Origin of the sequence: Allosediminivita pacifica (assembly GCF_003054175.1) — a bacterium.
Lineage (GTDB): Bacteria > Pseudomonadota > Alphaproteobacteria > Rhodobacterales > Rhodobacteraceae > Allosediminivita > Allosediminivita pacifica.
This window is the reverse complement of record NZ_QBKN01000027.1, coordinates 1-57,671: the sequence shown is the minus strand read 5'-3', so window position 1 is coordinate 57,671 and position 57,671 is coordinate 1. Positions and strand designations below refer to the sequence as shown.

49 protein-coding genes and 1 riboswitch (1 of these 50 running past the window's edge) are annotated in these 57,671 nt (G+C 65.2%); of the genes, 23 read left to right on the top strand and 26 right to left on the bottom strand.

What is annotated here, in order from left to right; genetic code table 11:
• The 4 genes in view from C8N44_RS18230 to bglB are tightly spaced (at most 26 nt apart) and all read right to left on the bottom strand, a layout consistent with a single transcriptional unit that may run on beyond the window.
• Positions 1-34, bottom strand: partial view of a TRAP transporter large permease gene (locus C8N44_RS18230; protein ID WP_107978215.1) — the 5' portion only. The gene continues 1,265 nt to the left of window position 1, outside the view; the window shows 34 of its 1,299 coding nt (coding positions 1-34); its start codon is at positions 32-34; its stop codon lies beyond the left edge, outside the window.
• A gap of 3 nt (positions 35-37) precedes the next feature.
• Positions 38-541: a TRAP transporter small permease gene (locus C8N44_RS18225; protein ID WP_146178870.1), complete on the bottom strand. Its 504-nt coding sequence runs from the start codon at positions 539-541 to the stop codon at positions 38-40.
• A gap of 12 nt (positions 542-553) precedes the next feature.
• A complete protein-coding gene (locus C8N44_RS18220) occupies positions 554-1,531 on the bottom strand; it encodes a TRAP transporter substrate-binding protein (protein ID WP_107978213.1) in 978 nt (325 codons plus the stop codon).
• Positions 1,532-1,557: 26 nt separating this feature from the next.
• Positions 1,558-2,676 carry a beta-galactosidase BglB gene (bglB, locus tag C8N44_RS18215; RefSeq protein ID WP_107978212.1) on the bottom strand — a complete coding sequence of 373 codons (1,119 nt, stop codon included), beginning with the start codon at positions 2,674-2,676 and terminating at the stop codon, positions 1,558-1,560.
• A 209-nt stretch (positions 2,677-2,885) separates the two neighbouring features.
• Here bglB and C8N44_RS18210 point away from each other — a divergent pair, with 209 nt between their 5' ends.
• Entirely contained in the window at positions 2,886-3,683 is a 798-nt protein-coding gene (locus C8N44_RS18210) for an IclR family transcriptional regulator domain-containing protein (RefSeq protein ID WP_107978211.1), read from the top strand.
• An 82-nt stretch (positions 3,684-3,765) separates the two neighbouring features.
• Here the strand turns inward: C8N44_RS18210 and C8N44_RS18205 are convergent, their stop codons facing one another.
• The 4 genes from C8N44_RS18205 to C8N44_RS18190 form a co-directional block, all read right to left on the bottom strand.
• Complete coding sequence (locus C8N44_RS18205; RefSeq protein ID WP_107978210.1) at positions 3,766-4,338, bottom strand: hypothetical protein; 573 nt, start codon at positions 4,336-4,338, stop codon at positions 3,766-3,768.
• A gap of 284 nt (positions 4,339-4,622) precedes the next feature.
• Entirely contained in the window at positions 4,623-5,351 is a 729-nt protein-coding gene (locus C8N44_RS18200; protein ID WP_107978209.1) for an SDR family oxidoreductase, read from the bottom strand.
• A gap of 30 nt (positions 5,352-5,381) precedes the next feature.
• Positions 5,382-6,113 (bottom strand): SDR family oxidoreductase, encoded by a 732-nt coding sequence (locus C8N44_RS18195; RefSeq protein ID WP_107978208.1) that lies wholly within the window; start codon positions 6,111-6,113, stop codon positions 5,382-5,384.
• A complete protein-coding gene (locus tag C8N44_RS18190; protein ID WP_107978207.1) occupies positions 6,110-7,078 on the bottom strand; it encodes a sugar-binding transcriptional regulator in 969 nt (322 codons plus the stop codon). The genes C8N44_RS18195 and C8N44_RS18190 overlap by 4 nt, the downstream gene beginning before the upstream one ends.
• 201 nt (positions 7,079-7,279) lie before the next feature.
• On the opposite strand from C8N44_RS18190, the gene C8N44_RS18185 reads away from it, so the two are divergent.
• The 8 genes from C8N44_RS18185 (at position 7,280) to C8N44_RS18145 (ending at position 14,809) form a co-directional block, all read left to right on the top strand.
• A complete protein-coding gene (locus C8N44_RS18185) occupies positions 7,280-8,731 on the top strand; it encodes an extracellular solute-binding protein (protein WP_107978206.1) in 1,452 nt (483 codons plus the stop codon).
• 105 nt (positions 8,732-8,836) lie between these two features.
• Positions 8,837-9,709 (top strand): carbohydrate ABC transporter permease, encoded by an 873-nt coding sequence (locus C8N44_RS18180; RefSeq protein WP_107978205.1) that lies wholly within the window; start codon positions 8,837-8,839, stop codon positions 9,707-9,709.
• Positions 9,710-9,719: 10 nt separating this feature from the next.
• Positions 9,720-10,556 carry a carbohydrate ABC transporter permease gene (locus tag C8N44_RS18175; protein ID WP_107978204.1) on the top strand — a complete coding sequence of 279 codons (837 nt, stop codon included), beginning with the start codon at positions 9,720-9,722 and terminating at the stop codon, positions 10,554-10,556.
• A 4-nt stretch (positions 10,557-10,560) separates the two neighbouring features.
• Entirely contained in the window at positions 10,561-10,803 is a 243-nt protein-coding gene (locus C8N44_RS18170; protein WP_107978203.1) for a DUF2160 family membrane protein, read from the top strand.
• A 4-nt stretch (positions 10,804-10,807) separates the two neighbouring features.
• On the top strand, positions 10,808-11,860 hold the full coding sequence (locus C8N44_RS18165) for an NAD(P)-dependent alcohol dehydrogenase (protein ID WP_107978202.1): 1,053 nt from the start codon (positions 10,808-10,810) through the stop codon (positions 11,858-11,860).
• Positions 11,861-11,876: 16 nt separating this feature from the next.
• Positions 11,877-12,938, top strand: a complete 1,062-nt coding sequence (locus tag C8N44_RS18160) for an ABC transporter ATP-binding protein (RefSeq protein WP_107978201.1) — start codon at positions 11,877-11,879, stop codon at positions 12,936-12,938.
• The gene (locus C8N44_RS18155) at positions 12,935-13,630 is read left to right on the top strand and encodes an HAD family hydrolase (protein WP_170121104.1); all 696 of its coding nucleotides are present in this window, start codon (positions 12,935-12,937) and stop codon (positions 13,628-13,630) included. The genes C8N44_RS18160 and C8N44_RS18155 overlap by 4 nt, the downstream gene beginning before the upstream one ends.
• Before the next feature lie 594 nt (positions 13,631-14,224).
• Positions 14,225-14,809, top strand: a complete 585-nt coding sequence (locus tag C8N44_RS18145; RefSeq protein ID WP_107978199.1) for a GNAT family N-acetyltransferase — start codon at positions 14,225-14,227, stop codon at positions 14,807-14,809.
• Positions 14,810-14,817: 8 nt separating this feature from the next.
• Here the strand turns inward: C8N44_RS18145 and C8N44_RS18140 are convergent, their stop codons facing one another.
• The 6 genes from C8N44_RS18140 to C8N44_RS18120 all read right to left on the bottom strand — a co-directional run bounded on the left by C8N44_RS18140 (position 14,818) and on the right by C8N44_RS18120 (position 23,436).
• Positions 14,818-18,495, bottom strand: coding sequence for an ATP-binding protein (locus C8N44_RS18140; protein WP_158274090.1), 3,678 nt, complete (start codon positions 18,493-18,495; stop codon positions 14,818-14,820).
• 93 nt (positions 18,496-18,588) lie between these two features.
• Positions 18,589-19,212, bottom strand: a complete 624-nt coding sequence (locus C8N44_RS18135) for a GNAT family N-acetyltransferase (RefSeq protein ID WP_107978197.1) — start codon at positions 19,210-19,212, stop codon at positions 18,589-18,591.
• A gap of 102 nt (positions 19,213-19,314) precedes the next feature.
• Positions 19,315-21,015, bottom strand: a complete 1,701-nt coding sequence (locus C8N44_RS18130) for a tetratricopeptide repeat protein (protein ID WP_107978196.1) — start codon at positions 21,013-21,015, stop codon at positions 19,315-19,317.
• A 74-nt stretch (positions 21,016-21,089) separates the two neighbouring features.
• A complete protein-coding gene (locus tag C8N44_RS18125; protein ID WP_107978195.1) occupies positions 21,090-22,040 on the bottom strand; it encodes a homocysteine S-methyltransferase family protein in 951 nt (316 codons plus the stop codon).
• Positions 22,040-22,207, bottom strand: coding sequence for a hypothetical protein (locus C8N44_RS23455; protein WP_158274089.1), 168 nt, complete (start codon positions 22,205-22,207; stop codon positions 22,040-22,042). The genes C8N44_RS18125 and C8N44_RS23455 overlap by 1 nt, the downstream gene beginning before the upstream one ends.
• Before the next feature lie 224 nt (positions 22,208-22,431).
• Positions 22,432-23,436 carry a 1-aminocyclopropane-1-carboxylate deaminase/D-cysteine desulfhydrase gene (locus C8N44_RS18120; RefSeq protein ID WP_107978194.1) on the bottom strand — a complete coding sequence of 335 codons (1,005 nt, stop codon included), beginning with the start codon at positions 23,434-23,436 and terminating at the stop codon, positions 22,432-22,434.
• A gap of 184 nt (positions 23,437-23,620) precedes the next feature.
• Here C8N44_RS18120 and C8N44_RS18115 point away from each other — a divergent pair, with 184 nt between their 5' ends.
• A complete protein-coding gene (locus C8N44_RS18115; protein ID WP_107978193.1) occupies positions 23,621-25,480 on the top strand; it encodes an ABC transporter ATP-binding protein in 1,860 nt (619 codons plus the stop codon).
• Positions 25,477-26,169 carry an SDR family NAD(P)-dependent oxidoreductase gene (locus C8N44_RS18110; protein WP_210204186.1) on the top strand — a complete coding sequence of 231 codons (693 nt, stop codon included), beginning with the start codon at positions 25,477-25,479 and terminating at the stop codon, positions 26,167-26,169. Before C8N44_RS18115 ends, C8N44_RS18110 begins: the two co-directional genes overlap by 4 nt.
• A 352-nt stretch (positions 26,170-26,521) precedes the next feature.
• Here the strand turns inward: C8N44_RS18110 and C8N44_RS18105 are convergent, their stop codons facing one another.
• From C8N44_RS18105 to C8N44_RS18080, 6 genes are read right to left on the bottom strand one after another with little or no spacing between them, the layout of a single operon-like run.
• A complete protein-coding gene (locus C8N44_RS18105) occupies positions 26,522-27,343 on the bottom strand; it encodes a sulfurtransferase (RefSeq protein WP_107978192.1) in 822 nt (273 codons plus the stop codon).
• Positions 27,344-27,360: 17 nt separating this feature from the next.
• The gene (locus C8N44_RS18100) at positions 27,361-28,323 is read right to left on the bottom strand and encodes an ornithine cyclodeaminase (protein WP_107978191.1); all 963 of its coding nucleotides are present in this window, start codon (positions 28,321-28,323) and stop codon (positions 27,361-27,363) included.
• Positions 28,320-29,660 carry a M20 family metallopeptidase gene (locus C8N44_RS18095; RefSeq protein ID WP_107978190.1) on the bottom strand — a complete coding sequence of 447 codons (1,341 nt, stop codon included), beginning with the start codon at positions 29,658-29,660 and terminating at the stop codon, positions 28,320-28,322. Before C8N44_RS18095 ends, C8N44_RS18100 begins: the two co-directional genes overlap by 4 nt.
• Entirely contained in the window at positions 29,657-30,577 is a 921-nt protein-coding gene (locus C8N44_RS18090; protein ID WP_107978189.1) for an ABC transporter permease, read from the bottom strand. Before C8N44_RS18090 ends, C8N44_RS18095 begins: the two co-directional genes overlap by 4 nt.
• Entirely contained in the window at positions 30,577-31,416 is an 840-nt protein-coding gene (locus tag C8N44_RS18085) for an ABC transporter permease (RefSeq protein ID WP_210204185.1), read from the bottom strand. Before C8N44_RS18085 ends, C8N44_RS18090 begins: the two co-directional genes overlap by 1 nt.
• 4 nt (positions 31,417-31,420) lie before the next feature.
• The gene (locus C8N44_RS18080; RefSeq protein ID WP_107978188.1) at positions 31,421-32,908 is read right to left on the bottom strand and encodes an ABC transporter substrate-binding protein; all 1,488 of its coding nucleotides are present in this window, start codon (positions 32,906-32,908) and stop codon (positions 31,421-31,423) included.
• Positions 32,909-33,066: 158 nt separating this feature from the next.
• Between C8N44_RS18080 and C8N44_RS18075 the strand changes: the two genes are divergently transcribed.
• Complete coding sequence (locus C8N44_RS18075) at positions 33,067-33,750, top strand: FCD domain-containing protein (protein WP_146178869.1); 684 nt, start codon at positions 33,067-33,069, stop codon at positions 33,748-33,750.
• 604 nt (positions 33,751-34,354) lie between these two features.
• Here C8N44_RS18075 and C8N44_RS18070 read toward each other — a convergent pair.
• The 6 genes from C8N44_RS18070 to thiM form a co-directional block, all read right to left on the bottom strand.
• Complete coding sequence (locus C8N44_RS18070; RefSeq protein WP_107978186.1) at positions 34,355-34,489, bottom strand: hydantoinase/oxoprolinase N-terminal domain-containing protein; 135 nt, start codon at positions 34,487-34,489, stop codon at positions 34,355-34,357.
• A 220-nt stretch (positions 34,490-34,709) separates the two neighbouring features.
• Entirely contained in the window at positions 34,710-36,758 is a 2,049-nt protein-coding gene (locus tag C8N44_RS18065) for an ATP-dependent helicase (protein ID WP_107978185.1), read from the bottom strand.
• A 297-nt stretch (positions 36,759-37,055) separates the two neighbouring features.
• Positions 37,056-37,817 (bottom strand): 3-oxoacyl-ACP reductase, encoded by a 762-nt coding sequence (locus C8N44_RS18060; protein ID WP_107978184.1) that lies wholly within the window; start codon positions 37,815-37,817, stop codon positions 37,056-37,058.
• Entirely contained in the window at positions 37,810-38,622 is an 813-nt protein-coding gene (gene thiD, locus C8N44_RS18055) for a bifunctional hydroxymethylpyrimidine kinase/phosphomethylpyrimidine kinase (RefSeq protein WP_146178868.1), read from the bottom strand. Before thiD ends, C8N44_RS18060 begins: the two co-directional genes overlap by 8 nt.
• A complete protein-coding gene (gene thiE / locus C8N44_RS18050; protein WP_107978182.1) occupies positions 38,619-39,227 on the bottom strand; it encodes a thiamine phosphate synthase in 609 nt (202 codons plus the stop codon). The genes thiD and thiE overlap by 4 nt, the downstream gene beginning before the upstream one ends.
• Entirely contained in the window at positions 39,224-40,015 is a 792-nt protein-coding gene (gene thiM / locus C8N44_RS18045; protein ID WP_107978181.1) for a hydroxyethylthiazole kinase, read from the bottom strand. The genes thiE and thiM overlap by 4 nt, the downstream gene beginning before the upstream one ends.
• A gap of 48 nt (positions 40,016-40,063) precedes the next feature.
• Positions 40,064-40,159, bottom strand: a riboswitch (TPP riboswitch).
• A gap of 175 nt (positions 40,160-40,334) precedes the next feature.
• Between thiM and C8N44_RS18040 the strand changes: the two genes are divergently transcribed.
• The 11 genes from C8N44_RS18040 to C8N44_RS17990 form a co-directional block, all read left to right on the top strand.
• Positions 40,335-40,832 carry a putative pterin-binding protein gene (locus tag C8N44_RS18040; RefSeq protein ID WP_158274087.1) on the top strand — a complete coding sequence of 166 codons (498 nt, stop codon included), beginning with the start codon at positions 40,335-40,337 and terminating at the stop codon, positions 40,830-40,832.
• 9 nt (positions 40,833-40,841) lie between these two features.
• Positions 40,842-42,611, top strand: a complete 1,770-nt coding sequence (locus C8N44_RS18035) for an ATP-binding protein (RefSeq protein ID WP_107978179.1) — start codon at positions 40,842-40,844, stop codon at positions 42,609-42,611.
• A gap of 278 nt (positions 42,612-42,889) precedes the next feature.
• Positions 42,890-43,408, top strand: a complete 519-nt coding sequence (gene rplJ / locus C8N44_RS18030; protein WP_107978178.1) for a 50S ribosomal protein L10 — start codon at positions 42,890-42,892, stop codon at positions 43,406-43,408.
• 72 nt (positions 43,409-43,480) lie between these two features.
• Positions 43,481-43,864 carry a 50S ribosomal protein L7/L12 gene (gene rplL, locus C8N44_RS18025; protein WP_107978177.1) on the top strand — a complete coding sequence of 128 codons (384 nt, stop codon included), beginning with the start codon at positions 43,481-43,483 and terminating at the stop codon, positions 43,862-43,864.
• Between the two features lie 611 nt (positions 43,865-44,475).
• Positions 44,476-48,615: a DNA-directed RNA polymerase subunit beta gene (gene rpoB, locus C8N44_RS18020; protein ID WP_107978176.1), complete on the top strand. Its 4,140-nt coding sequence runs from the start codon at positions 44,476-44,478 to the stop codon at positions 48,613-48,615.
• A gap of 98 nt (positions 48,616-48,713) precedes the next feature.
• Positions 48,714-52,970 (top strand): DNA-directed RNA polymerase subunit beta', encoded by a 4,257-nt coding sequence (rpoC, locus tag C8N44_RS18015; protein WP_107978175.1) that lies wholly within the window; start codon positions 48,714-48,716, stop codon positions 52,968-52,970.
• A 172-nt stretch (positions 52,971-53,142) separates the two neighbouring features.
• On the top strand, positions 53,143-54,075 hold the full coding sequence (locus tag C8N44_RS18010) for a DMT family transporter (RefSeq protein WP_107978174.1): 933 nt from the start codon (positions 53,143-53,145) through the stop codon (positions 54,073-54,075).
• A 395-nt stretch (positions 54,076-54,470) separates the two neighbouring features.
• The gene (gene rpsL, locus C8N44_RS18005) at positions 54,471-54,842 is read left to right on the top strand and encodes a 30S ribosomal protein S12 (protein ID WP_107978173.1); all 372 of its coding nucleotides are present in this window, start codon (positions 54,471-54,473) and stop codon (positions 54,840-54,842) included.
• 12 nt (positions 54,843-54,854) lie between these two features.
• Positions 54,855-55,325 (top strand): 30S ribosomal protein S7, encoded by a 471-nt coding sequence (rpsG, locus tag C8N44_RS18000; protein ID WP_107978172.1) that lies wholly within the window; start codon positions 54,855-54,857, stop codon positions 55,323-55,325.
• A gap of 20 nt (positions 55,326-55,345) precedes the next feature.
• Complete coding sequence (fusA, locus tag C8N44_RS17995; protein WP_107978171.1) at positions 55,346-57,487, top strand: elongation factor G; 2,142 nt, start codon at positions 55,346-55,348, stop codon at positions 57,485-57,487.
• A gap of 91 nt (positions 57,488-57,578) precedes the next feature.
• On the top strand, positions 57,579-57,671 hold a 93-nt coding region (locus C8N44_RS17990), incomplete at its 3' end, for a GTP-binding protein (protein WP_227446961.1).

The following is a 57,671-nucleotide window of genomic DNA, read 5'->3' as shown; positions in this document are numbered from 1 at the left end:
CTGAAATGAGTATGAGGCTTGCTGGTCCGGCCATGGGTCAGTCTCCGGCCGCGATGAGCTTGTCGGCCTCGTCGGGTTGATCTCGCCGGTGTCGGACGAGATCGACCAGGTTGAGAAGGGAATAGGCCACGAACAGCGTGCCCGAGACCGGAAGCGATGCGTAGATCCAGGGCATCGGCAGGCGCAGGACGGCCGTTGTCTGGCCGTTGGCGATCTCCATCGCGCGCAGCCCGCCGGGGATCATCACTCCTCCCGCGAAAACGATGAAGGACACCGGCACGAGCATGGTCAGCGCCCGCCGCGCGGGACCGGGGACGAGATCGTGCAGCAGTTCGATCGACATGTGGGTGCCCTTGCCGCAGGAATAGGCCGCCCCCAGCAGGGACAGCCAGACCACCGACATACGGAGGATCTCCTCGGACGAGACCGAGGGCGAGTTGAGAGCGTAGCGGCTGAAGACCTGCCAGGCGAGCACGGCAACCATGCCGCCCAACAGGAGACTCATGACCGCACCGAGCGCCACGTCCAGTATGCGTCGCACGGTTTTCAAGGATCAGGACCCCGAGCCATCAGCCTTGGCGCGGATCTGGTCCACCAGCGCTGACATCTCGTCCGAGACCTCTTCGAAGATGGGCTGGACCGCGTCCTGGAAGGGCGCCTTGTCGACCTCGTGATACTCGATGTCGAAGTTTTCCTGTGCCGTCGCGCGCTCGGCTTCGACGGCCTCGGCCCAGAGTTCTTTGTGGTAGGCGGTCGATTCCGCGGCGGCCTCGCGCACGGCCTGCTGATGCTCTTCGCTCAGCCGGTTGAGCGTCGAGGTGGAGATGAGCACAACGTCCGGGATGCGGGTGTGCTCGTCGAAGCTCATGTGATCGACGACCTCGCCGTGGCGGGCGACGGTGACGGCAAAGATGTTGTTCTCGGCGCCGTCGAGGATGCCCTGCTGGATCGCGGTGTAGACCTCGTCCTGGCCCATGGCGATGGGCGAGCCGCCCAGCAGCTCGACCATGCGGATCGAGGTCGGGCTTTGCATGACACGGATCTTCTTGCCCTCAAGATCCTCGACGCCGAGAACCGGGTCGCCCTTCACGTAGAAGCTGCGCGCACCGCTGTCGTAGTAGGTGAGACCGACCATGCCCTGGCCCTCGGTCGAGGTGTAGACCGGGTCCATGATCTCGGCGTCGTCCAGGACGCTGTAGTAGTGATCGGTGTCGTCGAAGAGATAGGGCAGCGAGAATGTGCCGTAGATCGGCGAGAAGCTCTCCATGAGGCCGCTCGAGACCTTGGTCATATCCAGCAGGCCTGCCTGCACCTGTTCGACGAGCTCGCGCTCGCCGCCAAGCTGGCTGTCGGGGAAATACTGGACCGTCAGCTCGCCGTCGGTCTTTTCCTCCAGCAACTCGCCGAAGCGGGCCATGGCTTCCTTCGTCGGCGTCGCGTTCTGCGCATAGGCGAACCGCAGCGTGTCTGCCTGGGCAAGCGCGGTGCTGGCCAGAAGCCCGGCGAGGGCAAAAGTCGTGATCCGTGTCATAAGGTTCTCCTCCCTTGGATACGTCGTCAGATGTAGGTTCTCAGGTGTTCCGCGAGGCAGAACATCGCCATCGCCTGCCCGTAGGGCATGGAGGTCAGCTTGATCTGCCGGTAGAAATCGAGGTCATCGCCCATCGCGGTGCCGAACGAGACATTCAGCAGCTCGCCCTCTGGGCTGATGTTGTCGACCACGCCCTTGACGGCGCGCTCGGCGGTTTCGCGGTATTCCTCCCCGATGTAACGCTTGCGCACGGCTTTCGTGAGCCCGTAGCCGAAGCCCGCGGTGGCCGAGGCCTCGAGATAGCTGCCGGGATCGTCGAGCAGCGTGTGCCAGAGGCCGCTGTCGTGCTGGCTGTCCTTCAGCGCCGCGGCCTGGCGTTCCAGCAGGGCGATCAGGTGACGGCGCACCGGGTCGCCAGCTGGCAGGTCGAGCATGTCGATGAACTCGGGGATGACGATGGTCACCCAGGAGTTGCCCCGCGCCCAGAGCGCGCGGGCGAAGTTGTGGTTGCCGTCGAAGGTCCAGCCGTGGAACCAGAGCCCGCTGTGCGTGTCCATGAGGTACTGCGCATGGGTCAGGAACTGGAACTTGGCCTCGTCCACGAAGTCGGGACGGTCGAGCAGGAGCCCGATCTTGGCCAGGGGCATCACGCTCATCATCAGCGTGTCGTCCCACATCTGCTGGTCGTTGACGCTGTTGTAGACGATGTGCTGAAGGCCGCCGTCGCGGACGCGGGGCATCTCGTGCATGACCCATTCGGCCCAGCGTTCGAGATAGGGCCGCCAGGTCGGGCGCGGATCGCGTTCGTAGAGATGCGCCAGCGTCAGGAAGGGAGCAACGGTGTTGATGTTCTTTGTCGGCGTGCCCTCGGCCAGGCGTGCATCGAACCACTCGTGGATGATCTCCATCGCGCGGGCATTGCCGGTCAGCTCCCAGTACTTGAAAAGCCCGTAGAGCCCGATGCCGTGCGTCCATTCCCAGCCGGCCCAGCCCTTGGTGTCGATGACGCGGCCGTCTTCGAGCCGCAGGAGAAACTCGCCGGTGGTGTCCTCGATGGCGACGAGATTCTCGGCCAGTCGGTCGATGAGCTCGCAGGTCTCGCTGCGCGAGATGAAATGGTCCGGTTGCCGCAGAAGCGGATGCATGTGGTCTCCTCCCTCGCACCGATATTTTCGGAACGCCGTTTCGAAAATAAGGAAGCACACCCTGTCGCCGGGATCAAGCGGTCTCTCGGTTTCGGCTGAAATACTCCGAAGCCACTGCATCAGAAAGAGTTTTGCCTTCCGTGGCTGTCTTGTTGACTTCATCGTGACGAAAAAACAGAATGGTGTTCTGAAAAAATCGGGAAGCAGTGATGGCGACCACCACCGGCAAATCAGACAACGTCGCATCCGTGATGAAGGTCATTTCGGTGCTCGAGACGCTCTCGGACGAGCGCGAGGCGGCGCTTGCCACGATCGCGCAGCGGGCGATGACCTCCAAGAGCACGACGCACCGACTCTTGCAGACGATGGTAGATCTTGGCTACGTCGAACAGGACCCGCAGTCTGAGCGATACAGCCTGACGCTCAAGCTTTTCAGTGTCGCCGTCCATGCGCTCAACACCGAAACCGACCTGCTACGGGTGGCCGACCGCGGAATGGGGCGGCTGTCGCGGGCGACCGGCGAATCGATCAACTTGGGTGTTCTGGACGAACACGACAACCGTGTCGTCTACGTGCATGCCCGTCCTTCCGCCTACAATCTCTCGATGAAAAGCACCATCGGCCAGCGCAATCCGCTTTTCAGTACGTCGCTCGGCAAGGCACTACTCGCCTTTCGCAGCCCGGAGGAGGTCGACGAGCGGATCGCCGCAATGACCTTCAAGCAGTTCGCGCCGAACACCATTACTGATGCTGACGCACTGCGTGAGCAGCTTGCCGTAACGCGAGAACGCGGATTCGCCGAGGAAATCGAAGAGAGCGAAGCCGGCGTGCGCTGCATGGCGGTGCCGATCCTCGATCACCTCGGCAAGTCGATGGCGGCAATCTCGATGTCGTTTCCCCTGTTTCGCTTCGAGGAAAGCCGGCGTAGCGAATACGCGGGACTTCTTCTGGACGTGGGGCGGGAGATTTCGGAGCAGATGGGCTACTCCGGCCAGAAAATCGCCTGACGCCATGGTTGCGCGGCTGCGGCAATGAAAAGGGCGGCCCGCGTGGCCGCCCTTAATGCAACCAGGAATATCTTTGGCCGATTCAGGCCCGGCGACGGCGCCGCAAGGCTGCGAGGCTGCCGAGGCCGAAGATCCCAAGGAGGCCGGCGGCGGGAAGCGGCACGGCGGAAATCTCGCCGAAGCCATCGGCGCCGCTCAAGCCCGAGGCCTTGCCTGGGTCATTCCAGCTGAAGACGTTGTTCGCGGTATTGTTCTTGATCAGGACGTAGCGCGGATCCTTGCCACCCCAGGCGAGGTAGTATTCCGACGAGCCGGACCAGCCACCGTCCTCGTCCTTGAAGTTGGCAAGTTTGGGGGCGCTGAAATCGGTGTCCGAAGATTCGGACTGTCCGGCATAGGTCGTGCCGAGGATGTTGTTCACGAAACTCAGGCGATTGGCGTTGCTGTTGCTGTTGCCGATCTTGCCATAGGAGGCGCTCACCCAGTTACCGCCCTCAGCGTTGAAGTCGTCGATCGACAGATCCCAGAATTCGCAGGAGCCTGTGCAGGTGATATCGACAGACTTGGTGCCGGTGCTGACGATGGCGGCGGAAGCGCCGGAGACTAGGGAAGCGGTCGTGACCGCAGCAATCGCGAGCGTTTTCAGGCTGGACATCGGGAAATCCTCGATACGTGGCTAAACTGGGGCGATGACACTTTGTCGCCAATTTTCACCCATGGATGAATATTATCTTAACGTCAATGAATTGTGGCGAGAATGGCCCGATTTGCATCCATGGGTTGTGTCTCGCCTGATGGAATTGGATTTTCAGCATCCGATGCGTGTATCAGGCGAACAAAGGCGCCCGGTCTGCGCCGTTGGAGGCGCGATCCGGGCGCTGTGTCCTGTTTGTGTCTCTGGCGTGTCGGCCAGAGGGCGTCATGATTCGAGGCCGGGGCCTAGATGTCGAAGGTGGACGGCAGCACGACCATGTCGCGTATCGTGACATTGCGCGGCCGGGATAGCGCAAAAATGGCGGCGTCGGCCACTTCGCTTGGATCGAGCAGGGCGCCGGCCTCCTTGGCCTTGCGCAGGTTCTCCTCGGGCCAGTCGGCCAGGAGGGCGGAGGCGACGGGCCCGGGAGAAACCTGCCCAACGCGAACACCGTGAGGCAGCATCTGGCGGCGCATGATCTGCACGAAGCTGGTCATCGCCCACTTCGAGGCCGAGTAGACCGGCTCCCACGGGATGGCCGAGTGCCCCGCGACCGAGCAGGTCACGAGGATGTCGCCGCTGCCGCGTTCGGTCATGTGCGGGATCACCGCATGCACGTTCTTCATCACCGCGTTGACGTTGAGGTTCAGCATGCGGTCTATGGTGGCGGGATTGGTCTCGCTCAGGTCGCCGCCAATGTAGCTGCCTGCGTTGCAATGGAGGATGTCGATGCGGCCGGTGCGTTCCAGGATCTCTGGCACCATGGCGTCGCAGCTTTCTGCGTCGAGCAGATCGGTGACCTGGGCAAGGCAGTTTTTGCCGAGTTCCGCAGTCAGCCGGTCGAGCGCGGCCTTGTCGCGGTCGACGAGGACGACTGTGGCGCCCCCTTCGAGCAGGGCCCGGCCTGTGGCCAGCCCGATGCCCGATGCGCCGCCGGTGATCGCGGCGACCTTTCCTTCGAATGCGAGTGCCATGGGGTCCTCCTCCCTTGTGGCTCGTGAGTGTCAGACGGCGAGAAAGCCGCCGTCGACGGGCAGTACGGCACCGCTGACCATGGCGCTGTCCTCCGAAAGCAGCGCGGCGATGGCTGTGGCGACGTGATCGACCTCGGCAAATCGGCCCGAGGGATGGCGGACCATCATCGGTTCGGACTTGGCGGGGTCGCTCCATGCGGCGGCGGCCAGTTCGGTCATGGTGATGGTGGGGGCCACGCAGTTGACCCGGATGCCGTGCGGACCGAGCTCGCGTGCCATGACGCGGCTTGCCCCCTCGAGGCCGGCCTTGGACGCCGCGTAGCAGAGGTGTTCCGGAAAGCCGCGGTGCCCGGCGATGGAGGTCACGTTGACTATGGCGCCACCGCCGCCAGCGGCGATGCGGGCTCGTGCGAAGGCCTGCGCGCAGATCAGCGCGGCGCGCAGATTGATGCCCATGACCGCCTCGTAGCCCTCCTCGGTCATGTCGAGCACCGATTCCAGCACGTTGATCCCGGCACAGTTGACGAGAAACTCGGCCGGGCCCGCCTGCTCCATGGCGGCGCGGGCGGTAGCACTATCGGCAAGGTCGACAGCGATGACGCGCGCGCCTGTCTCGGCGGCGAGGCTGTCGAGGTCGGCGCGGGTGCGAGCAATCGCCACCACCCGCGCGCCGCGTTTGGCCAGCAGCGTCGCCGTGGCGCGGCCGATGCCCTTGCCGGCGCCGGTGACGATGGCGGTGCGGCCTTCGAAGTCGCTTGTCATGGGTCTCCTCCCTGGTCGGCAAGCAGCAGTTCGGCGGTGACGTCGTCGGTCACCAACGTATCGATGAGGCCGGCGCGTGCGGCGGCCCGGATGATCGGGGCCTTGTGCTGGCCGGCGGCGGCCATGATTTTGAGCGGCACGCGCGCGACGACATCGGTCGAGACGCCGATGGCGCGCCCGTCGATGGGGTGATCGATGGGCTGCCCTTCGGCATCGAGAAAACGGCCCAGCACGTCGCCGATGGCGCCGGCAGCGATCAGCTCCTCCGAGCTGACCTCGCCCGGCAGGCCGTTGGCCACGAGGAAGGATTTCTCGGAGACATCGCTTGCCGTGAGGATTGCAGCGTCGAGGTCCTCGAACTTGTCGAAATGGGCGCGGAAAAGGTCCTGCCCGAGGAAGGCCTCGCGGTCGACGCCTTCGGACAGGTAGACCGGCGCGGTCAGCAGCGAATACTGCGCGCCGAGCTTGCCGGCGAGGCCGGACGCGATGGAAAAGGCGTTGAAGGACGCGCCGCGCGAGGTGCCGCCGAGCATGGAGACCACCTCGAGATCCGGGTGGTCCAAGTTCGGCAGGCGGCGCATGGCGCTTTCGAGTGTGAGGCCCCAGGACACGCCGAGCCGCTTCCAGCCGCCGTCGCGCAGCGCCTCGACCAGGTAGCTTGCCAACGCGGCGCCCACGGGGGTGTGGTAGTCGTAACTGTCTCGGCTGGCGGGTGCCACGAGAACCTTCGCGACGCCGAGGTGGCTGCGCAGCCGGTCCTGAAGTTCCACGCGGGGCAGGAAGGGCGAGTCGAGTTCGATCCGAACCATGCCGCGGGCGCGGGCCTTCTGGATCGCCTGGTTCACGCGCAGGCGCGTCACTCCCATCATCCGCGCGACCTCGGCCTGCGTCATTTCGTTGATGAAGTAGTGCCAGCAGACCTCGCAGATGAAGGCGTCGCTGTCGTCCTGTTGCTCGCGCGGCATGTGTCTCTGGGCCCTCCGTGCGGCGCGTTGGGGCGCCTCCTTCAAGGGATGTGCCATCATATACAGATGTCACGCAATACGAACATGTGAAAATATTCAGTTGATCAGATTCAGATACATATGTAATTTCATGCCACGGGGATGTGCGCGGCCGGAGGACCTGGTGCCGGCGCATCGCTGCCAACTCTGTGGGAGGAGCTCATGAAGATCGCATTCCGGGCGGGCGCTTCGGCGCTTGCGCTGTCCATGGCCGCCGGACTGGCAACGGCGCAGGACATCACTATCGAGGACGCCGACTGGTGGTCCGAGGCGGGTACCAAGTTCGACGGCGTGACGCTGCGTGGCGTGACCGAGTCGACGCCGCCGTCCAATTTCGTCAGCGACGTTCTGGCCCCGAAGTTCGAGGAGCTGACCGGCATCCGTGTCGATGTCGAGACGACCTCGTGGGACCAGATGTACGACAAGGCCATCAAGGACATGGAGGCCGGCACCGGTATCTACGACATGGTCTATATCGAGCAGGATATCGTCTATGCCTACCTGGCGCGCGACTTCCTGGTGAACATCACCGAGGCGCTGGAAGAGCATCCCGAGCTGAAGGCGCCCAACTACGAGGAGGCGAATTTCACCAGCTTCGCCGACAACTTCCGCGGGGCCGAGGACGGTGATCTTTACGGCCTGCCGATGGAAGCCTTCATCAAGATCTATCTCTACCGGAAGGATCTTTTCGAAGATCCCGAGATCCAGGCCGCCTTCAAGGAAGAAACCGGCCACGACCTCAAACCCGCGACGACGCACGAGGAATACTCCGAGATCGCCCGGTTCTTCACGGCCTATGGCGAAGAAAACGACATGGATCTCTGGGGGACCACGGCGCAGGCCCATACCGGGCACCCCGCCTCGTGGTACGAGTATTTCGAGTCTGTGGCGCCCACCTACGGCGTCTACGACTGGGGCATCAATCCCGACGAGAACTATGCCGCGAGCGTCGAGAACGGCGGCGAGATGAACTCGGACGCCGCGAAAGAGGCGCTGACCTGGTGGCTGTCGATGCGGGATCTCGCGCCGCCTGAATCGGTGCAGTCGACCTGGACCGAGGTCGCCACGACCTTTGCCGCGGGCCGCGTCGCGCAGGGACTGGTCTACGGCGAGAACGCCGCCTGGATTGCCGCCGATGATACCAAGTCGCGTGTGGTGGGCAACGTGGGCGTCGCCCTGCCGCCGCTGGAAGACGGCGTGATGGAAGCTGCCGAGAGTGGCGAGGGCTACATCGGCTACTACGACGGCGGCGCCTTCGGCCTGCCGACAACCTCCAAGAATCAGGATGCCGCGCTGCTGTTCCTTCAGTTCATGGCCCTGCCCGAGGTGCAGGAGGAATGGGCGATGGCTTCGCGGATCACGCTGACCTCGACCTATGACGCGCCGAAGGTGAAGGAGCTCGACGAGGAACTGGGCGGTTACTACTCGATGCTTCGCGACCAGGGCTACCTGTTCAAGGGTGCACCGGAATACCCGTTCCACCGGCAGGTGCTCGAGGCGACGGCGCCGACCTTCTACTCGATCCTCACCGGGGACACCGGCGTCGACGAGGGGCTCGACGAGATGGCCCGCATCGCCGAGGAGGAACTGACCACCCTCGGCTACCGCCAATAGGCCAGGCAGTCAGGGCGCGCCGTCCCCTCCCGTTCGGCACGCCAGTCGCCCCGGCGCAATCGCGCCAAGGTCGCGCCGGGGCACCTTTCAAGAAAGGTCGCGACAATGCACTCCAACAGGCTGGGGTGGTGGCTTCTTGCGCCAACGCTCCTGGTTCTCTTTCTCTTCGGCGCGGTGCCGTTCTTCTACGTGGTGTGGCTGTCGTTCCACCAGTGGAACCCCTTCGCGGTGAACCCCGAGATCATCTACACCGGCGCCGACAACTTTCGCCGGCTGGTCTTCGACAGCGGCTTCCTGGCCTCGCTCGGGGTGACGGTCGCCTTCGTGGTCTTCGCGGTGCTGACCGAACTGATCGTGGGCTACTTGCTGGCCACGGCCTTCATGAAGGACTTCCCCGGCAAGGCGATCTTCCGCACGATCCACACCCTGCCGCTGATCATGGCGCCGATCATCGTCGGTTCGATCTGGAAGCTGATGACGACGCCCTCGATCGGGATCATTCCGCATCTGCTGGACGAATGGATCGGGTACGACCTGAACATCGGACAATCTGCGCTGGCGGCCTTTACGGTGACGGTGATCATGGACGTCTGGCACTGGACTCCGCTGGTCACGCTGACGCTGATCGCGGCGCTGGTGTCGCTGCCCGCCGATCCCTTCGAGCAGGCGCAGATCGACGGCGCCGGCAAGCGGCAGATCTTCTGGCACATCACGCTGCCGATGATTGCGCCAGCAGTGGTGGCCACGGTCTTTATCCGGCTGATGGACGCGCTGCGCACCGTGGACGAGGTGCTGATGCTGACCGGTGGCGGGCCGGGATCGGCGACGCGATATCTGGGCGTGCACATCTTCAAGGAGGTCTTCCCGAAGACGAACTACGGCTACGGATCGGCCATCTCCGTGATCGTCCTCTACCTGACCATTGTCGTTTGCTGGTTGCTCTATGTCGGCATGCTGGCACCCCGGACCAAGAAGTGAGGGCACGGACATGAAAAAGGGCAATCCCTGGCTTCGGACACTGTTCTGGATCTTCATCAGCTTCCTGACGCTGTTCCCGATCTACTGGCTTTTCGTGATCTCGGTGAAACCGGCGGTGGACCTCTTCTCGACCCCCGACATCATCCTGAAGAGCGCCTATTGGCAGAACTACGTGGATGTCTGGACCGACCGGACGCTGCGCGGCTACATGCTGAACTCGCTCATCATCTCGTCGGGCAACGCGCTGCTCTGCACGGGGCTTGGCTTCTTCGCCTGCTACGCGCTGACGCGCTTCGATCTGGGCGGGAAGGAGTCGATCTTCTTCTGGACCATCACCAACCGGATGGCGCCGCCGGCCGTGTTCCTGCTGCCGCTCTTCCTGCTGATGACCCAGGTCTACCGGGTGGGGGATTTCACGCTGCTCGACACGCGGATCGGGATGATCCTGGTCTATTGCACCTTCAACCTGCCCTTCGCGATCTGGACCCTGCGGCCGACGCTCGACGGCATCCCGCGCGAGCTGGACGAGGCGGCCTATGTGGATGGCGCGTCGAGCTGGAAGGTGATCTCGGAAGTGGTCTTCCCGCTGTGCCGCCCGGGCCTCGCGGTGACGCTGATCCTGACCTGGGTCTTTGCCTGGAACGAATACCTGCTGGCCGCGACGCTCACCAATTTCAACGCCCGAACGCTGACCACCGGCCTGTCGGAATACGTGACCACCACCGGGACGGAGTGGGGGATCATGGCGGCGATCTCGGTCTTTACCCTGATCCCGGCGCTGATCGTCTTCACCATGGTGCAGCGTCACATCGTGACGGGGCTCACCTTCGGCGCCGTGAAAGGCTGATGCGATGACACAGACTGACGACGAGCCCATCGACATCCTCGAGGACGACGCTCCGCCACCGCCGGCCCCGGCCCACGGGTTCCTGCCGATCGAGACGAACTGGTTCGACCGGCTGTTCATCTCGCTCGTGATCTGGGTCGCGATCTGCCTTGTCTGGCTGCGTTTCATCGAACCGCTGGGCGCGGATCTCTACATCGCGCACGGCGTCTCGGTCGCGCTGGGCCTCTACATAATCTGGAAGGGATAAACGGATGAAGTCGCTCGTCCTTGAGCAAAAACACGAACTGTCGCTGCGCGACTTTCCCCAGATCGACCGCGAGGAGGAAGTTCTGGGCCCGCGCGAGGTTCGGATCAAACTGCACACGGTCGGGATCTGCGGGTCGGACGTGCATTACTACACTCACGGTCGCATCGGTCCCTTTGTCGTCACCGAACCCATGATCCTCGGGCACGAGGCATCGGGGACCGTGATCGAGATTGGCGACGAGGTCACGACGCTTGCGGTGGGCGACCGGGTCTGCGCCGAGCCGGGCATTCCCGATCCCAATTCGCGCGCGACGCGGCTGGGCATCTACAACGTGGACCCGGCCGTGCGCTTCTGGGCCACGCCGCCGGTCCACGGCATCCTGCGGCCCACCTGCGTGCACCCCGAGGCCTTCACCTTCAAGCTGCCCGACGCGGTGAGCTTTGCGGAGGCGGCCATGGTGGAGCCGCTGGCGGTGGGCGTGCACGCGGCCACCAAGGCGCGGGTCAAGCCAGGCGACATCGGCGTGGTGATGGGGGCGGGGCCCATTGGGCTTGTCACGGCGCTTTCTGCCCTCGCGGCTGGCTGCGCGCGGGTCTACGTGACCGACCTGGCAGAAAAGAAGCTCGAGATCGCAGCCTCGCTGAGCCCGGCCATCGTGCCGGTCAACGTGGGGCGCGAGACCCTTGCCGAACGGGTGCTGGCCGAAACCGACGGCTGGGGCGCGGACGTGGTCTGGGAGGCGACGGGATCGCCCAAGGCCGCTGCGGGGGTGTTCGAGCCACTGGCGCCGGGCGGCTGCGTGACGCTGATCGGCGGACAGCCCGATCCGATCAGCTACGACGCGGGCGCGGCCATGGTGCGCGAAGCTCGGGTCGAGAACATCTTTCGCTATGCCCATGTCTTCCCGCGTTGCCTGGCCATGCTGGCCTCGGGCGCGATCGACGTGAAGCCGCTCATCACCCGCACCTTTGCCTTCGACGACAGCGTGGCGGCCTTCGAGCGGGCCGCCGAGGCGCCGCCGGAGGATGTGAAGATGCAGATCGAACTGCCACAGTAGACGAGGAATACCTTCCATGGCCGACGTGAAGATCGACAATGTCATCAAGCGCTACGGTGCCGTGCAGGTCATGCACGGCGTCTCGGTGGATATCGAGGACGGCGAGTTCGTGGTGCTGGTGGGCCCCTCGGGCTGCGGCAAGTCCACGCTGCTGAGGATGCTGGCCGGGCTCGAGGAGATTTCGGACGGGACGGTGTCCATCGGCGGGCGCGTGGTCAACGACGTGCTTCCCAAGGAGCGCGACATCGCCATGGTTTTTCAGAGCTACGCGCTCTACCCGCACAAGACGGTCTTCGACAATATCGGCTTTCCGCTGAAGATGGCGCAGCGGTCCAAGGACGAGATCCGCGAGAAGGTCGAGCACGCAGCGGGCATCCTCGACCTGACCAAGTATCTCAAGCGCTTTCCGAAGGAGCTTTCGGGCGGTCAGCGGCAGCGGGTGGCCATGGGGCGCGCCATCGTGCGCGATCCGCAGGTGTTCCTGTTCGACGAGCCGCTGTCAAACCTCGATGCCAAGCTGCGCGTGACCATGCGCGTCGAGATCAAGGAGTTGCACCAGCGGCTCGGGACCACCATCGTCTATGTCACACACGACCAGATCGAGGCCATGACCATGGCCGACAAGATCGTCGTGATGCGCGATGGCCGGGTGGAGCAGATCGGATCGCCGCTGGATCTCTACGACCATCCCGCCAATGTCTTCGTCGCAGGCTTCATCGGCTCCCCCTCGATGAATTTCCTGCACGGGCGCATCGCCTCGGAAGGCGAGGCGCAGCGCTTTGTTTCGGACAGCGGGCTGACCCTTCCGGTGCCGGCGGGGCGCGCGGCGGACGGGCAGGCCGTGACCTACGGCATCCGGCCCGAGGACATCGCCATCGGCGAGGGCGGCGTGCCGGTGCAGGTGGTCGTGGTGGAGCCCACGGGATCCGAGACACAGGTCTTTGCCCGGTCCGGAAAGGACCTGATCGATGCCATCGTGAAGGAGCGGCTTTCGGCCCGGCCCGGGCAGGAGATCGGGTTCGTCATCGACCCGGCGAAGGTGCATCTCTTCGACCGGGACAGCGAACAGCACCTGTGACCGGCACCGGACGGATCGAGGCGGTCATCTTCGACCTCGACGGCTGCCTCGTGGACAGCGAACCGCATGCACTCGAGGCGATTGCCGCCGAGATGCGTGCGGAGGGGATCGTGGATGCGCGAGCCGAGGAGATCGGACGCGACTACCTCGGGGTCTCCATGACCGATCTCTGCCGCGACATCGCGCGGCGTCTGGGGCGGGAGGTGCCCGGCGATTTCGTCGAACGTGTGGAGAGGCGGTTGTTCGAGGTCTACGAGCGGCGGTTGCGACGGATCGATGGGGCGCTGGGCCTATTAGACCGTTTGGAGGCCGCGGGCGTGGCAATAGCCATTGCCACCGGCGGCTCGATCCGGCGCATGACCGAGACGCTGCGCATCGGCGGTCTCTCCGAGCGTTTCGAGGGCCGCGCCTTTTCGGCCGAACTTGTGCCGCGCGGCAAGCCCGCGCCCGACGTCTTCCTGCTTGCGGCAGAAGGTCTGGGCGTCTCGCCGGGCCGGTGTGCCGTGCTAGAGGATTCGCCGCATGGTATTGCCGGGGCGTTTGCAGGGGGGATGAGACCGGTGGGCTTTGTCGGCGGCAGCCATCTCGACCCGATCCGAGACGTGCACAGATCAAGGTTGATCGATGCTGGTGCCGTCGAAGTGGTGGAGACCTTGGGCGCGGCCGATGCCGCGCTGACCGTGGGCCGGTAGGAGAGAAAAGCGCCGGCCCGTCCGGGCCGACGCTTCATGGCAGTGGCATGGTCCTTGAGAGATATGCTCAGGCGGCGCGGCCCGTGACACGTGTCTGGCGGCGCACTTGCGAGGAACCTGTCTCGACCGGCGCGATACCTTGGAGGAGGGGCGCAGCGGGACGCCGTTCCGCGCGCACGGCGCTGCCGATAGCCTTGCGCTCGTGGATCGAAGGTTGCGACTGAGAGGGTAATATCCGTGTCCGGGCGAGACTGCCTTCGGTTGTAACGCTTCCGGACGCGGCGAGGCTCGAGGCTACGGCTGCGATGAGGACGACGACGGCGGCGTGGCGGAGGCGGTATGAGGGGCCACGGAGCGGTTGGTAAACGGAAATCATGGTCATGGGAGGAATCCCTTTCTGGAAATGTGGAGTTTGAAGATCCGGACCTGACGGAGCCGGGCACCGAGGGGTGCCGGTCCGGACCGGCCATGGCAGCCGTATGGGGGAGGGCCGTGGCCGGTAGCGTTCGGCGGGCGTTATTTCCGCGTTAAATGCGCTGCTGCCGTGCCCGAACACGTTTACAAGCATCGCGGCGTTCCGAATGATCGGAGGCGATGGTCGCCGCGATCCCCCGGCGCCGCGATGTGCCAGGAAGGATGCGTTCCATGACCTCAGACCCGCTCCAGTCCGAGCCGCTGGAAATCCGCATCCGTCATGTGCGCGCGGTGGACGCGCCGAGTATCGCCGAGATCATGAACGCGCGACACGTCAATCTCGGCACGCAGCGGTTTCCGTATCATCCAGATACAAGCATCGCGTCGCGGATTGCCGACGATCCGGCCAAGTTCAAGCTGGTGGCCGAGATGGGTGGCCGCATAGCGGGCTACGGGGAACTGGAGACCTGGCCGGATCGGCCGCGCTTGCGGCACGGGGCCGAAATCGACATGGTGGCGACGCATCCCGATTTCAGAGGGTTCGGCATCGGTGCGGCGCTGCTGGGGGAAATGATCGACCTCGCGGACCGTTGGCTGCAGGTGAGCCGACTGCAGCTTTTTGTCTGGGACGGTAACGCACGTGCCATCGCGCTTTATGAACGGTTCGGCTTCGTCACCGAGGGGCGTCTGCGCAAGTTCGTCTTCGTCGATGGGCAATATCGCGATGCCTTCATCATGGCGCGGCTTCTGCAGGACGCTCGCTGACCCGGCGCCTAGACCGTACCCGACAGCCTTGCGAGCATACGGTCCGGCGTCGCGCCCGGCGGCAGGCTGCCGGTGCGGAGGCCTTCGGACCGGGTGATCCGGTCAGCGCGGGAAAGTAGTTGTGCAGCCTTGTCCGGATCCTTGTCTTGCAGCAGCCGGGACATGGTTCGGAGGATTTTCTCAATCACCATGGGCATTCCGATGGCCTCGGCCTCCTCCAGCACACAGGCGAGTTCGGGCAGTGCGTCCTCCGCGCAGGCCAGCGCGGCACGCGCCTTGATCCGGGCTATCCTGAGCAGCCCGTCGCCCGGGGCCTCGAGCAGGCGACGCAAGGCAGCAGCGCCCCGCGCATGGTCATCCGAGCCGAGTTGCAGTTCCCCGATCTCGGCCTCGGCCCAGGCGATATACGCGGGCAGTTCCGCTTGATCTGCGATCCCGGCTGCGGTTTCGAAGGCACGTATTGCCGCCTCCTTGGCCCCCAGTTGGGCGCAGGTCTCGCTCAAGGCGCGGCTTGCGATGTAGCGATCGACCGGGCGCGACGTCTCGCAAGCCGTTTCGGCGGCAGCGATGGCGCTGTCCCACGCCGCATTGCCCGAGCCAAGCGCCGCGTTGGCGCGGGCCAAATGGTAGTGCAGCATCACGTGGCGCGTCACGAGAAGCCCGTTTCGGGCGTCGCGCCGGTCGTCCCAGGCGGAGCGATGCGGGTGGATGGCGTCAAGCGCGGCGCGCATCCGGCCCCGCAGTGACTGCGTCTGGCAACGCGCGAGGGAGATTTCGGCGACGAGGTCGTCCTCACCGGCGCGCCGGGCAGCGGCTTCGCCTCGGTCGCAGTATTCGAGCCCGAGATCTGCCTTGCCGTCATCCGCATGAATGTAGGCACGCTGGATGCAGATCTCGGCGAGGCGCCTGTCATCCTCGAGTTCACGCGCGATTTCTTCGGCGCGCTCCAGCCCCTCGACCATGCGGGCCCTTTCCCGGAGCGGCCAGAGCAGGGGGCGGCGCCACGCAAGAATATCCGCCTCGCGCCGACGGTTGTCCACGCCCGGCGGCGCGGCCTTGATGGCACGCAGCGCAAGTTCGGTCATGCGGAATGCTGCGGCGTAGGCGGACCTGCGGGCGGCATCCTGCGCGGCCTCCGAGGCAAGGTCGATCGCACGGTCGAAGAGCCCGCCCTCGAAGGCGTGCAGGGCAAGTTCGGCCGCCAGGTCACCGCCGGTCGCTGGGGCTTCTCGGTCGTGCAGGGCCATAACGCCCGCGTGGAGTTCAGCCCGCCGACGCTGGGGGATGCCGTGATAGGCCGCGTCCTGCACAAGTGCATGGCGGAAGGCGAAGACCCGCTGCGGATAGCTGCGGATCCTGTAGAGCAGATCGGCGTTGGCGAGTTCCGAGAGGGCCGCCTCGAAGGCGTCGCGACGTAGCTCTGAAAGGTCTTGCAGCGCGGTTTCGGAAGGTGTGGCGCCCAGAACAGCAGCGGCGTCGAGAACGCGGCGCGCGGCGGTGTCGAGCGTGTCCATCCGGTGCGAGAGAAGACCGCGCAGGGCCATGGGGACGGGGTCGTGGGCCCCCGGAATCTGAGCGGATTCCAGGCTTGTCTCGGTTTCGCCGGCATTGATGGCCCGGGACAGTTCCTCGAGGAAGAGCGGGATGCCGCCCCCCCGCGACAGGACCGACCTGCGGGTCGTCTCGGGGATCGACGAGGCGCCGAGGATCACGGCCGCGCACCGGTCGTCCAGCGGACGCAGGTCGATCTGCCGAACGTGCGGCTGGTCGCTCCATGTCTCGACCACGCTGGGTCGCTGGGTAATCAGGATCATGGGCCCCGCCGCGCCTTGTTTGCGAACCATCAGGTCGAGCAACATGCGTCCGTCTTCGTCGGCCCAATGGGCATCTTCAACCAGCAGCATGCCGTTGCGACCGCAGGTTGCCTCTGCCAGCACGATGATGGCCTCGGCCAGGTCCTGAAAGCGGCGGCCGCGGGGGAGGGCGAGCCAAGCGTTGCCGCTCTCTTCTGGCGCGAGGATGGCACGGAGCGGGGCCTCCAGATCGGCGGGGAGGGAGAGCCCAGCGAGTGTCGTCGGCAGGTGAGCCGCTGCGTCGGAAACCTCTCCGCTGCCCAGAAGGGCTTTCAGGGCCTGCCGAAACCGCGTGAGGCCGCCGCCGGTCTCGCCGCGTGCGAACTGGACACGGATCATTCCGTCGGGCTTGGCGAGCCTGTGAAATTCGTAGGCAAGGCGGGATTTGCCGATGCCGGGTTCGCCAGTGATGAGCGCGATGCGCCGCCCATCCTGCTGCAGCACCTCGACCAGAGCGGCACATTCCGCATCCCTCCCGCAGAAGGGACTGAGCCCCCGGGCGACACGAATGTCAAAACCGCTGCGCGAGGTCGTTTCGCCGGCAAGTCTCCAGATGGGCATCTGTTCAGCCGACCGATCCAGCGGCAGCGGCTCGGCCCGCACGATGTCGAAGGCGCCGCGACAGGCGGCTTCGACCGGCTGGGTGATCCGGACGGTGCCGATTGGCGTACTGCCTGCGAGGGATTGTGCGACAAGCGCGAGCGGGTAGGTCTCGATTCCGGGGCCGACCAGCCCGCTGCCGCTGTGCAGGGCGACGGCACAGTCGAGGCCGGCTATCTCGTAGGCGGCAAATGCCGCCGAGAGGGCCGGGCTTTCGTCGGGGCGGTCGACCCCGAAGACGTAGGACAGGTGAGGCCCGGCGCTGCCGAGAATGCGGCCGCCTTCACGTGTGACGATAGCGGCGATGGCATCGCGGGCGCCACGGGCGCGCGACTCGGCCTCCTCCGGGTCAGCTACCTGCAGCGCCGATAGCAGCCGTTCCGAGAGGATGTGCATCGCCGCGACGTGGCGCAGGTGCGGGACGGCCTCGGGTGAATCGGCTTCATCGGCGGTCCTGCCCGGGGGGACTGCTGTGGCGCCCTCGGGCTTGGGGTCAGGCTCAGGCGAAACGGGCGCTGGGGCTTCCGTCACATCCCGCGCGGACCGTATCTCGCGGTAGAGGGTTTGTGTCTCGTCCTCGACCGAAACCGAGAGCTCTGTGCGGATCCGGTGGCTCGTGTCCTGGAACGCCTGGAGCGCGAGGTTGCGCCGGCCCTGTCGCCAAAGCGCCGTCATGAGCGCGCGCAGCGCCGTCTCGTCGTAGGGTTCGAGCGAGAGACCCTGCCGCGCAAGACGTTCGAGTTCGTTGTAGTCCCGGCGGGCTTCGGCAGCGCGCGCAGCGCGGGCCAGCCACGCCACCGTCTGGTGCCTTAGATCAGCCCGAGCCGCCTGCAGGAGATCGTCGATTTCCTGGTCGAAACCGGTCAGCCCGTCGAGCGGCAGCCCGGTTGGCGGTGTCCCGGTGAGGTCATTCCGGTCGAAGAAGTCGGTGTCGAGTTGCACCGCCTCGCGCCGGAGCTTGATCCATCCGGAGGTCGCTTCCAGCACGTTGGCATGGCGTGCGCCAAGGCTCGTGCGGAGCCGGAAGAGCCCCTGTCGGAGCGAGGCCCGGGCCTGATCATCGGGCTGGCCTGGCCAGATCAGCGCCGCGAGGTAGGAACGGCTGAAGGCTTTCCCCGGCTCGAGCGCGAGGATCGCGAGAAGTGCCTCGACCCGGCGCGTCGGCAGCCTGACGGGCACGCCGTCGGCGCGCGCCTCGAAGAGGCCAAATAGGTTGATCGAGAGCTTTTCCATTGCGTGTTGTCGGTATGGCCGCGGCATTTCGGTACGACGGGGCGGCTGCCCGGACCATTTTTCGTATTCCGGTTGCCCTGTAAATCTTGGATATCACGCCAAGTGAGAAAACGGGGCGGTCTTCGACGGGCGCGCCGGCGGACGCACCATCGGAAAGATCGGCGGGCAAGTTCCGACCCTGATCTCGGCCACTGTTTCGAAGCCCAGACGGGCGTAGAGCGCGCGGCTGGCGGGGGTCGATGCCTCCAGGTAGGCACTGGTGCCAGTCGTGTCACAGGTCCCGAGTATCGGGAGCATGAGCGCGGTGCCGAGCCCCTCTCCCTGCCGCTCCGGAAGAACGCCGATAAAGGGCAAATACCAGTGCGGTGCGCCTGGCGCGTGCCGTCCCATCTGCTCGAAGACGGCAAAGACCTCGGCGTGGCGCGCCTCCGGGACCGCCTGCCGGACAAGTTCCTCCAGCGCTGCGTCGTTGGTTTCTGCACCGGGACGGCTCCAAAGCGCGACGCCGCCCGGGGTGCGGGTCAGCGTGTCGTCGCGAAGGGCGGTCCCTCCGAGGGCCTGAACGAGTTCGGGAAACCAAATCCGGTAGCTTTCGTCATCCGGAAGAAGCCAGCGTATCGGCGGATCGTTCTCGAAGGCACGAGGCAGGATGCGGAACGCGGGGTCTGCGCTGGTGGATGCCCCGGGATTGTCGGAGGCCAGGATTGAAATCGACAAGTTGAATTCCTTTCATGGAAAAATGTGGGGTGGCGTCCGCCGGTTGGGCCGGGGCGCCGCGAAAATGGGGGCGGGAACCGGCTCTGGCCGGTTCCCGCGGGGTCAGAGGCGGTCGATGGACGGCAACTCCTGACCGAGCCATGCCTTCTCGAAGGCTTCCCTTGCGGCCTCTGCCGCGGAAGCATCTTTCTGCGCAGTGCGGGCCTGCCAAATTCCCCAAAGAGCCCAGGCGTTGTTGGGATGAGTTGCGAGCGCCCCTTCGAAGGCCTGAATGGCTCCCGCGGCATCGCCGGCCTGGAGCCGAACCGCACCCAGCGTCTGTCTGACGGGATAGGACCAGTAGGGCGGTTCCATGTAGGCGATGCCGTCCTCGAGGAGGATGGCCTCTTCGAGATGGTGCTCGGCCTCGTGCCAGTTGTCCGACGCCTGGGCGATCCGCGCTTCGACCAGATGCTTGGCGATCCCGAGGACGTCGCGGGCCGGAAGGTATTGTTCCTCGAGGCTGGCGAGGTCGGCATCTGCGATGATCGCCTCGATCGCCTGCTGTTCCGCGCGGGCCGCCGCGAGATCGCCCTGCAGGGCATAGGCCGTGGCACGGGCCCAGTGCCAGTGACCCTTCACGAAAGGAAAGCGGTCGCCAGGGTCGGGGAGCGCGAGGATCTCGTCCGCGCTGGCCAGTTGGGCATGGGCCGCGTAGGGGGCGGTGTCGATTGCCTGGACCCAAGCGAGGTCTCCCGAAACCTCGTCCGAGGTCACCTTCGCCAGCATTGCGGCTGCATCAAGAGCCTCGTCCGCGAGGCCGGCCATCTGTGCGCCCACCAGCAGGAAGTGGATGTTGTGGGGGTAGTAGCCGTAGCGGTAGAGCGGGCTTGCCGCATCGCCCGTCGCCGCGAGGTAGGCCTGGTCCGCGGCGATCGCCGCTTTGTTGACCTCGATGGACTCGGCGTAGCGTCCGACCCGGTTGTAGATGTGGGCGGGCATGTGCAGCAGGTGGCCGGCCACCGGCACGGCGCCGCGCAGGGCGTCGGCCGCCGCTTCGGCGGCGGAGGGATCGGCCGAGGCCTCGACCGCGTGGATCTGCAGGTGCAGCGCGCCGGGATGGTCCGGATCGATCTGCAGGGCTTGGTCGAGGGTCGCGAGGATCTTGGCCGTCTGGCCTTTCGGAGTGACCGCGTCGGCTTCCCAGTAGTCCCAGGGCTGCAGGTTCATGAGCGCATCGGCGTAGATGACCAGCACGTTTGCGTTTCGTGGCAGGTGCCCGGCGGCGATGGCCATCTTGTCGGCGAATGCGCGGTCCTGGGCGCTGCGGTCGCCGAGGCTCTCGTCGTAGCGCGCGACGACGGCTTCCGCGAGCATGCGGTCGCGCGGCGTCACCGACTGGGCAAGCGCGCGATCGGCGGCTGCGGCTGCTTTCGGCGCATTCTCGGAATGCATGCCGTCATTCAGGTTCGGGCCGAGGGCATAGGCCTCGCCCCAGTAGCAGGCCGAGCAGGACGGGTCCGCCGCCTGCGCCGCGCGGAATGCGTCGGCCGCTGCCGCGTGGTTGAAACCCCACAGCAGGGCGATCCCGCGGGCGAAAGCCTCGCGCGCCGATGGATCGTCGGTACCGGCGTCGAAGCCGAAGTCGCCGTAGCCCGCAAGCTCCATCGCTGCCGAGGCGTCCCCGGCAGGCATGTTGCCTTCGGCGTGTGCCACGCCCGGGCGGAAAAGCTCGGTCCGGCGTTCGTTTTCGTGTGCCCGACCGACCGAGGCGAGGATGGTGCTGGCAGAAAGCGCCAGAAGGGTGGCTTTAAAGAAGGTCATGGTGATGTCTCGTCTGGTGAATGAAATGTGGAGGGCGAACCGGGTGTGCCCGGATCGCACGTTGCTTGGAGCGCTCAGGCCGCGGGCTGCCGGCAGCAGCAGTCGGCCATCGCCTCGACATGACGGTGGTCCGTGCCACAGCAGCCGCCGAAGACGCGCAGGTTGGGCAGCATGCGAGCGAGCCGCGCGTAGTCGTGGCCGAGTTCGGCAGGATTGCCGGAATCGAGATCCGTCGCCGCGTCGAGCTCGGCGTGGCTGAGGCGCGAGGCATTGGCGCGCACACCCCAGACCCGCCCGAGCCAGGCGGCATCCGCTTCGAGTGCACTGCGGAAGTGATCGGGATGGGCGCAATTGACCATGAAGTAGGCCGCGGCACCCGCCGTCATCATATCGGTCCGTTCGATCGCCTCGCCCAGCGGGGTGCCGTCGGGCAGGCGCCCATCGGTCTCGGTCGTGTATGAGACCACGCAGGGCATGCCGGCTGCGGCTGCCGCCCTGATGATCCCCACCCCCTCGTTCACCGTGGTGATGGTGAAGGCGCTGACCATGTCTGCTTCGGTTTCGGAGAACCAGCCGATCTGCTCGGCGTGATAGGCCTCGGCCTCTTCGGCGGTCATGACGAGATCGGGCGTGTAGCCGTCTCCGCGAGGACCGATGTTGCCGGAGATCACGACCGGCGACAGGGCGCTGTCTTTGCGGATGTCTGCCAGCAACTCGATGGCGGCGGTGTTGAACCGTGCGAGATCCGCAGGCGTGTGTCCGAGCTCCGCCCCCCAGTCCCGGCTTGCGCGCCACGTGGGTGCTTCGAGCAGGAAGCCAACCTCGTGATCCGCCGCGATGGCAAGGTGCCGCTCGAAATAGGCGCGGAGCACCTCGCGCCCGGAGGCGCTTTCGAGCAGCGGGTAGGAGGCGAAGCAGGGCAGGTCGATGCTCTCGAGGAAGAGAAGCGTCGTCTCAAGTCCCGAGTCTGTAAGAAGCTGCGCGCCGTCCAGTTGCGGCAACCGGTTGCGGTAGACCGTGCGCATCACAGCCACCCCCGGATGTGGTTCATCTGCCGGCCCATCTGAAGGCTGGAATGGTCGATGTTGGGAAGGCCGATGTCGCGGCGCATGTGCGGGTCGCTAAGCAGCCGGCTGAGGGATTGCCGCGCGACATTGTCCGGGCGGCGGCGAAAAGAGAAAAGCTTGAACATGGAGCGTCCTTTCAGGTTCTGACGCTCCTCCTCTGCCGGGCCGGTGTCTTTGCCGGCGTCCGCGTGCCGTTAAAACTGCGTTAAATCGGATGGGCACGGGCGCGCCGGCATGATTTCGGTTTGGGTCGTTTCACCGGAGAAGACCGCCGAAACGACGAGACCCCCGCAGATCACTGCAGGGGTCGTGTCATGGCGTCGGGTGGCGAAGACCTCGACCGACGCGGTCAGTATGTGAGGTCGGCTGTCAGCTGTTCGCTGAAAGGGAAGAGGGCGGGCGTACCGCCGCAATGGACGAAGAGCACGTCCGAGCCCTTTTCGATCCCGCCTGCCTGGACGGTGCCGATGATGCCCGCCATTGCCTTGCCAGTGTAGACCGGGTCGAGCAGCACCCCTTCGGTGCGCCCGGCCCGCAGGATCGCGGCGTTGCCTTCGTCGGAGGGGATCGAGTAGCCGGGGCCGACGTAGTCGTTCTCGATGCGGATGTCCTCGGGCGCGAAGCGCTGGTCGAGGCCGAGCAGTTCTGCCGCGTCGTTGGCCATCACGGAGATGCGTTCGGAGAAGGGCACGGCCGTGCCGGTCACGGCGATGCCGAGCACCTGCGTGTTCGGCCACCACATGGAACAGCCGACTGTCATCCCGGCCAGCGTGCCGCCCGAACCCACGGGTGCGCAGATGTAGTCGGGTGCCTTGCGGCCCTGCGCCTCGTACTGTTCGGCCAGTTCCCGGATCGCGTTGACGTAGCCCATGGCGCCGAGCGCGCTCGCCCCGCCGAGAGGAATGATATAGGCCTTTTCGCCACGTGCCTCGGCTGCATCGGCATGGGCCTGCATGCGGGGATTGATCTGTTCGAAGTAGGCGTCGGGATCGAGGAAATCGACTTCCGCGCCGAGGATGTGATCAAGCAGCAGATTTCCCTGCCAGTTGTCCGGCTTGTTGCCGCGCAGCACCAGGACCGGCTTCATGCCGAATTTGCGGGCAGCGGCCGCGGTCATGCGAGCGTGGTTCGACTGGTGGCCGCCAGTCGTGATCACGGTGCTGACGCCCTGCGCCACGGCGTCCGCCATCAGGAATTCGAGCTTGCGCACCTTGTTGCCACCGCCGCCGAAGCCTGTGAAATCATCACGTTTCACCGACAAGGAGATGCCAAGCTCGGCGCCGAGCGTCTTCAGGTCCTCGACCGGGGTGGGCAGGAAACCCAGCGACAGCCGGGGAAGTTCATCGAGTTTCATCCTCGGTCCTTTCTCATGATCGGTCCGAAAGGAGAGTTTTTCCTTGCAACATCGGACTCGCTCCTTACGATATATGATATATCATCATCGGCAACCCCTTGGGACGGCGCGAGGCTGATACCTCTGCCCCTTCCAGCAAGGTGGAACGGTCGGTAGTCTCAAAGTGATCTAACGGGGCCGAGCAATGAACCAACCAGTCTTCTCCGTCTCCGGGCTCGAGGTCGCCTTTCGCGGCCGCGCCGGTTGGAAACCCGTGGTGCATGACGTGTCGCTGGAAATCGCCCGGGGCGAGACGCTTGCCCTGGTGGGCGAGAGCGGGTCGGGCAAGAGCGTCACCTCTCTCGCCTCGATGCGGCTGCTCGATCCGGAAAGCAGCCGCATCGGCGGCAAGGTGATGCTGGAAGGGCGTGACTTGCTGGCGCTATCCGAGGCCGAGATGCGCGGCGTGCGCGGAAACGACATGGCGATGATCTTCCAGGAGCCGATGACCTCGCTGAACCCTTCGATGAAGATCGGCGAGCAGATCGCCGAAGTTCTGGCGGCGCATCGGGATATGTCGCGGCAGGAGGCCCTGGCCGAGACCGAACGCCTGCTGGAGCGCGTCCGCATTCCGGCGGCGCGTCAGCGGATGGGCGAATACCCGCACCAGTCCTCGGGAGGCATGCGGCAGCGGTTCATGATTGCCATGGCGCTGGCCTGCCGCCCGCGTCTTCTGATCGCGGACGAACCGACCACGGCGCTCGACGTGACGATCCAGGCTCAGATCCTCGAGCTGATCAAGGTGCTGCAGGAGGAAGAGGACATGGCCGTTCTCTTCATCACCCACGACATGGGGGTCGTGGCAGAGGTCGCCGACCGCACCATCGTCATGCACCACGGGCGGGCCGTGGAGCAGGGCGCAACCGAGGCTCTCTTCGGGGCGCCGAAGCAGCCTTATACACGGGCGCTATTATCGGCGGTGCCGCGACTGGGCTCCATGTCGGGCAGCGTACAACCTGCGCGGTTCCCACTCGTCGAGCCCGACACGGGGCAGCCCGTACCCGGACGTCCCGTGAAGGACCATGTTGTCCAGAGCGCGGTGCCGCTTCTGCAGGTGCGTGGGCTGACCACCCGATACACCGTCAACGGGGGCATGCTGGGCGGCGGCGGAGGCCGGGTGCATGCTGTCGAGGGGCTCGATTTTGACATTCGCCCCGGCGAGACGCTGTCGCTGGTGGGAGAGTCCGGCTGCGGCAAGTCCTCGGCCGGGCGGACCATCCTCGGGCTGACCGAAGCCCACGGCGGTTCGGTCAAGCTCGAGGGCAAGGAGCTGGTGGGCCTGTCTCGGCGGGCGATCCGGCCCTATCGCCGTAAAATGCAGATGATCTTCCAGGATCCTTTCGCGAGCCTCGACCCGCGCTGCCGCATCGGTGACGCCATCGCCGAACCGATGCTGACGCATCGCCTGGTTTCCCGTGCAGAAGCACCCGATAGGGTGGCCGACCTTCTGGAAAAGGTCGGTCTGCACGGTGACATGGCCCGGCGCTATCCCAACGAATTTTCGGGCGGTCAGCGGCAGCGGCTATGCATCGCGCGCGCATTGGGCATGGCGCCGAACCTGATCGTCGCCGACGAGGCCGTCTCGGCGCTGGATGTCTCGATCAAGGCGCAGGTCATCAACCTTATGCTCGACCTGCAGGAAGATCTCGGTCTCTCCTATCTCTTCATCAGCCACGACATGGCCGTGGTCGAACGCATGAGCCACCGCGTTGCCGTCATGTACCTGGGCGAGATCGTCGAGATCGGACCGCGGGCCGCGATCTTCGAGAACCCGCAGCACCCCTATACGTGTCGTCTTCTGTCCGCCGTGCCCGTGCCGGACCCCGCCCGGCGCGGCATGCGGCGGGGGCTGGACGTGCGCGAGCTAAAGAGCCCTGTCCGTCCCCATGGCTACGAACCGCCGCTGCGCGAATGGCGGACCGTCTCGCCCGGTCACCGGGTGCAGGTGCCCGGCCCTGAATGGACCGGCGAGATGGCGCAAGCAGCGACCGGAGTTCCGGCATGAGCCGCCCCGTGGTGATGGTTTCCGGTGCCAGCCGTGGCATCGGTGCGGCGATCGCGGCCGAGATGCTCGATGCTGGTTGGGATCTGAGCCTCGGCTTGCGCGATCCGTCGTGTTGTCCGCTGGCGATCTCAGAACGTGTCATGGCCTGCCACTTCGATGCGACGGACGCCCAGAGCGAACGAGAGTGGGTATCTGCAACACAAGCGCGCTTCGGACGTCTGGACGGATTGGTGCTGAATGCCGGGGTCCTCAGCCGCAGCTCGGTGCTTGACGCGAGCGAGGCGGAGTTCGACGAGTTGTTTGGGATCAATGTGAAGTCCCCCATGCGTCTGGCGCAGGCGGCCTGGCCGATGCTGGAGCAAGGGCCGGGGCGGATCGTCACCATCGCGTCGCTCTCGGGCAAGCGGGTGAAATCCGCGGGCGCTGGGCTCTACGCCATGTCCAAGTTCGCCGTTGTCGGACTGACCCATGCGCTGCGGCAGGCCGGTCGCGACAGCGGCGTCCGCGCGACGGCGATCTGTCCCAGTTTCGTTGCCACCGATATGGGGCGCAGAGCGTCTGGCACGGACGGTAGCGGCAAGACCCGGCCGGAAGACATCGCCCGGATCACGCGGACCGTTCTGGAGCTGCCCTCATCGGCGAGCGTTGCCGAGATCCCGGTGCACTGGGATGTCGAGGATTGCTTCTGACATGACCTTTGCCAATCGCGGCCCCGCGCGGACTGGGGTGCGTTGGCGCGGCTCTCACTCAGCACGACTGGGGCAATGGTTCCCCACAATGGCGGGGGTAAGCCGTGCAGCAATAGGACGAGCTTATCGATGTGACTCTGGACGTGAGTTCGGTGATAGCGGAGGTGGAGGCGGTACCTGGCCTCGTGATCGAAACCGGATTTCCGCACGGCTGCGGAAACGGTCCGGGGGGCTTTGCATGTGCTTGCCGACCTTGTCGCTGGGTGAGAGCCCTCGGTCGTCAGGCTGGACGGCGATGGTGGGGCGGCCGTGAAGATAGCGTCCTAGTCCTGACGTGCCTTGGCGCGTGGCGTCAGATCGCCGGGCCAGTTTGCATCGGCAATTCCGGGTCGGTCGCCCATTCGTGCCAAGACCCAACGAATATGCCCACCTTCCGGAAACCGGCGAGCCGAAGTCCGTAGAGTGCCGTCGCAGCGCGGGCGCCCCGGTGGCAGTAGGTGACCACCGGTTTTTCGGGGGCGAGCCCGGCGGTGATGGCCGCTTCGCGGATCTCGTCGGCGGGGCGGTAGCGGCCGTTACGGATCATGTCCTCGTAGAACATGAAGAAGGCGCCCGGGACGCGACCGCCGCGCGCGCAGCAGTCGTGCTTGAAGCTGCCGTCGAACTCTGCCGGTCGGCGGACGTCGAAGATCTGCAGGTCCGAAGGCGGGGAGAGCAGTTTGTCTCGGATCACGGCCAGTTCAGGCTGCCAGCCTTCTGGCGCGGGGCCGTCGACATGGGTGATCGCGTCCGCCTGGCTGTCGCCGGGGCGTGTCTTGCCCCCGATCTCGCGCCAGGCGCGGAGGCCGCCGTCGAGGATGACGCCGCCCTCGAGGCCGAGTAACTCTTGGAACCAGAGCCCGCGCGGCGACCGCATCCCGGTCCCTTCCTCGAACCAGACGATGGTTGTGGCCTTGTCCAGTCCCGTCCTGCGGAACGCCTCCATTGCGCCGGCGGCCATGCCCTCGTAGCCCGCATCCGTGCTCTCCGGCACGAAGTAGTCGTAGACGTTGAGGAAGATTGCGCCCGGCAACGTGTCCTCTGCCCAAGCCTCGTGAGTACGTGTGTCGACGAGGACGAGCCCGGGCTCATGGAGGCGGTCGGCGAGCTCGGTCGCGGAGATGGTCACTGTCATCTTGGTCCTTTCAACTGTCAGGCAGAGAGGGGCTCGCCCAGTCCGAGCATCGCGGCGTTGCGCATCAGTCGCGCGGCGAAGGCTATGTCGAAAATGTTGAGCCCGAAGCTCGAGAAAAAGACGCTCGCCTCCGGCGCTGGGCGCCAGCCGTCCAGCAGAATCGCGCTGGCATCGGCCGCAACGCGTGTCTCTGGAAAGCGACCGGCGCGGTGCATCTGGAAAAGGCTCTTGGCACTGGTCCGGGAAAAGTCGCCCCAGAGGTCACACGTGACCGCATCGGCGCAGTCGATCGCGTCGAAGCTGACCTCGTGGTAGCCCACCTGCAGGATCAGCGCGCCGGGCCGCATCACCTCGGGGCCAAGAAGAGGCTCGGGTGCGGAAGTGCAGGTAAAGGCTACCTCGGCGGCCAGGCAGGCGGACCGCGGGTCGTTGTAGCGACAGAGCGTGACTCTGCCCGGCAGGCTTTCGGCCAGCGCACGCCCTGAGCGGGTCCAGTGGTGGACCTCCTGCAGGTCGGGAAAGAGTGCAAGCGCCATATCGAGGTGCATCCTGGCCTGCGGCCCGGCACCCAGAATGGTGAGGCGCGTCAGCCCCGGATACAGCGCGCGGGTGATTGCACCCGATAGCGCGGCGGTGCGCACGCGCGTGAGCATCGCGCTGTCGATGAGGCCCAAGGGCCGCCCTGTGGTCGTGTCGTCGATAAATGTGCGCGAGGTGATTGCCTCCCCGCCGGCGGGGGCCTCGGCACGGTGAAGGGTCCACTTGAGACCCGCTGCAGCGAACCGGCCGCCCACCCGTGCGGGAAGGCCGTAGCCCTTGTCCCTTGGGTCTGGTCCAAGGGGGAGCACGTTCTCGGCCGCCATCTCTGCCTCGCCGACGCGCAGCAGCGACAGCGCGTCGTGGATGTCTGCAAGCCCGGCGTCCCAGTCCAAGGCGCCCGCCCGGATCTGGTCCTGTTTGGAAAGATAGAGTTCGGTCATGGCAGTTTACCCATGCCCAAAAGCCATTCGCGCACCGAGGCGATGAAACGACCGAAGCCTTCGATGGTCAGGAACTCGTCGGTGCCGTGGGCATTGCCTCCGCGGCCCGCGCCGCCAATCAGGAAGCTGTCAGCATGGGGCGCGAAGGCATGCCCGGGAGCGGAGCCGATGGCCCAGGGCCAGATCTGGGGTGCCTCAGAGGTCACGCTGTATGCGGCGCGCAGGGCGGTCGCGCCGGGGCTGCAGGCGCCGAAACGAACGCCCGGCGCGATCTCTCCGGTCTCGAGCCTGACACCAGTGCCCTCGAGGCGGAGGTGCTGGGTCGCGAGGATTGGCTCTGCTTCGAGGCCCGGGGGCGTGCGCAGGTCGAAGAGTGCCTCTGCTTCGGGCGGGATCACAGCCGTGTCTCCAGCAGGTCGGGTTGTGAGCGATGAGATGTTCAGTGACGCCGTGCGCAGCACGTGGCGCAGCAGGGTCTCGGCATCGCCGGGCCGGGTGTAGCGTTGGCTGGTGCGGAACTGCAGCTCAGCCTCTGGATCGAAGTCGCGCGCGAGCGCTGCGATGAGATCGAGGGCCTCGGCATCGAGATCCACCTGTCCGAGTTCGCCTGTCACGGGACCCCCGAAACCCGACAGCGCATCCACAAGTACGCGCGCCGGATTGGCGATCCAGGGGGCATTGCTGGAATGAATGGCCGTACGCGGGCCGCCCCAATCCCCGCCAGCGACGTGGATGCGGCCCTTGGTGATGCCCGAAAAGCCGAGGTAAAGGCGCGGCGCGCCGCCGCCGTATTCGCAGAGGCTCGGGAAGAGCCCTCCGATGCAATGGGGAAGGGGGCAGTCCGCGGCGGCGAGGTAGTGGCGCATCGTGGGCGAGCCTTGTTCCTCCTCGCCGTCGAGCAGGATTTCGACGTTTACGTCAAGCGCGCCGGACCGGTGCAGGTCGCGCAGCGCCGTCAGCATGCCGGCCAGCGGCCCCTTGTTGTTCTCGGCGCCGCGGGCAATGAAGACCTCGCCGATGTCCGCCATCCGGGCACGACCGCCGGTCCACGGATCGACCTGCCAGCCCTCCGGGTCGGCAGGCATCACGTCGTACATGTTGTAGAGGATGACACTGTGCCGGGCGCCGGCGTCGAGCCGGGCATGGATCACCGGCGCCGGGCCGGGGGAGGCCAGGGGGGCTAAGATTTCGGCCCCCAGCTCATCCGTGAGCCAGCTGATAAGGTCCGCCACCTGCCGCCCCTGCGCATCACGGTTGCCTGCGTGCGAGGGGATCGCGCACCAGCGGGCCGTGAGGGCAAGAGCCTCGTCAAGCAGGGGGGCAGGGGCGGATTTCACAGGCGGATCCGCGGGTTCAGCCAAGTGTAGGCCACATCCACGAGGAAGTTCGCCACGACGAAGACGAGCGCCGCGAAGAGGACAACTGCCTGCACGACCGGGAAGTCGCGGTTCTGGATCGCCTCGACGGCCAGCCGGCCAATGCCGGGCCACGCGAAGATGATCTCGGTCACCAGCGCGCCGCCCATGAGCGAGGCGAGATACATGCCCTGCAGCGTTACGACAGGGATCATCGCGTTACGCAGGGCGTGCCGCACGACGATGCGCCATTCGGTCAGGCCCTTGGCGCGCGCCGTGCGCACGTAGTTCTCGCCCAAGGTTTCGATCAGGCTGGAACGCACCAAGCGCGTGATCGCCGAAAGGTAATAGGCGCCGAGCGCGAGGGAGGGCATGATGAGCTGCTCGAAGCTGCCGTAACCACTCGAGGGCAGCCAGCGCAGGTTGAGCGAGAAAAGGATGATTAGCATCAGCGCCAGCCAGAAGACCGGGACGGCCTGCCCGAGAAGCGAGATCACCCGGATGGCAAAATCGATGGGGCTGTTCTTGCGCACGGCCGCAACGGCCCCGAGCAGGAAGCCGAGCAGCGAGGACCAGAGCAGTGCCGAAAGCGCCAGCAGGGCGGTTGCGCCGAGCCGGTCGGCAAGCAGGTCCATCGCCGGACGGCTGTAGCGCAGGGAGGTGCCGAGGTCGCCTTGCAGCGCCTCGACGAGGAAGCGTCCATACTGGACGATGATCGGATCGTTGAAGCCCATCGCCTCGCGGAAGGCGGCAATCTCGGCAGCCGTGGAATCCGGTGCCATCATCAGGATCGCCGGGTCGCCGGTGAGGAAGAGCGCGAAGAAGACAAGGAGCGAGACGCCGAACATGACGATCAGGCCCTGGATCGCGCGGGAGAGCAGGAAGCGCAGGCCTTTCATCAGGACACCTTGCTTTCGGCCCGGCGGACCAGCCAGTCGCCGAGGAGATTGCAGCCGATGACCAGCGCGCCGATCATCAAGCCGGGATAGAGCACGAGCCAGTTGGCGATGAGGATCACGGAGCGTCCCTCGCCGATGAGATTGCCCAGCGTTGGCATCGGTGGCTGAACGCCGAGGCCGAGAAATCCGACCGAAGCCTCGAGGATGATCAGCCGCGGCAGGTCCAGCGTGAGCAGCACCGTCTGCGGGCCGATGATATTGGGCAGGACGTGGCGAAAAATGATGGTCGTGTCGGAAAGGCCCATCGCGCGGGAGGCGTCGATGTATTCGAGCTCGCGCACCTCGAGCGTGCGGCCCCGGGCGACGCGAGCGAAGATCGCCCAGCCCGTCAGTCCCAGGACGATAACGAGATTGGTCATCGAGGGCCCCAGCACCGAAACAAGCAGCAGGATCAGCAGGATGAAGGGCACAGCGAGCTGGATGTCCACGAGCCGCATGATCAGCGCGTCAACCCAGCCTCCGTAGTATCCCGCGATCATGCCGAGCGCGGTTCCGAGCACGACGGAGATCAGCGCCGCGAGGAGGACGATCCCGAATGACACCAGCGTGCCGAGTCCCAGCCGGGCGAGAAGATCCCGCCCGAGCTGGTCCGTTCCAAGGGGGTGCAGCGTATCGCCCACCACCGACATCGGAGGTTTGAACGTCGCGGAGATGTCGCCGCGCAGCGGATCGAGCGGCCAGGCCACGGGCACCAGGATGCAGAAGGCGACGGCGGCCACGAGGAGGAAGATCGCCAGCGCGGCGTCCTCGTTTCCCTTGATGTGCAAACTTCCGGTCACGTCGTCAGTCCATCGTGATTTCGAAGACGGGGATGCGGGCGTCGGCCCGCCCCTCGAATTCGATGTTGGGGGATTTGCCCATGAGCTGATCCTCCTGGTAGAGCGTGATCAGTGGGACCTGATCGGCCGCGAGTTCCTGGATCTCCTCGAGGATCTCGGCGCGGGCCTCCGGATCGACAGTCGAGCGGCTCTCGTCCAGAAGCGCGTCGAGTTCGGGGATCGAGGCGCCGGAGTAGGGTTCGCCCGATTTCAGGATCGCGTAGACCGCGGCATCGGCGTCGAGCGTCTGTGTCGACCCCCAGCCGAGCATGTAGATCGGACCCTCGAAGGGCACGGTCTGGGTGTAGACCGACCATTCCATGGTTTCCTGGTTCACCGTCAGGCCGATGTCCTCGAACTCCTGCGCGATCGTCTGGGCGACCTCGGCGTTCTTCATGTAGCGGAAGGACGACTGCATGGTGATCTCGAACCCGTCGGGGAAGCCAGCCTCGGCGAGAAGCTCGCGCGAGAGTTCGGGATCGTACTCTGCCACGGGCACGTCGAGATAGCCGAAATCGGCGGCGCCCACTTGGCTGCCCTTGGGGGTCGCGAGGCCGCCGAGCAGGTTCTGAGTGATGGATTCGCGGTCGATCGCGTGGTTCAGGGCGCGGCGGACGAGCACATTGTCGAGCGGCTCCTTGTCCATCCGGAGGCCGAGGTAGATCGTCAGGCCGCCGTTCTCGACCTGAACGAGGTCGGCGTCGGGCGTCTGCTGAAGCAGCGGTACGAGGTCGACGGGCACGTTCTCGATCAGTTGGACCTCGCCGGTGACGAGGGAAGTGATCCGGGCGGTCGCGTCGGGGATCGGACGCCAGATGACGGTGCCGATGTCGGGGGCGCCGCGCCAGTAGTCGGGGTTCGCCTCGAGGGTCACGCGCTCGTCGGGGACGAAATCCACGAAACGGTAGGCGCCGGTGCCGACAGGGTTGTTCGCGAAATGCTCGCGGCCGTTTTCGCCGATGTACTGGGGCGGAACGATGTAGGCGGGATAGCGGCTCATCCGTGTCGGCAGCAGCGGGTCTGGCGCCGAGGTCGTGATGCGCACGGTCATCGGGTCAACGACTTCCACCGAGGAGATCGTGCGGATGTAGGAGATCGTCGGAGCGTTGTTCTCGGGGTCGAGGACACGGTCGAGGCTGAACTTCACCGCGTCGGCGTTGAAGGGCTCGCCGTTGTGAAATGTCACGCCTTCACGCAGGGTGAATTCCCAGGTGGTGTCGTTGATGGAGGTCCACTCCGTGGCCAGGCCCGGGACCAGGTTCATGTCCTCGTCCCGCATGACCATGGTGTCGAAGATGTTGTCGACGACGGTCGCCGCCTCGCGCAGGAAACCCGGATCCAGCGCATTGGTCGAGGCTGATCGCCCGATGACGAGCGTGTCGTCCTGTGCGAACGTCACGGTGGCCGGAACGGCCAAAGCGAGGCCGAGGGCGAGTGCCGGTAAACTCTTCATGTGTGGAGAACTCCTATTGGATGAGAACGCAGGGCCAGCTTACGAGGCCTCTTGATTGGATCTTCCGTCTAGATCGAGCGTAAGATATATCATATATCGTAACTTCGCAAGGCGAGCGCGGGCTCGCGCAATGTCGGAGAGTGTGCAGGAGAGAGTTTTTGAAGCAGAACGAATTCAGCGCCCCGCCCCGCAAGAGCCTGACGGCCCATGTCGAGAGCCAGCTTCGAGACGCCCTGATCGAGGGACGGCTGGAGCCGGGAACACGGCTTGTGACCAAGGAGCTGGCAAACTCGCTTGGGATGAGCATTACGCCTGTGCGGGAGGCACTCGTGCGGTTTGCTGCCTCTGGCGTGCTGACGGCGGAGCCCGCCAGCTCGTTCCGCGTGCCCGTCATGACGGTTGCCAGCTTCGCGGAACTTGGGGCCATCCGTAAGCGCGTCGAGGCGCTGGCGGCCGAGACCGCGGCCCTGAAAATGGACGCAGCCGCGGTCGATGCGCTCGAAGCGCGCGTGAAAGCCTATATCGAGGCCAAACATACCCGTGATCCGCACGACGCGCTCAAGGAAAACAAGGAGCTGCGCTTCAGCGTCTATGCCGCTGCCGAGATGCCCATCCTGCTTCAGACGATCGAGACGCTCTGGCTGCGGGCGGGGCCCGGTTTCAACTACCTCTTTCCCGATCCCGGCGCGAGCCGCACCGAACACGCCAACTACGAGGCCCTGATTGCGGCGCTCAGGGCGGGCGATGCCGAAGGAGCGGGGCGGGCGATCTGCCGGGCGATAGACGACGGGTCCGAGCGTGTGTCGCGCGCTCTGGTCGAGCGGGAGCGTGACGCGGGTTGATTTGTTGAAAGGGATGCCAGGCCTCTGCAATCTCGGAGTTCGCGCACCGAGAGATGGCGATTGAGGCTTTCCCTGACCCTTGGTTTCAGGCCGGTTTCCATGTCTCTTCCAGGGGACAGCGCCGAGAGCGCCAGTTCTGCCCGAATGGCCTCTACGGATAGATGCCACTCGGCGAAGCGATGCGTGTTGATACGCAGAACCTGCTCGCAGCTCGGTGCATCCATCTCGGCAAGGAGGACCAGAGCGTCGACGCCAAGCGGCGACCGACGCCGCCGAACATCGCGGGGACTTGCGCAAAACCACTCTGCCAGTCGAGGAAGACGGAAACGAAGCCGGCTTGGGTCATTGGGAATGTTGGAAACCCAATCTCGGCAGCGACATCAGGAGCGAGCGCAGGGTCGTGGTGATGTCGCCGACGGCAACGTCTTTCAGAGCGAATGCATGGATCGCGGGACCGGCGTGATCGTCGCCACGCCGCCCCGTCCTGCGCCACGAACCCGCATTCGAGCAGCGCCAACAGTTCGCGGTGCCCAGGTGCCCGCGCGTCGCCTAGGGCGGCGAGAAGGCGAGTCGCGCGGGCTGCGTTGGAATATGCGCGGCGAGGTCATGCGGGCGCGGCCCCAAAGCCGGTTCGCTTGCCGTAGCAAACCTTGCAGATCTGTATCTTTCCCGTGTCTTCGTCGATCAGACAGACATCCGTCAAAGTGCCGCCCAAGTCGATACCGATGCGCCAGGCCATCCGGTTTCCCGTCTTCCTTTAACGGTTTCCGGCCTTAACCCAGAGAAGGGCCTTGCCGGATATTGGGATCAACTATCGGATCAAGATTTATCATTTGGTCCGACAATACGACGATATAAGATCCCGATCCGGTCAGGAGTCCTTGTCGCAGCACCGTCGAGCCGGAAAATGTCCTTAGGTCGACCTCCCAGGGACGGGGTGTTCCTGCCTGAAGGAGACGTCAGTCCGCCCACATGCCGCGCATCCTTGCAGCGACGTCGATCGGCTGTGGCGCTGCGCGGACCGGTGCACCGTCGGGTCTGAGCGGGCTCCAGTGGGTGACCTCGAAGCGGTCGAGGATCGTCTTGGGAATGAAGCGCGTTCGAGAGGCGTAGACATGGCGGTCGCCGTTTCGCCCTTGGTTGGTGACGTAGAAGCGCTGCGGTACTCCGAGTGAAAGGGCCTCCTTGGCACGTGTCATCGCCACGTAGAGCAGGCGGCGTTCCTCTTCGAGATCATCCGTTGTCCCGGTCCCAAGGTCGGACGGAATGCAGCCGTCCACTGCGTTCAGCACGTGCACCGATTTCCATTCCTGGCCCTTTGCGGAATGGATGGTGGACAGGATCAGGTAGTCCTCGTCCTTGAGCGGCACACCGGCCTGATCGCTGGTCGCGTCGGGGGGATCCAGGGCGAGATCGGTGAGAAAGGTCTCCGCGCTCGGGTAACCCGTGGCGATCTGTTCGAGCTGAAGAAGGTCCGCGCGGCGCGCTTCGGCATCCTCGTGCAGCCGGTCGAGATGCGGCTCGTACCAGGCGCGTGCGAGGCTCAGCGCGGCGGGCCAGGGGGCGTCCGTGGTCAGCGCCTCGACCAGCGCGGGCCAGTCGGCTGTGGCGCGAGGCGGCGCCGGCACCTCGGCAATCGCACTGCGCGGGTCGGCGGTGAGGTCCAGCGCCTCGAGCACGCGGCCCGCCGCCTTGGGGCCCACACCGGGCACAAGCTGAAGCACGCGGAACCCCGCCACCCGGTCGCGGGGATTGCGCGAGAGGCGCAGGAAGGCCAGCAGGTCCTTCACATGGGCGCTGTCGAGGAACTTCAGTCCGCCGAACTTTACATAGGGTACGTTGCGCCGGGTGAGCTCCGCCTCGAGCTGGACCGAATGGCTCGAGGTTCGGAACAGCACCGCCTGATCCATCAGACGCGTGCCCGTCTCGCGGGCTTCGAGCACCTGGTCGACGATGTGCCGCGCCTGATCGCCTTCGGTGGCATAGGTGACGATCCTGGGTTTCGCACCACTGGCGCGGTCGGTCCAGAGATCCTTGGTAAAGCGTTCACGCGCCTCTCCGATCACGGCGTTGGCCGCGGCAAGAACCGGCTGGGTCGAGCGGTAGTTGCGGTCAAGGGTGATGACGTCGGCGCGCGGCTCGTAGCCTCCGGGAAAGTCGAGGATGTTGCGCACGGTGGCCGCGCGGAAGGCGTAGATCGACTGGGCGTCGTCCCCGACCACGGTCAGCCCGCGACCGTCGGGCTTCAGCCCCTGCAGGATCCGCGCCTGAAGCCGGTTGGTATCCTGGTATTCGTCGATGAGCACGTGGTCCCATGTGTCACCCACATGAGCGGCGAAGGCCGGGTCGGCCATGACCTGGGCCCAGGCCAGAAGCAGGTCGTCGTAGTCGAGCACATTCTGCGCCTGCTTGGCCTCGACATAGGCCCCGAAGAGCCGCTTCAGCTCCCGCTCCCAGCCGCCGCACCAAGGGAAATGATCCTGCAGGACTGCGGCCAGCAGCGCTTCGGAGTTCACCGTACGCGAATAGATCGCGAGACAGGTGCCCTTGGCGGGAAAGCGGCTTTCGGTCTGCGACAGGCCCAACCCGTGGCGGCAGAGGTTCATCAGGTCGGCGCTGTCCTCGCGATCGTGGATCGAGAAATCCGGATCGAGCCCGATCGCGGTGGCATTCTCGCGCAGGATCCGCGCGCCGATGCTGTGGAAGGTGCCGGCCCAGAGCAGCGCCTCGGCCGCGATGCCGGTACCGAGCGCCTGCGCGGTGATGCGCTCGACCCGGCGGGTCAGCTCGGCCGCGGCGCGGCGCGAGAATGTCATGAGCAGGATGCGCCGCGGATCGGCTCCGTTGACCAGCAGGTGCGCCACCCGGTGGGCCAGCGTACTGGTCTTCCCCGAGCCGGCCCCCGCGATCACAAGAAGCGGCGGCGCAGGGGCATCCCCGGCGACGCCGTATTCAACGGCGGCACGCTGGTTGTCGTTGAGCTTGTCCAGATAGCCTGCCGTTCCCATGCCCGTGCCCCTTCGCGCGTTTCGAACAAAGCTTAACGTAGAATGAACAGAATGGGAACATGGGCCGGGTTGGCGTAAGCTCGGCTTGTCGTTTTCTACTGGAAGTCGGATCTCGCTGACACTTTTCGGATGAGCGCACGCCGGGCAACATAACCGTCCGTCGAAGCGAGGGTCTTTGCTGCCAACCGGATGCGAAGACGCATGGGACGTTGCGGAACCGCAAGTGCGGGGACGGCAGTTGCGCTCGGGGCAGCAGTTGACCGCGTGATTGCCTTTGCCGTCCCCTGATTTGGGCGATCAGCCAGACACGAGCCCGCCATCGACGATCAGGCATTGCCCGGTGACGGCGCGGCCCCAGGGCGACGCGAAGAACAGTGCCGCATCGGCGAGTTCTTCGGGGGTCGTGACGCGGCCCAGGGGCGTCTGCTGCGCGATCATGTCGAAGACCGCCTCCGGCGTCGCCGCGCTGGCGTCGGTCGTGCTAAGCAGCCCGCCCGCGATCATGTTGACCGTTACCCCCAACGGGCCGAGTTCCCGCGCGGCGGTGCGTGTGAAGCCCAGCAGCGCCGCCTTGGCGGCGGTATAATCGTGGTAGGGGACCACCGGATTCTGCACGAGATTGCTGCCGATGGTGATGACGCGCCCGCCGGATTGCCGGAACTGCGGTTGCAAGGCGCGGATCGCGTTGAGCGCGCCGCCCACCGCCACCTCGGTCTGCGCGGCGATGTCGGCCCATTCAAGCGTGTCGAGATGCGGCCGGGCGTCGCCGTTGAAGGAGAAATCGGCCAGTGCGTTGTGAACCAGCACCGTTGGCGCACCGAGCTGTTCGGTAATCTGCCCGACCATCCCGGTGACGGCCTCGGCATCGATCACATCCGCCTTGAAGGCCGCAGCGCTTGGGCCGAGCTCCTCGGCAAGCGCAAGTGCTTCCTTGGCGCTGCGGCGGTAGTTCAGGGCAACGCGCGCGCCCTCGCGAGCGAAGGCCCGGGCCAGTTCCGCGCCCAGCCCGCGTCCCGCGCCGGTGATGAGAACGGTCCTGTCGGCGATGGTATCAGTCATTATGATTCCCTCGGGTGATTGCGTGAAAGTGATGGACCGGCCCGTGGCCGCTGCCGACCGTGAGCCGCCCCGCACCTGCGATCGAGGCGGCGACATAGGCCTTGGTGCGCCGCGCCGCGTCTTCGAGCGGGAGGCGATGACCGAGCGCGGTGGCAAGGGCCGAGGAAAGCGTGCAGCCGGTCCCATGCGTGTTGCGGGTCGCGTGACGCGTGCCCTCGATCCAGACCGCGCCCTCGCGGCGCGCCAGCAGGTCGGGGCAGCCATCGCCGGGCAGATGCCCGCCTTTCAGCAGCACAGCGGCCGGGCCAAGGGCGAGGAGCGCGGCGGCCTGCGCCTGCATTTCGTCGCGCGTCGTCGGCGCCGTTTCCCCAAGCAGGTCGCCCGCTTCGGGCAGGTTCGGCGTGATGACGGTGGCTATGGGCAGCAGGGCGTCGCGCAGCGCCAGAACCGCATCGGTGGCAAGCAGGCGGTCTCCCCCCTTGGCCACCATCACGGGGTCGAGCACGATGGGGGCCTCGATCCCCTCAAGCGCCCTGGCGACCACCTCCACGACTTCCGCGCTGCCGAGCATGCCGATCTTCACGGCGTCGATGCGGATATCCTCGCGGATCGCCGCGATCTGGTCGCGGACAAGGCCGGGGGCGGTCACTTCGAACCCCGTGACACCTTGCGTATTCTGCGCCGTTAGCGCGGTGATGGCGGCCATTGCGTAGCCGCCCTCGGCCGAGATGGTCTTGATGTCGGCCTGGATCCCGGCGCCGCCCGAGGGATCGGAACCGGCAATGGATAGGATGTTGGGGATCATGTCTTGCTCCATGCCTCCAGAAGGGCGCGTGTCGCGGCTTCGGGGTCGGCCGCGCGGGTCACGGCGGAAACGATCGCCATGCCGGACACGCCGGTTTTTTTCAGGGCGCGAGCGTCCTCTGCGGTGATCCCCCCGATGGCGACGGAGGGCACGGGGGATGCGGCGGCGATGGCGGCGATGCCTTCGAAGCCCAGCGGGCTGGCCGCATCGGGCTTGGTCGCGGTCGTGCGAAGCGGGCCGATACCGATGTAGTCGACGCCCTCGGGGATGGCCGCGCATTGCGGCAACGCGTCGATCGACAACCCCAGCAGAGCCTCCGGTGCGATCTGCGCGCGGGCAGCGCGCGCATCGCCATCACCTTGTCCGATGTGAAGATCCGCGCCGGTGTCGCGCGCCACCGCGACACGGTCGTTGACGAAGACACGCACCCCGAGCGGTGCGAGTTCGGCCATGATCTCGCGGGTCAGCACGGCGATCTCGGCGTCGCTCGCGCCCTTGTCGCGGATCTGGACGGCCCAGGCGCCGCCGCGCGCGGCGGCGCGGGCCTGGTCGAGGACGGAATGAGGACTGTCGGGATCTGTCACGACATAGACAGGGCCGATCATGTCGCGGCCTCCACGCTCGCGGCCGCATCAAGGTCCGCCGCAGTCATAGCATGAAGCGCATCCAGAAAGGCCGGCATGAAGCTGCCCGGGCCGGTCGCCGCGGCCCCTGCGATCTCACCCGCCGCCCCGTAGTAGGCGAGCGCCGCGGCTGTGGCCTCCAGCGCGGACTCGTCGACGCAGAAGGCCGCGATGACGCCGTTCAGCGAACAGCCCATGACGGTGATGCGGCCCATGAGCGGATGGCCGTTGGAGACCCGAAGCGCCCGTTTCCCGTCGGTGACGTAGTCGACCGGACCCGAGACTGCGATGATGCCGCCCGTCCGGCCCGCCAGTTGCCGCGCCGCCTGTTCCGCGTCGGCGACGCTGTCGCCGGCATCGACCCCACGCGCGCGGCCCTCGAGTCCCGCAAGCGTCATGATCTCGGAGGCATTCCCCCGCACGACGGTCGGGTGCAGATCGAGCAACCGGTCCGAGAGTGCCTGCCGGAACTTGGTTGCGCCGACGCCAACGGGATCGAAGACCCAGGGCCGACCGGCCTTCTGCATGACCCTGGCAGCCTCTTCCATCGACAGGCCCCATTCGGTCGAGGCCGTTCCGATGTTCACGGTCAGCGCCTGGGAGAGCGCGGCGAACTCGGCCACCTCTTCGCGGGCGTGCACCATGGCGGGCGATGCACCTGCCGCCAGCAGGACGTTCGCCATGACATTCATCGCGACGAAATTGGTGATGTTGTGGACGAGAGGCGCGCGATCGCGCATCCCGGTCAGTCTCTCTCCGCAAGTCTGCATCTTGCCTCCTCGCCGGCGGCGAGATGCAAGGCACGCGGATTCCCGAGAGGGAGCGTCCTTGCAGCTTCCTCCGCCGGCATGATCCGGTTCAGGTTCAAAGGGTGCTTCTCAGCCCGCATGTCGCGGACGCCCCTGCTGCGTGTCGGCACAGAACGCGTTTCGCCCGGGGCTGTCAACGGTGCGCCCGGCCAGCCCGGCGGGGCCGTGCGCCGACATGGCGGCGAGCCACGGTTTCCATTCCGTGGGAAAGGCGACGTTAGCCTTTTCGACGCAGGTTGTGCGAAGCCCGGCACAGCGCCGGTGGAACTGGAGGCCTCTCATGATACGCTGGCTCTTGACACTGGTCCTAGCCGTAACCTGCACTGCGACGGTGGCGCGTGCGCTTGAAATGCCTGAAGGGCATGTCGTGCTCACCGTGTCCGGCGATATCGACGTCACCAACGATGGCGATGTGGCACGTTTCGATCTCGACATGCTTCGGGCTCTTGACTGGCGCGAAATCACGACCTTCACCGCGTTCACCAACGGACGGCAGCAATTCGCGGGCCCCACGCTGTCTTCACTTCTCGAGGCGCTGGGCGTCGAAGATGGCATTCTGCGCGCTCGTGCGGTCAATGATTACTCGGTGGAGATACCGGCCGCCCATGCAGCCGCGCACGACGTTCTCATCGCGGCAGAGCATGGCGGGAAGCCGATGCGCGTCCGCGAAAAGGGTCCCCTCTGGATCGTCTACCCGCAGTCCGAGGCGAAGGCGCAGGACAACACCTTCAACACCGAGATGATCTGGCAGCTGACCGAGATCGAGGTTCTACCCTAGGCGCCTCTCATGCGGGTGTGGCTGGTCGAGAACCTCAGGCTCCTGCGGGCGGTGGTGGCGATCTGCGCCGCCATGACCCTCGCAGGGGTGCTGATGGTGCATCAAGGCAATCAGCATGCGGCGCGGGAAACCGCCATCCTGGCAGTCAACGAAACGCTCTGGCGCCTGAGTGAACTGTTCTTCGAAACCCAAAGGCTCTCAGCCGACCTGGTCGCCTATCAGGACGACCGCCGGGCCAAGTCGGATGTCGAGTTGCGCTTCGATGTTCTCTGGAGCAGGGTCGACCTCTTGCTGGAAGCAGAATTCGGCCGCGACCTGCAATTCGACACGATGCTCCGTCGATACGCGGAATTCCTCGAACAGGAGGAACCTCTGATCTACGAGGCGGAATCGATCCCGGACGAAGAGGTCTTCCGCATGGTCGGCAATCTTGGTGCGCTCGTTGCCGAGACGCGTGCCGCCTGGACACGCGCCTTCTCCGGAGAGCGCGTGGGGATGCGCTTTGCCGATCTCCGGCATCACTCCGACAGCCCGGTCACTGGCATAGTCATTGCCCTGCTGGTGGGCCTGCTCATGCTCTACGTCTTGACTGAACTCTACCTGGCGGGGCGTGCGCAGCGTGTCGAGCGTGCGCTGCGCGAAGCAGCGGCGAGCGCCAATGCGGCCAAGACACGGTTCCTCGCCAACGTCAGCCACGAGGTTCGCACGCCGCTGAACGGAATCCTCGGGATGGCGACCGTGCTCGCGGAAACCGAGCTGACGCCCGAGCAGGCCGACTGCGTGCGCGTGATCGACCAATCCGGCGGGGTCTTGCTGAGCACGATCAACGACGTGCTCGACCTGTCCCGTGTCGAGGCCGGCGAATTGCACGTGGAAATACGACCCTACGTCCTGCGCGACCTCGTCGCCGCCTCGGTGGAGCTTTACGCCGCTACCGCACGCGAGAAAGGGCTGAACCTTACCTGCGAGGTCGCAGAGGATCTGCCGGAGGCGGTTCAGGGGGACGCCAGGCGCCTCCGGCAGGTGCTGCACAACCTTATCGCCAACGCGGTGAAGTTCACAGCCGAGGGCGGCGTCTCCGTGCGTGCCGGCGCGGCCAACGGCCGGCTTCGGATCGCTGTGGAAGACACGGGACAGGGGGTGCCCCCGGACGCTCGGGAGCGCATCTTCGAGCCCTTCGGGCAGGCGGATGCCAGCGTCACGCGCCAACACGGGGGCACCGGTCTTGGCCTGACGATTTCGCGTCAGCTGTGCCAAGCCATGGGAGGCGGGCTTTGGCTCGGGCCGGGTGACGAGTGTGGTGCGACCTTCATCTGTGACCTGCCGCTCCAGCCTGCCGAAATCGCCCAAGAGGGCGCTGTCGAGGCCGGCGAAGGCGCCGGGCCTGATCTTGCTGGGCTGCGCCTGCTCGTGGCGGACGACAACGCCACCAACCGCAAGATCCTTGCCCGCTTCCTGGAACCTGCCGGGGCGCAGGTGGATTTCGCCGAAACCGGTCTCGCCGCGGTGCAACGCAGCCTCGGCATCCGCTATGACGCCATCCTGATGGACATCCAGATGCCCGAGATGGACGGCATGGCCGCCAGCCGCGAGATTCGGCGCCGCGAAGTACAGGCCGGCCTCCCCCCGGTCCGAATTGTCGCGGTCACGGCGAATGCCCTGCCGCACCAGGTGGCAGAGTACCGCCGGGCCGGCATGGACGAGGTTCTGGTCAAGCCGCTGTCGAAGCGCAAGCTTCTGCGCGCGGTGCTGCCGGGGCCGTCCCCCCTTGCGGCCTGACGAACGGGGCTTGGCGCGAGGAAGCAAAGGCGCTAAGGAGCGGTCCTCGGAAGGCGTCGCGATTCGTGTCGCCCTTCGATTTCGTCCGAGACGGTGGGTCGGCCCCGCGGCAGCGTCCGCAAAGCCTTAATTCCTGCCTGAGACGGGAAGAGACATCTCTCCGGGCCGCTTTGCGGACCTCCGGCGTTTGTGATGTGACGACCCGATCGGACTTCTCGCCAGGGCAACCTGGCATGAACGAGCCGGAGGGTCCGCCCTCCAAACACTGGAGTAGAACTGTGGATAGAGCCCAGAAAGAGAAAGTGGTCGAGGAACTCGGCCAGATCTTCGAAAGCTCTGGCGTCGTGGTGGTGTCCCGCTACGAAGGTCTCACGGTTGCCGAGATGCAGGACCTGCGTGCACGTGCCCGTGCGGCAGAAACGTCGGTCCGCGTCGCCAAAAACAGGCTCGCCAAGATCGCCCTCGAAGGCACGCAATGCGAAGGCATGGCGTCGCTTCTCGATGGCATGACCGTTCTCACCTATTCCGAAGACCCCGTGGCAGCTGCCAAGGTGGTCGAGGATTTCGCCAAGGACAACAAGAAGCTCGAGATCCTTGGCGGGAACATGGGTGGCACGGACCTGGACCGGGCCGGTGTCGAAGCCGTGTCGAAAATGCCGTCGCGCGATGAGCTCATCGCTTCGATCGTCGGCGCAATCGGCGCACCCGCATCGAACATCGCCGGCGCAGTTGGCGCACCTGCATCGAACATCGCTTCCATCCTTTCCACCATCGAGGAAAAGGCGGAGGCGGCCTGATACGGCAACCCCATCCTTCGTGGGTTATCCCCGCGCGTTGGAACACATCAAGCATACGGAAAGAGTCTCAAAATGGCTGATCTCAAAGCACTTGCCGAGCAAATCGTCGGTCTGACCCTGCTCGAAGCGCAGGAACTGAAAACCATCCTCAAGGATGAGTACGGCATCGAGCCCGCCGCTGGCGGCGCTGTCATGATGGCCGGTCCCGCAGGCGGCGACGCCGGCGGCGCTGCCGAAGAAGAGCAGACCGAATTCGACGTGATCCTCAAGTCCGCTGGCGACAAGAAGATCAACGTCATCAAGGAAGTCCGTGGCATCACCGGTCTTGGCCTGAAAGAAGCCAAGGAACTGGTCGAAGCCGGTGGCAAAGCCGTCAAGGAAGGCGTTGCCAAGGACGAAGCCGAAGAAATCAAGAAGAAGCTCGAAGAAGCAGGCGCCGAAGTCGAGCTCAAGTAATCCTGGTCTTGCGACCGGAATTCAGGGGCGGGTGCCGCAAGGCGCCCGCCCTTCTTTTTGGGGGTGGTGCTTTGGGTTCCCGTCCATTTGCGTTGGGATCCTTGGATGCGGTGGTCGGGCTCTCACAATCCGGGCTTGGCAACGGGGGCATTTCGCCCTACCTTCTGTAGCGCGCCATGAGGTTCATGACTTGTTGGCGGCGCTGACTTCTGGGGTTGCCTTTGAACGTCCTGAAGCTTAAGTGACAGTTTCCACCGGGTACGCGCGATTCGTGCCCGGCCATTGTCTGCGCTGAAGTTCCGGGGGCGACCTGATCTCACATCCGCACCAAACGCTTCGCGACCCTAGGCCGCCGGAACCCTCCGGACGGTCTTAGTCTGTTTGCTGTTTCCGGAAGGTTAAGCCCGCGTTCCGGAGTGGTTTTTCAAGGGCAACGCTCAGCCTTAGCAAGGCCCTGGTGCAGGGCCTTTCTTGGGCAGAGGGAAAAGAATCGGGAGGCGCCTGGTGGGACGGGCGCCAGGAATGGATTCCCCCGTTATGCCATCTCGGATGGACCGGCGGCTGGTGCCCGACAGCCGTGGTCCGGTGAGACAGGAAAGGTGAACTTTCACATGGCGCAAAGCTTTCTCGGACAGAAACGTCTTCGTCGGTATTACGGCAAGATCCGCGAAGTGCTCGAGATGCCGAACCTTATCGAGGTTCAGAAGTCGAGCTACGAACTGTTCCTGAACTCGGGGGATCAGGCGACTCCCCTGGACGGCGAAGGCATCAAGGGCGTTTTCCAGTCGGTCTTCCCGATCAAGGACTTCAACGAGACCGCAGTGCTCGAATTCGTGTCCTACGAACTGGAACGTCCCAAGTACGACGTCGAGGAGTGCATGCAGCGTGATATGACCTACAGCGCCCCGCTGAAGGTCACGCTGCGCCTGATCGTGTTCGACATCGACGAGGACACCGGCGCGAAGTCGGTTAAGGACATCAAGGAACAGGACGTGTTCATGGGCGACATGCCGCTCATGACCGGGAACGGCACGTTCATCGTCAACGGCACCGAGCGGGTCATCGTTTCCCAGATGCACCGTTCGCCGGGCGTGTTCTTCGACCACGACAAGGGCAAGACCCACTCTTCGGGCAAGCTGCTGTTCGCTTGCCGGATCATCCCCTACCGCGGCTCCTGGCTCGATTTCGAATTCGATGCCAAGGACATCGTCTTCGCGCGGATCGACCGTCGCCGGAAGCTTCCCGTGACCACCCTGCTCTATGCCCTCGGGCTGGACCAGGAGGCGATCATGGACGCCTACTACGACACGGTGACCTACAGCCTGCGCAAGGGCGAGGGCTGGAGCACGCCGTTCTTCCCCGATCGCGTGCGCGGCACCCGTCCGACCTATGACCTCGTCGACGCCGACAGCGGCGAAGTGATCGCCGAGGCCGGCAAGAAGATCACGCCGCGCGCGGTCAAAAAGCTCAAGGACGAAGGCTCGGTCGAGAGTCTCCTGGTGCCCTTCGAGCAGATCGTCGGCAAGTTCGTGTCCGAGGACATCATCAACGAGGAAAACGGCGCGATCTACGTCGAGGCCGGTGACGAGCTGACCTGGACGGTCGACAAGGACGGTCAGGTGACCGGGGGTACGCTCAAGGAGCTGGTCGACGCGGGCATCACCGAGATTCCGGTCCTCGACATCGATAACGTCACTGTGGGTCCGTACATGCGGAACACCATGGCGCAGGACAAGAACATGAACCGCGAAACCGCGCTCATGGACATCTACCGCGTCATGCGCCCGGGCGAGCCGCCCACGGTCGAGGCCGCCTCGGCCCTCTTCGACACGCTCTTCTCGGACAGCGAACGCTACGACCTGTCCGCCGTGGGCCGCGTGAAGATGAACATGCGCCTGAACCTCGACAAGCCGGACACCCAGCGCACGCTGGACCGCGAGGACATTGTCCAGTGCATCAAGGCCCTGGTCGAGCTTCGTGACGGCCGTGGCGAGATCGACGACATCGACCACCTCGGCAACCGCCGCGTGCGTTCCGTCGGCGAGCTGATGGAGAACCAGTACCGCGTCGGCCTGCTCCGCATGGAGCGCGCGATCAAGGAACGCATGTCCTCCGTCGAGATCGACACGGTGATGCCGCAGGACTTGATCAACGCGAAACCGGCTGCTGCTGCCGTGCGCGAGTTCTTCGGCTCCTCGCAGCTGTCGCAGTTCATGGACCAGACCAACCCGCTCTCCGAGGTCACGCACAAGCGTCGTCTCTCGGCGCTTGGCCCCGGCGGTCTGACCCGCGAACGTGCCGGCTTCGAGGTGCGCGACGTTCACCCGACCCACTACGGCCGGATGTGCCCGATCGAGACGCCGGAAGGCCCGAACATCGGTCTCATCAACTCGCTGGCGACCTATGCCCGCGTGAACAAGTACGGCTTCATCGAAACACCCTACCGCGTCGTGAAGGATGCCAAGGTCACGGACGAAGTGCACTACATGTCCGCGACCGAGGAAATGCGCCACACGGTTGCACAGGCGAACGCCTCGCTCGACGTCGAGGGCAAGTTCACCAACGAGATGGTCAACACCCGCCAGTCCGGTGACTACACGCTGGCCCCGGCCGAAAGCGTCGACCTGATCGACGTTTCGCCCAAGCAGCTGGTCTCCGTGGGTGCCTCGCTCATCCCGTTCCTCGAGAACGACGACGCCAACCGCGCACTGATGGGCGCGAACATGCAGCGGCAGGCCGTGCCCACGCTGCGCTCCGAAGCGCCGCTGGTCGGCACCGGGATCGAGGGCGTCGTCGCCCGCGACTCCGGCGCATCCATCATGGCGCGCCGGGCCGGCATCATCGACCAGGTGGACGCACAGCGGATCGTGGTCCGCGCCACCGCCGACCTCGAGCCGGGCGATCCGGGCGTGGACATCTATCGCCTGCGCAAGTTCCAGCGCTCGAACCAGAACACCTGCATCAACCAGCGGCCGCTGGTGAAGGTGGGCGACACGGTCGGCAAGGACGAGGTCATCGCGGACGGTCCCTCCACGGACATGGGGGAACTGGCGCTCGGCAAGAACGTCATCGTCGCCTTCATGCCTTGGAACGGCTACAACTACGAGGACTCGATCCTGATCTCCGAGCGGATCTCCAAGGATGACGTGTTCACCTCCGTCCACATCGAGGAATTCGAAGTGGCGGCGCGCGACACCAAGCTTGGCCCCGAGGAAATCACGCGCGACATCCCCAACGTCGGCGAGGAAGCGCTGCGCAACCTCGACGAGGCGGGCATCGTCTACATCGGTGCCGACGTGGAGCCGGGCGACATTCTCGTGGGCAAGATCACGCCCAAGGGCGAAAGCCCGATGACGCCCGAGGAAAAGCTCCTCCGCGCCATCTTCGGCGAGAAGGCCTCGGACGTGCGCGACACCTCGCTGCGGGTGAAGCCGGGCGACTACGGCACCGTCGTGGAGGTGCGCGTCTTCAACCGTCACGGCGTCGAAAAGGACGAACGTGCGCTGCAGATCGAGCGGGAAGAGGTCGAGCGCCTCGCCCGTGACCGGGACGACGAGCTCGCCATCCTCGACCGCAACATCTACGCGCGTCTGCGCACCATGATCCTCGGCAAGACCGCGGTGAAGGGTCCCCGCGGCGTGAAGGCCAACTCGGAAATCAACGAGGAACTGCTGGACAGCCTGACCCGTGGTCAGTGGTGGCAGCTCGCCCTCGGCGAGGAAGAGGACGCCAAGCACGTCGAAGCCCTGCACGAGCAGTACGAGGCGCAGAAGCGCGCGCTCGACGCCCGCTTCGAGGACAAGGTCGAGAAGGTCCGCCGCGGCGACGACCTGCCGCCGGGCGTGATGAAGATGGTCAAGGTCTTCATCGCGGTGAAGCGCAAGCTTCAGCCGGGCGACAAGATGGCTGGCCGTCACGGCAACAAGGGTGTGGTGTCGCGCGTGGTCCCCATGGAGGACATGCCGTTCCTCGAGGACGGTACCCCCGTGGACCTCTGCCTCAACCCGCTCGGCGTGCCCTCGCGGATGAACGTCGGCCAGATCCTCGAAACCCACATGGGTTGGGCGTCGCGTGCGCTCGGCATCAAGGTGGACGACTCGCTTCAGGACTATCGCCGCACCGGCGACCTGACACCGGTCCGCGAAGCCCTGCGCATCGCCTACGGTGACGAGGTCTACGAGGAAGGCTTCTCGGACATGGACGAGGGCCACCTGATCGAGGCGGCGGGCAACATGACCCGCGGCGTTCCGATCGCCACGCCCGTCTTCGACGGCGCGAAGGAAGGCGACGTGAACGATGCGCTGGCGCGTGCCGGCTTCGACACCTCGGGTCAGTCGATCCTGTTCGACGGGCGCACGGGTGAGCAGTTCAGCCGCAAGGTGACGGTGGGTGTGAAGTACCTGCTCAAGCTGCACCACCTCGTGGACGACAAGATCCACGCGCGTTCCACCGGGCCCTACAGCCTCGTCACGCAGCAGCCTCTGGGCGGCAAGGCCCAGTTCGGCGGCCAGCGTTTCGGCGAGATGGAGGTCTGGGCGCTCGAAGCCTACGGCGCGGCCTACACGCTGCAAGAGATGCTCACGGTCAAGTCGGACGACGTGGCCGGCCGGACCAAGGTCTACGAGAGCATCGTGAAGGGCGAGGACAACTTCGAGGCCGGCGTGCCGGAATCGTTCAACGTGCTCGTCAAGGAGGTCCGGGGTCTGGGCCTCAACATGGAACTCCTGGATGCGGAGGAAGACGAGGAATGAGGGCAGGGCGCCCCGAAAGCGCCATCGCCTGATCCCTCCGGGTGCGCGTCCGCCGCGCATCCGCTTCCCCCGCACCCTCTGAACTCTGAGGTTTGAGAATGAACCAGGAAATCACGAACAACCCGTTCAACCCCCTGACCCCGCCCAAGGTCTTCGATGAGATCAAGGTTTCGCTCGCGTCGCCGGAACGGATCCTCAGCTGGTCCTACGGCGAGATCAAAAAGCCCGAGACGATCAACTACCGCACGTTCAAGCCCGAGCGTGACGGCCTGTTCTGCGCGCGCATCTTCGGTCCGATCAAGGACTACGAATGCCTTTGCGGCAAGTACAAGCGCATGAAGTATCGCGGCGTCGTCTGCGAGAAATGCGGCGTCGAGGTCACGCTCCAGAAGGTCCGCCGCGAGCGCATGGGCCACATCGAGCTGGCCGCGCCCTGCGCCCACATCTGGTTCCTGAAGTCGCTGCCCTCGCGCATCGGCCTCATGCTGGACATGACCCTGCGCGATCTGGAGCGGGTTCTCTACTTCGAGAACTACGTGGTGATCGAGCCGGGCCTGACCGACCTGCAGTACGGCCAGCTGATGAGCGAAGAGGACTACCTCGACGCGCAGGACCAGTACGGCATGGACGCCTTCACCGCCAACATCGGCGCCGAGGCCATCCGTGAAATGCTGGCCAACATCGACCTCGAGGCCGAGGCCGACCGCCTGCGCGAGGAGCTGAAGGAAGCCACCGGCGAACTGAAGCCCAAGAAGATCATCAAGCGTCTCAAGGTCGTCGAGAACTTCCTCGAATCCGGCAACCGTCCGGAGTGGATGATCATGACTGTCGTCCCGGTCATCCCGCCGGAACTGCGCCCGCTCGTCCCGCTGGACGGCGGGCGGTTTGCCACGTCCGACCTCAACGACCTGTATCGCCGCGTCATTAACCGGAACAACCGCCTCAAGCGGCTGATCGAACTGCGCGCGCCCGACATCATCGTCCGCAACGAGAAGCGGATGCTGCAGGAAGCCGTGGACGCGCTCTTCGACAACGGTCGCCGCGGCCGCGTCATCACCGGCGCCAACAAGCGTCCGCTGAAGTCGCTGTCCGACATGCTGAAAGGCAAGCAGGGCCGCTTCCGTCAGAACCTTCTCGGCAAGCGCGTCGACTTCTCGGGCCGCTCGGTCATCGTGACCGGTCCGGAACTCAAGCTGCACCAGTGCGGCCTGCCCAAGAAGATGGCGCTCGAACTCTTCAAGCCCTTCATCTACTCGCGGCTCGAGGCCAAGGGCCTCTCCAGCACCGTGAAACAGGCGAAGAAGCTGGTCGAGAAAGAGCGTCCCGAGGTCTGGGACATCCTCGACGAGGTCATCCGCGAGCACCCGGTTCTTCTGAACCGCGCGCCCACGCTGCACCGTCTCGGCATCCAGGCGTTCGAGCCCACCCTGATCGAAGGCAAGGCGATCCAGCTTCACCCGCTGGTCTGCTCGGCCTTCAACGCGGACTTCGACGGTGACCAGATGGCCGTGCACGTCCCGCTGAGCCTCGAGGCCCAGCTGGAAGCGCGCGTCCTGATGATGTCGACGAACAACGTGCTGTCGCCCGCCAACGGCGCGCCGATCATCGTTCCCTCGCAGGACATGATCCTCGGCCTCTATTACATCACGCTGGCGCGTGAGGGCATGAAGGGCGAGGGCATGAGCTTCTCCTCCATCGAGGAGGTCGAGCACGCGCTGAACGCCGGCGAAGTGCACATGCACGCCAACATCACCTGCCGCGTGAAGCAGATCGACGAGAACGGCCTCGAAGTGTGGAAACGCTACGAGACCACGCCGGGGCGCGTGCGCCTCGGTGCGCTGCTGCCGCTGAACGCGAAGGCACCATTCGAACTCGTCAACACGCTGCTGCGCAAGAAGGACGTCCAGAAGGTCATCGACACCGTCTACCGCTACTGCGGCCAGAAGGAATCCGTCATCTTCTGCGACCAGATCATGTCCATGGGCTTCAAGGAGGCGTTCCGCGCGGGCATCTCCTTCGGCAAGGACGACATGGTCATCCCCGAGAACAAGTGGCCCATCGTGGAAGAGACCCGCGAGCAGGTGAAGGACTTCGAACAGCAGTACATGGACGGCCTGATCACCCAGGGTGAGAAGTACAACAAGGTCGTCGATGCCTGGTCGAAGTGTAACGACAAGGTCACCGAAGCCATGATGTCGACCATCTCGGCCGAGCGCCGGGACGAGAACGGCGCCGTCGAGGAGCCGAACTCGGTCTACATGATGGCGCACTCCGGTGCCCGTGGCTCGGTCACGCAGATGAAGCAGCTGGGCGGGATGCGCGGCCTGATGGCGAAGCCGAACGGCGACATCATCGAGACGCCGATCATCTCGAACTTCAAGGAAGGCCTGACCGTTCTCGAGTACTTCAACTCGACCCACGGCGCCCGTAAGGGTCTGTCGGACACTGCTCTGAAGACGGCGAACTCGGGTTACCTGACCCGTCGTCTGGTGGATGTCGCGCAGGACTGCATCGTGCGCATGCACGACTGCGGCACCGAACTGGCGATCACCGCCGAGGCGGCCGTCAACGACGGCGAGGTCGTGGCATCGCTCGGCGAGCGTGTTCTGGGCCGTGTCGCGGCCGAGGACATCACCACGCCCACCGGCGATGTACTTGTCCGCGAAGGCCAGCTGATCGACGAGCGGATGGCCGATGCCATCGAGGACGCCGCGCTTCAGACCGCGCGTATCCGCAGCCCGCTGACCTGCGAGGCCGAAGAGGGCGTCTGCGCCATGTGCTATGGTCGCGACCTGGCACGCGGCACGATGGTCAACACCGGCGAGGCGGTCGGCATCATTGCCGCGCAGTCCATCGGTGAACCCGGCACGCAGCTGACGATGCGGACCTTCCACATCGGCGGCGTTGCCCAGGGTGGCCAGCAGTCCTTCCTCGAGGCGAGCCAGGAGGGGATCATCGAGTTCGAGAGCCCCAACACCCTGCAGAACGCCGCTGGCGAGACGCTGGTGCTTGGCCGGAACATGAAGCTGCGCATCGTGGACGAGAACGGGGTGGAGCGAGCCACGCACAAGCTGGGCTACGGCACCAAGCTCTTCGTTCAGGAAGGCGATACGGTGGCACGGGGCGACAAGCTCTTCGAGTGGGACCCCTACACGCTGCCGATCCTCGCCGAGGCCGACGGTGTGGCCCGTCATGTGGACCTGGTGAACGGCGTTGCCGTGCGCGAGGAGACCGACGAAGCCACCGGCATGACGCAGAAGATCGTGACCGACTGGCGTGCCGCGCCCAAGGGCAACGAGCTCAAGCCCGAGATCATCCTGCAGGATGAGAACGGCGAGCCCGTGCGCAACGCGGCCGGCAACCCGATCACCTATCCGATGTCCGTGGACGCGATCCTTTCGGGCGAGGACGGGCAGAAGGTGCAGGCCGGTGACGTGCTGGCACGGATCCCGCGTGAAGGTGCGAAGACGAAGGACATCACCGGCGGTCTGCCGCGTGTGGCCGAACTCTTCGAGGCGCGTCGTCCGAAAGATCACGCCATCATCGCCGAGATCGACGGCTACGTGCGGTTCGGGAAGGACTACAAGAACAAGCGCCGGATCACGATCGACCCCGCGGACGAAAACCAAGAGCCCAAGGAATACATGATCCCGAAAGGGAAGCACATTCCTGTGGCCGAAGGTGACTACGTCCAGAAGGGCGACTACATCATGGACGGCAACCCGGCCCCGCACGACATTCTGTCGATCATGGGGATCGAGGCTCTGGCCAACTACATGATCGACGAGGTGCAGGACGTCTACCGACTGCAGGGCGTGAAGATCAACGACAAGCACGTCGAGGTCATCGTTCGCCAGATGCTGCAGAAGTGGGAGATCACCGACAGCGGCGACACCACGCTGCTCAAGGGCGAGCACGTCGACAAGCTCGAGTTCGATACGGCGAATGCCAAGATCGAGAAGAAGGGCGGCCGTCCCGCACAGGGCGAACCGATCCTTCTCGGGATCACGAAGGCTTCGCTGCAGACCCGGTCCTTCATCTCGGCGGCCTCCTTCCAGGAGACGACCCGCGTTCTCACCGAGGCTTCGGTGCAGGGCAAGGTCGACGAACTCCAGGGGCTCAAGGAGAACGTCATCGTGGGCCGCCTCATCCCGGCGGGCACCGGTGGCGCCACCCAGCGGGTGCGCCGCGTGGCGCAGGATCGCGACACCGTGGTCATCGATGCCAAGCGCGAGGAGGCCGAGGCCGCCGCAGCGCTGGCGGCACCGGAGCCGGCAGCGCCGTCGGGAGACGACGTGGTTGGTGGCGACGAGTTCGACACGCTGATCGTGGATACCCCGGAAAGCCGCGAGTAAATCGCACTTCCGGAACCGAAGATTGCAAGGCCCGGGCGGGACACCGCCCGGGCCTTTCTTGTCCGGGGCAGGGGCGTCTGATCCCGGTGCGCCAGCGGTTGGCGGGCTGGCAGGTCGGCTGCAGGCGGGCTATGGCGAATTGCGCCGGTGTACAGAGACAAGTGAGGGCCGCATGACAGACCAGACAGCGGCATCGCGTGCGCCGCTCCTGATGATGGCCTCGATGCTGTCCTTCACGCTCAACGATACCTTCGTGAAGCTGACCGGTGGTGAACTGCCCGTGTCGCAGCTCTTGGCGCTCCGCGGAATTCTCGCGGTGCTGTTCATTGCGGGGCTCGCGCACGGAATGGGCCACCTGCGTGTCCGGCTTCCGAGGGCCGACTGGGGTCTTCTGGCGCTGCGCTCCATCGCCGAGGCGAGCTCGGCCTATCTGATCATCCGCGCCCTTCTGGCCATTCCCTTGGCGAATGTCTCCGCCATCCTGCAGATGCTTCCGCTGACGATCACCCTGGGCGGCTTTCTCTTGCTGCGCGAACAGGTGGGATGGAGGCGCTGGTTGGCCGTTGCCGCGGGTTTCGGGGGCATGCTGCTGATCGTCCGGCCGGGCCCTGAGGGCTTCGACATCAATGCCATCCTCGCGCTGGCCGCCGTCGTGGCCGTGACCGTCCGCGATCTCGCGACCCGGCGCATGTCTGGCGCGGTCCCCTCGCTCATGGTGACGCTGGCAGGCGCTGTGACGGTGCTTGCAGTCGCTTGCCTGTTGTCCGTCACGGAGGGCTGGGTCCCCATGACCCCGCGGCTCTGGGCCCTCATTCTGGCGGCCACGGGGTGCATCATCTGCGGCTACAGCTTCAGCGTGCTCGTCATGCGGGCCGGCGAGGCGAGCCTGACCGCCCCATTCCGGTATTCGGGACTGGTCTTTGCCCTGATCCTCGGCTGGCTCGTCTTCGGCGACTGGCCCGATGGCCTCACGCTGACCGGCGCGGCGGTGGTGGCGCTGTCGGGTGGTTTCACCATGTGGCGGGAAAGGCGGCAGGCGGTCGCGGCGCCCAAGCTTGCAGCTCCGCCCTATCCGGTACCCGAAAAAGGCGTGGAGCGCCCTTGAGCCCGGCGGCCGGCTGGCGCAATCTTCTCCTACGAAATCCGGTGAATCTTCGCCGCTCACACCTGAATCCGGGGCAGGGTCGTCTGCTGCCCCGTGGTGCTGTTGACAACCTCCGCGACTCCCCATATACGGCCAGCCAATTCGCCGGGCGGAAAGTCTCCGCTTGCGGGTTTGCAGTACCGAAGCGGTCATGATCCGGGCCACATGCCCCGATCCTCTGGACAGCCACCGCGTCGTCCCGGAACCGGGGACGGATGCGGTTTTTTGCGTCCTGCACGCCCGGCGCTTGAACCGGTGGCCTGCGGACGCGCGGGGCGCCAGAAACCTTGAACCAGATCTGCATGGGGCGCCCCCCCGTGCACCGCAGAGATGAAGAACACGGGGAAGAAACCGGAATGCCCACGATCCAACAGCTGATCCGCAAGCCGCGGCAGCCCAAGCGCAGAACCAGCAAATCGATGCACCTGGAAGGCAACCCGCAGAAGCGCGGCGTTTGCACCCGGGTCTACACCACCACGCCCAAGAAGCCGAACTCGGCCATGCGTAAGGTGGCCAAGGTTCGCCTGACCAACGGCTACGAGGTGATCAGCTACATCCCGGGTGAATCGCACAACCTGCAAGAGCACTCCGTTGTGCTCATCCGCGGCGGCCGTGTGAAAGACCTTCCCGGTGTCCGCTATCACATCCTGCGCGGTGTTCTCGACACCCAGGGCGTCAAGGACCGCAAGCAGCGCCGCTCGAAGTACGGCGCGAAGCGTCCCAAGTAAGAGGAATTACAGATGTCTCGTCGTCACGCCGCAGAGAAGCGCGAAGTTCTCCCCGACGCCAAGTTTGGTGACCGGGTTCTGACGAAGTTCATGAACAACCTGATGTATCACGGTAAGAAATCCACTGCCGAGACCATCGTCTACGGTGCGCTCGACCGCGTCGAAACCAAGGTCAAGCGCGCGCCCATGGAACTGTTCCACGAGGCGCTGGATAACATCAAGCCCAGCGTCGAGGTCCGCTCGCGTCGTGTTGGTGGCGCCACCTATCAGGTGCCCGTCGAGGTGCGTCCCGAGCGCCGCGAAGCGCTGGCCATCCGCTGGCTGATCGATGCGTCGCGCAAGCGCAACGAGAACACCATGGAAGAACGCCTCGCCGGCGAGCTGTTGGACGCAGTGCAGTCCCGCGGTGCTGCTGTTAAGAAGCGCGAAGACACCCACAAGATGGCCGACGCGAACCGCGCGTTCAGCCATTATCGCTGGTAATCCAACCCAAGGACCGACCCATGCAACGCGAATATTCGCTGGATCGCTACCGCAACTTCGGCATCATGGCGCACATCGATGCAGGCAAGACGACCTGCACCGAGCGGATCCTGTTCTATACCGGTAAGTCGCACAAGATCGGCGAAGTCCATGACGGCGCCGCGACGATGGACTGGATGGAGCAGGAGCAGGAACGCGGGATCACGATCACCTCGGCTGCGACCACGACCTTCTGGTTCCGGACCGAAGATGGCGAGAACCCCACCGGCATCTACGGCGACACGCCGCAGGAAGCCAAGTTCCGCTTCAACATCATCGACACTCCCGGCCACGTGGACTTCACCATCGAGGTCGAGCGTTCGCTCGCCGTTCTCGACGGCGCGGTCTGCGTTCTCGATGCCAACGCCGGTGTGGAGCCGCAGACGGAAACCGTCTGGCGCCAGGCCGACCGTTACAAGGTGCCGCGCATCGTGTTCGTCAACAAGATGGACAAGATCGGCGCCGACTTCGACAACTGCGTGCGGATGATCAAGGACCGCACTGGTGCAATCCCGGCGCCGATCCAGTTCCCGATCGGCGCAGAGGACAAACTCGAAGGCATCGTCGACCTCGTGACCATGAAGGAATGGGTCTGGCTGGGCGAGGACCTGGGTGCCTCCTGGAAGATCCAGGACATCCGTCCCGAGCTGCAGGACAAGGCCGAGTCCATGCGCGCCGAGCTCATCGAGATCGCCGTCGAGATGGACGACGACGCGATGGAAGCCTACCTCGAGGGTGAAGAGCCCGACGAGCCGAAGCTTCGCGAGCTGATCCGCAAGGGCACGCTGTCGCTCTCCTTCGTTCCCGTGCTGGCCGGCTCGGCGTTCAAGAACAAGGGCGTCCAGCCCATGCTCAACGCCGTGATCGACTACCTGCCCGGTCCCTTCGACGTGCCGCCCTACATGGGCTTCGCACCCGACGACGAGACCGAGACGCGGAACATCGAGCGCCGTCCCGGCGACGACCAGCCCTTCGCTGGCCTCGCGTTCAAGATCATGAACGACCCCTTCGTGGGCTCCCTGACCTTCACCCGGATCTATTCGGGCATGATGGAAAAGGGCGGCACGGTCATGAACTCGACCAAGGGCAAGAAAGAGCGCATCGGCCGGATGATGATGATGCACTCGAACTCCCGCGAGGAGATCGATTGGGCCGGCTCCGGCGACATCATCGCGCTGGCGGGTCTGAAAGAGACCACCACCGGTGACACGCTCTGCGACAGCCAGAAGCAGGTCGTGCTCGAAACCATGACCTTCCCCGATCCGGTCATCGAGATCGCGGTCGAGCCCAAGACCAAGGGTGACCAGGAGAAGATGTCCCAGGGCCTCGCGCGGCTTGCCGCCGAAGACCCGTCCTTCCGCGTGGAGACCGACCTCGAGTCCGGTCAGACCATCATGAAGGGCATGGGGGAACTTCACCTCGACATCCTCGTCGACCGCCTGAAGCGGGAGTTCAAGGTCGAGGCGAACATCGGTGCCCCGCAGGTTGCCTACCGCGAGACCATCTCGCAGAAAATCAACCACACCTACACCCACAAGAAGCAGTCGGGTGGTTCGGGTCAGTTCGCCGAGGTGCAGCTGGAAATCACGCCGACCGAGCCGGGCGAAGGCTACTCCTTCGAGTCCCGCATCGTCGGTGGCTCGGTGCCGAAGGAATACATCCCCGGCGTCGAGAAGGGCATCAAGTCCGTGATGGACAGCGGTCCGCTGGCCGGTTTCCCGGTGATCGACTTCAAGGTCGCTCTGGTGGACGGCAAGTACCACGACGTGGACTCCAGCGTGCTCGCGTTCGAGATCGCATCGCGGATGTGCATGCGGGAAGGCCTGCGCAAGGCCGGTGCCCAGCTGCTCGAGCCGATCATGAAGGTCGAGGTCGTGACGCCGGAGGAATACACCGGTTCAATCATTGGTGACCTGACGTCCCGTCGTGGTCAGGTGCAGGGACAGGAGCCGCGTGGCAACGCCATCGTGCTCAACTCCCACGTGCCGCTCGCCAACATGTTCGGCTACATCAACAACCTGCGCTCGATGTCCTCGGGCCGCGCGCAGTTCACGATGCAGTTCTCGCACTACGATCCGGTTCCGCAGAACATCAGCGACGAGATCCAGTCGAAGTACGCCTAAACACGGCGGTGCGTGGGAGACCACGCACCCTACCACCCCGTAGGGTGCGCCGGGCGGCGCACCGCACGACAAGAAAAAGGGAGCCAGTCAGATGGCAAAGGAAAAGTTTGAGCGCGGCAAGCCGCACTGCAACATCGGCACGATCGGTCACGTCGACCACGGCAAGACGACGCTGACGGCGGCG

Coding starts and splice junctions, on each gene's coding strand:
- rpoC (WP_107978175.1), top strand. CDS start 48,714: ATGAACCAGGAAATCACGAACAACCCGTTCAACCCCCTGACCCCGCCC.
- C8N44_RS18080 (WP_107978188.1), bottom strand. CDS start 32,908: ATGAAGAGTTTACCGGCACTCGCCCTCGGCCTCGCTTTGGCCGTTCCG.
- bglB (WP_107978212.1), bottom strand. CDS start 2,676: ATGCATCCGCTTCTGCGGCAACCGGACCATTTCATCTCGCGCAGCGAG.
- C8N44_RS18220 (WP_107978213.1), bottom strand. CDS start 1,531: ATGACACGGATCACGACTTTTGCCCTCGCCGGGCTTCTGGCCAGCACC.
- thiE (WP_107978182.1), bottom strand. CDS start 39,227: ATGATCGGCCCTGTCTATGTCGTGACAGATCCCGACAGTCCTCATTCC.
- C8N44_RS18115 (WP_107978193.1), top strand. CDS start 23,621: ATGAACCAACCAGTCTTCTCCGTCTCCGGGCTCGAGGTCGCCTTTCGC.
- C8N44_RS18010 (WP_107978174.1), top strand. CDS start 53,143: ATGACAGACCAGACAGCGGCATCGCGTGCGCCGCTCCTGATGATGGCC.
- C8N44_RS18040 (WP_158274087.1), top strand. CDS start 40,335: ATGATACGCTGGCTCTTGACACTGGTCCTAGCCGTAACCTGCACTGCG.
- C8N44_RS18160 (WP_107978201.1), top strand. CDS start 11,877: ATGGCCGACGTGAAGATCGACAATGTCATCAAGCGCTACGGTGCCGTG.
- C8N44_RS18210 (WP_107978211.1), top strand. CDS start 2,886: ATGGCGACCACCACCGGCAAATCAGACAACGTCGCATCCGTGATGAAG.
- fusA (WP_107978171.1), top strand. CDS start 55,346: ATGCAACGCGAATATTCGCTGGATCGCTACCGCAACTTCGGCATCATG.
- C8N44_RS18195 (WP_107978208.1), bottom strand. CDS start 6,113: ATGACAAGCGACTTCGAAGGCCGCACCGCCATCGTCACCGGCGCCGGC.
- C8N44_RS23455 (WP_158274089.1), bottom strand. CDS start 22,207: ATGTTCAAGCTTTTCTCTTTTCGCCGCCGCCCGGACAATGTCGCGCGG.
- C8N44_RS18065 (WP_107978185.1), bottom strand. CDS start 36,758: ATGGGAACGGCAGGCTATCTGGACAAGCTCAACGACAACCAGCGTGCC.
- C8N44_RS18100 (WP_107978191.1), bottom strand. CDS start 28,323: ATGACCGAACTCTATCTTTCCAAACAGGACCAGATCCGGGCGGGCGCC.
- C8N44_RS18105 (WP_107978192.1), bottom strand. CDS start 27,343: ATGACAGTGACCATCTCCGCGACCGAGCTCGCCGACCGCCTCCATGAG.
- C8N44_RS18190 (WP_107978207.1), bottom strand. CDS start 7,078: ATGCCGCGCGAGCAACAGGACGACAGCGACGCCTTCATCTGCGAGGTC.
- rplL (WP_107978177.1), top strand. CDS start 43,481: ATGGCTGATCTCAAAGCACTTGCCGAGCAAATCGTCGGTCTGACCCTG.
- C8N44_RS18130 (WP_107978196.1), bottom strand. CDS start 21,015: ATGACCTTCTTTAAAGCCACCCTTCTGGCGCTTTCTGCCAGCACCATC.
- C8N44_RS18145 (WP_107978199.1), top strand. CDS start 14,225: ATGGTCGCCGCGATCCCCCGGCGCCGCGATGTGCCAGGAAGGATGCGT.
- C8N44_RS18060 (WP_107978184.1), bottom strand. CDS start 37,817: ATGACTGATACCATCGCCGACAGGACCGTTCTCATCACCGGCGCGGGA.
- C8N44_RS18200 (WP_107978209.1), bottom strand. CDS start 5,351: ATGGCACTCGCATTCGAAGGAAAGGTCGCCGCGATCACCGGCGGCGCA.
- C8N44_RS18125 (WP_107978195.1), bottom strand. CDS start 22,040: ATGCGCACGGTCTACCGCAACCGGTTGCCGCAACTGGACGGCGCGCAG.
- thiM (WP_107978181.1), bottom strand. CDS start 40,015: ATGCAGACTTGCGGAGAGAGACTGACCGGGATGCGCGATCGCGCGCCT.
- C8N44_RS18180 (WP_107978205.1), top strand. CDS start 8,837: ATGCACTCCAACAGGCTGGGGTGGTGGCTTCTTGCGCCAACGCTCCTG.
- C8N44_RS18140 (WP_158274090.1), bottom strand. CDS start 18,495: ATGGAAAAGCTCTCGATCAACCTATTTGGCCTCTTCGAGGCGCGCGCC.
- C8N44_RS18175 (WP_107978204.1), top strand. CDS start 9,720: ATGAAAAAGGGCAATCCCTGGCTTCGGACACTGTTCTGGATCTTCATC.
- rpoB (WP_107978176.1), top strand. CDS start 44,476: ATGGCGCAAAGCTTTCTCGGACAGAAACGTCTTCGTCGGTATTACGGC.
- rpsL (WP_107978173.1), top strand. CDS start 54,471: ATGCCCACGATCCAACAGCTGATCCGCAAGCCGCGGCAGCCCAAGCGC.
- C8N44_RS18120 (WP_107978194.1), bottom strand. CDS start 23,436: ATGAAACTCGATGAACTTCCCCGGCTGTCGCTGGGTTTCCTGCCCACC.
- thiD (WP_146178868.1), bottom strand. CDS start 38,622: ATGATCCCCAACATCCTATCCATTGCCGGTTCCGATCCCTCGGGCGGC.
- C8N44_RS18070 (WP_107978186.1), bottom strand. CDS start 34,489: ATGGCCTGGCGCATCGGTATCGACTTGGGCGGCACTTTGACGGATGTC.
- C8N44_RS18205 (WP_107978210.1), bottom strand. CDS start 4,338: ATGTCCAGCCTGAAAACGCTCGCGATTGCTGCGGTCACGACCGCTTCC.
- rpsG (WP_107978172.1), top strand. CDS start 54,855: ATGTCTCGTCGTCACGCCGCAGAGAAGCGCGAAGTTCTCCCCGACGCC.
- C8N44_RS18165 (WP_107978202.1), top strand. CDS start 10,808: ATGAAGTCGCTCGTCCTTGAGCAAAAACACGAACTGTCGCTGCGCGAC.
- C8N44_RS18170 (WP_107978203.1), top strand. CDS start 10,561: ATGACACAGACTGACGACGAGCCCATCGACATCCTCGAGGACGACGCT.
- C8N44_RS18035 (WP_107978179.1), top strand. CDS start 40,842: ATGCGGGTGTGGCTGGTCGAGAACCTCAGGCTCCTGCGGGCGGTGGTG.
- C8N44_RS18185 (WP_107978206.1), top strand. CDS start 7,280: ATGAAGATCGCATTCCGGGCGGGCGCTTCGGCGCTTGCGCTGTCCATG.
- C8N44_RS18110 (WP_210204186.1), top strand. CDS start 25,477: ATGAGCCGCCCCGTGGTGATGGTTTCCGGTGCCAGCCGTGGCATCGGT.
- C8N44_RS18090 (WP_107978189.1), bottom strand. CDS start 30,577: ATGAAAGGCCTGCGCTTCCTGCTCTCCCGCGCGATCCAGGGCCTGATC.